Annotated in this window: 40 protein-coding genes (2 of these 40 only partly in view); 28 read left to right on the forward strand and 12 right to left on the reverse strand. The window is 46.8% G+C overall.

Going from position 1 to position 57,671, the window contains the following annotated elements; genetic code table 11:
* From AC1DFM_RS12225 to AC1DFM_RS12245, 5 genes are all read left to right on the forward strand, one after another.
* A protein-coding gene (locus AC1DFM_RS12225) for a SusC/RagA family TonB-linked outer membrane protein (protein ID WP_477077014.1) crosses the window boundary here: on the forward strand, positions 1–1,465 show its 3' portion. The gene continues 1,598 nt to the left of window position 1, outside the view; the window shows 1,465 of its 3,063 coding nt (coding positions 1,599–3,063); the start codon falls outside the window, past its left edge; it ends in the stop codon at positions 1,463–1,465.
* Positions 1,466–1,540: 75 nt separating this feature from the next.
* A complete protein-coding gene (locus tag AC1DFM_RS12230; RefSeq protein ID WP_477077015.1) occupies positions 1,541–3,079 on the forward strand; it encodes a RagB/SusD family nutrient uptake outer membrane protein in 1,539 nt (512 codons plus the stop codon).
* Positions 3,080–3,122: 43 nt separating this feature from the next.
* Complete coding sequence (locus tag AC1DFM_RS12235; protein WP_477077016.1) at positions 3,123–3,938, forward strand: glycoside hydrolase family 16 protein; 816 nt, start codon at positions 3,123–3,125, stop codon at positions 3,936–3,938.
* A gap of 87 nt (positions 3,939–4,025) precedes the next feature.
* Complete coding sequence (locus tag AC1DFM_RS12240) at positions 4,026–5,117, forward strand: Gfo/Idh/MocA family protein (protein WP_477077017.1); 1,092 nt, start codon at positions 4,026–4,028, stop codon at positions 5,115–5,117.
* A gap of 39 nt (positions 5,118–5,156) precedes the next feature.
* Positions 5,157–6,857 carry a GMC oxidoreductase gene (locus AC1DFM_RS12245; protein WP_477077018.1) on the forward strand — a complete coding sequence of 567 codons (1,701 nt, stop codon included), beginning with the start codon at positions 5,157–5,159 and terminating at the stop codon, positions 6,855–6,857.
* 106 nt (positions 6,858–6,963) lie between these two features.
* Here AC1DFM_RS12245 and AC1DFM_RS12250 read toward each other — a convergent pair whose 3' ends face one another.
* The 8 genes from AC1DFM_RS12250 to AC1DFM_RS12285 form a co-directional block, all read right to left on the reverse strand.
* The gene (locus tag AC1DFM_RS12250; protein WP_477077019.1) at positions 6,964–9,888 is read right to left on the reverse strand and encodes a glycoside hydrolase family 2 TIM barrel-domain containing protein; all 2,925 of its coding nucleotides are present in this window, start codon (positions 9,886–9,888) and stop codon (positions 6,964–6,966) included.
* Positions 9,889–9,963: 75 nt separating this feature from the next.
* Positions 9,964–11,541 carry a RagB/SusD family nutrient uptake outer membrane protein gene (locus AC1DFM_RS12255; RefSeq protein WP_477077020.1) on the reverse strand — a complete coding sequence of 526 codons (1,578 nt, stop codon included), beginning with the start codon at positions 11,539–11,541 and terminating at the stop codon, positions 9,964–9,966.
* 18 nt (positions 11,542–11,559) lie between these two features.
* Entirely contained in the window at positions 11,560–14,886 is a 3,327-nt protein-coding gene (locus AC1DFM_RS12260; RefSeq protein ID WP_477077021.1) for a TonB-dependent receptor, read from the reverse strand.
* 252 nt (positions 14,887–15,138) lie between these two features.
* The gene (locus tag AC1DFM_RS12265) at positions 15,139–16,329 is read right to left on the reverse strand and encodes a FecR family protein (protein ID WP_477077022.1); all 1,191 of its coding nucleotides are present in this window, start codon (positions 16,327–16,329) and stop codon (positions 15,139–15,141) included.
* A 121-nt stretch (positions 16,330–16,450) separates the two neighbouring features.
* Positions 16,451–17,050, reverse strand: a complete 600-nt coding sequence (locus AC1DFM_RS12270; protein WP_477077023.1) for a sigma-70 family RNA polymerase sigma factor — start codon at positions 17,048–17,050, stop codon at positions 16,451–16,453.
* Positions 17,051–17,275: 225 nt separating this feature from the next.
* Positions 17,276–18,763: an FAD-binding oxidoreductase gene (locus AC1DFM_RS12275; protein ID WP_477077024.1), complete on the reverse strand. Its 1,488-nt coding sequence runs from the start codon at positions 18,761–18,763 to the stop codon at positions 17,276–17,278.
* A gap of 40 nt (positions 18,764–18,803) precedes the next feature.
* Entirely contained in the window at positions 18,804–19,556 is a 753-nt protein-coding gene (locus AC1DFM_RS12280) for an ABC transporter permease (protein WP_477077025.1), read from the reverse strand.
* Between the two features lie 10 nt (positions 19,557–19,566).
* A complete protein-coding gene (locus tag AC1DFM_RS12285; RefSeq protein ID WP_477077026.1) occupies positions 19,567–20,499 on the reverse strand; it encodes an ABC transporter ATP-binding protein in 933 nt (310 codons plus the stop codon).
* A 283-nt stretch (positions 20,500–20,782) separates the two neighbouring features.
* Between AC1DFM_RS12285 and AC1DFM_RS12290 the strand changes: the two genes are divergently transcribed.
* The 3 genes from AC1DFM_RS12290 (at position 20,783) to mqo (ending at position 24,124) form a co-directional block, all read left to right on the forward strand.
* Positions 20,783–21,808, forward strand: coding sequence for a sensor histidine kinase (locus AC1DFM_RS12290; protein WP_477077027.1), 1,026 nt, complete (start codon positions 20,783–20,785; stop codon positions 21,806–21,808).
* The gene (locus tag AC1DFM_RS12295; RefSeq protein ID WP_477077028.1) at positions 21,809–22,519 is read left to right on the forward strand and encodes a LytR/AlgR family response regulator transcription factor; all 711 of its coding nucleotides are present in this window, start codon (positions 21,809–21,811) and stop codon (positions 22,517–22,519) included.
* 93 nt (positions 22,520–22,612) lie between these two features.
* Positions 22,613–24,124 carry a malate dehydrogenase (quinone) gene (gene mqo, locus AC1DFM_RS12300; RefSeq protein ID WP_477077029.1) on the forward strand — a complete coding sequence of 504 codons (1,512 nt, stop codon included), beginning with the start codon at positions 22,613–22,615 and terminating at the stop codon, positions 24,122–24,124.
* A 233-nt stretch (positions 24,125–24,357) separates the two neighbouring features.
* On the opposite strand, the gene AC1DFM_RS12305 is transcribed toward mqo, so the two are convergent.
* The 3 genes from AC1DFM_RS12305 to AC1DFM_RS12315 form a co-directional block, all read right to left on the reverse strand.
* Positions 24,358–24,672, reverse strand: coding sequence for a hypothetical protein (locus AC1DFM_RS12305; RefSeq protein WP_477077030.1), 315 nt, complete (start codon positions 24,670–24,672; stop codon positions 24,358–24,360).
* 105 nt (positions 24,673–24,777) lie between these two features.
* Positions 24,778–25,275: a hypothetical protein gene (locus tag AC1DFM_RS12310; protein ID WP_477077031.1), complete on the reverse strand. Its 498-nt coding sequence runs from the start codon at positions 25,273–25,275 to the stop codon at positions 24,778–24,780.
* 37 nt (positions 25,276–25,312) lie between these two features.
* Positions 25,313–27,112: an AMP-dependent synthetase/ligase gene (locus tag AC1DFM_RS12315; protein ID WP_477077032.1), complete on the reverse strand. Its 1,800-nt coding sequence runs from the start codon at positions 27,110–27,112 to the stop codon at positions 25,313–25,315.
* Between the two features lie 339 nt (positions 27,113–27,451).
* Between AC1DFM_RS12315 and AC1DFM_RS12320 the strand changes: the two genes are divergently transcribed.
* The 4 genes from AC1DFM_RS12320 to AC1DFM_RS12335 all read left to right on the forward strand — a co-directional run bounded on the left by AC1DFM_RS12320 (position 27,452) and on the right by AC1DFM_RS12335 (position 30,955).
* Entirely contained in the window at positions 27,452–28,486 is a 1,035-nt protein-coding gene (locus AC1DFM_RS12320; RefSeq protein ID WP_477077033.1) for an endo alpha-1,4 polygalactosaminidase, read from the forward strand.
* Positions 28,487–28,687: 201 nt separating this feature from the next.
* Positions 28,688–29,332, forward strand: a complete 645-nt coding sequence (locus AC1DFM_RS12325) for an RDD family protein (protein ID WP_477077034.1) — start codon at positions 28,688–28,690, stop codon at positions 29,330–29,332.
* Between the two features lie 75 nt (positions 29,333–29,407).
* Complete coding sequence (locus AC1DFM_RS12330) at positions 29,408–30,040, forward strand: class I SAM-dependent DNA methyltransferase (protein ID WP_477077035.1); 633 nt, start codon at positions 29,408–29,410, stop codon at positions 30,038–30,040.
* 105 nt (positions 30,041–30,145) lie between these two features.
* Positions 30,146–30,955: a hypothetical protein gene (locus AC1DFM_RS12335; protein ID WP_477077036.1), complete on the forward strand. Its 810-nt coding sequence runs from the start codon at positions 30,146–30,148 to the stop codon at positions 30,953–30,955.
* On the opposite strand, the gene AC1DFM_RS12340 is transcribed toward AC1DFM_RS12335, so the two are convergent.
* Complete coding sequence (locus AC1DFM_RS12340; RefSeq protein ID WP_477077037.1) at positions 30,956–31,852, reverse strand: glycoside hydrolase family 25 protein; 897 nt, start codon at positions 31,850–31,852, stop codon at positions 30,956–30,958.
* A 295-nt stretch (positions 31,853–32,147) separates the two neighbouring features.
* On the opposite strand from AC1DFM_RS12340, the gene AC1DFM_RS12345 reads away from it, so the two are divergent.
* The 16 genes from AC1DFM_RS12345 to AC1DFM_RS12420 form a co-directional block, all read left to right on the forward strand.
* Positions 32,148–32,435, forward strand: a complete 288-nt coding sequence (locus AC1DFM_RS12345) for a hypothetical protein (protein WP_477077038.1) — start codon at positions 32,148–32,150, stop codon at positions 32,433–32,435.
* A gap of 140 nt (positions 32,436–32,575) precedes the next feature.
* Entirely contained in the window at positions 32,576–35,146 is a 2,571-nt protein-coding gene (locus AC1DFM_RS12350) for a hypothetical protein (RefSeq protein ID WP_477077039.1), read from the forward strand.
* A 117-nt stretch (positions 35,147–35,263) separates the two neighbouring features.
* Positions 35,264–37,321, forward strand: coding sequence for an SGNH/GDSL hydrolase family protein (locus AC1DFM_RS12355; RefSeq protein ID WP_477077040.1), 2,058 nt, complete (start codon positions 35,264–35,266; stop codon positions 37,319–37,321).
* Positions 37,322–37,324: 3 nt separating this feature from the next.
* Positions 37,325–37,705, forward strand: a complete 381-nt coding sequence (locus AC1DFM_RS12360; protein ID WP_477077041.1) for an SxtJ family membrane protein — start codon at positions 37,325–37,327, stop codon at positions 37,703–37,705.
* Positions 37,706–37,725: 20 nt separating this feature from the next.
* The gene (locus AC1DFM_RS12365) at positions 37,726–37,875 is read left to right on the forward strand and encodes a DUF5989 family protein (RefSeq protein ID WP_477077042.1); all 150 of its coding nucleotides are present in this window, start codon (positions 37,726–37,728) and stop codon (positions 37,873–37,875) included.
* 4 nt (positions 37,876–37,879) lie between these two features.
* A complete protein-coding gene (locus AC1DFM_RS12370; RefSeq protein WP_477077043.1) occupies positions 37,880–39,730 on the forward strand; it encodes a carbamoyltransferase family protein in 1,851 nt (616 codons plus the stop codon).
* A 135-nt stretch (positions 39,731–39,865) separates the two neighbouring features.
* Positions 39,866–42,856 carry a SusC/RagA family TonB-linked outer membrane protein gene (locus AC1DFM_RS12375; protein ID WP_477077044.1) on the forward strand — a complete coding sequence of 997 codons (2,991 nt, stop codon included), beginning with the start codon at positions 39,866–39,868 and terminating at the stop codon, positions 42,854–42,856.
* 47 nt (positions 42,857–42,903) lie between these two features.
* On the forward strand, positions 42,904–44,433 hold the full coding sequence (locus tag AC1DFM_RS12380) for a RagB/SusD family nutrient uptake outer membrane protein (protein WP_477077045.1): 1,530 nt from the start codon (positions 42,904–42,906) through the stop codon (positions 44,431–44,433).
* Positions 44,434–44,567: 134 nt separating this feature from the next.
* On the forward strand, positions 44,568–46,823 hold the full coding sequence (locus AC1DFM_RS12385) for a GH92 family glycosyl hydrolase (protein WP_477077046.1): 2,256 nt from the start codon (positions 44,568–44,570) through the stop codon (positions 46,821–46,823).
* Between the two features lie 247 nt (positions 46,824–47,070).
* The gene (locus tag AC1DFM_RS12390) at positions 47,071–47,679 is read left to right on the forward strand and encodes an RNA polymerase sigma factor (RefSeq protein WP_477077047.1); all 609 of its coding nucleotides are present in this window, start codon (positions 47,071–47,073) and stop codon (positions 47,677–47,679) included.
* Between the two features lie 93 nt (positions 47,680–47,772).
* Positions 47,773–48,960, forward strand: a complete 1,188-nt coding sequence (locus AC1DFM_RS12395; protein WP_477077048.1) for a FecR family protein — start codon at positions 47,773–47,775, stop codon at positions 48,958–48,960.
* A gap of 240 nt (positions 48,961–49,200) precedes the next feature.
* Complete coding sequence (locus AC1DFM_RS12400; RefSeq protein WP_477077049.1) at positions 49,201–52,542, forward strand: TonB-dependent receptor; 3,342 nt, start codon at positions 49,201–49,203, stop codon at positions 52,540–52,542.
* A gap of 40 nt (positions 52,543–52,582) precedes the next feature.
* On the forward strand, positions 52,583–54,253 hold the full coding sequence (locus tag AC1DFM_RS12405) for a RagB/SusD family nutrient uptake outer membrane protein (protein ID WP_477077050.1): 1,671 nt from the start codon (positions 52,583–52,585) through the stop codon (positions 54,251–54,253).
* Between the two features lie 2 nt (positions 54,254–54,255).
* Positions 54,256–55,686: a hypothetical protein gene (locus tag AC1DFM_RS12410; RefSeq protein WP_477077051.1), complete on the forward strand. Its 1,431-nt coding sequence runs from the start codon at positions 54,256–54,258 to the stop codon at positions 55,684–55,686.
* A 103-nt stretch (positions 55,687–55,789) separates the two neighbouring features.
* Positions 55,790–56,302 carry a 2'-5' RNA ligase family protein gene (locus AC1DFM_RS12415; protein WP_477077052.1) on the forward strand — a complete coding sequence of 171 codons (513 nt, stop codon included), beginning with the start codon at positions 55,790–55,792 and terminating at the stop codon, positions 56,300–56,302.
* Between the two features lie 311 nt (positions 56,303–56,613).
* A protein-coding gene (locus AC1DFM_RS12420; protein ID WP_477077053.1) for an O-antigen ligase family protein crosses the window boundary here: on the forward strand, positions 56,614–57,671 show its 5' portion. It continues 682 nt past the right edge of the window; only the first 1,058 of its 1,740 coding nucleotides appear in the window; the start codon lies at positions 56,614–56,616; its stop codon lies off the right edge, out of view.

The following is a 57,671-nucleotide window of genomic DNA, read 5'->3' on the forward strand; positions in this document are numbered from 1 at the left end:
TAATGTACCTAATCTGGAGGAAGCCTGGTATGCCAACCCGAGTGCCACCAATTCTACCTACGGTGAAGACGGTACCCGTAATGCTGGTATTTCCTATTTTACGCGCGGTACTTATGACTTCGACAATAAATACCTGTTGACCGCCACCTTCCGTGCAGATGGTAGTTCTAAATACCAGACCAAATGGGGCTATTTCCCTTCAGTAGGTTTAGGATGGGTGATCAGCAGAGAGGCGTTTATGCAACATCAGCATTTGTTTGACTTCTTAAAAATCAGGGGTAGCTGGGGCCGTCTTGGAAATGATGGGGTAAATCCTAATGCCGGCTACGCCATTGTGCAAACCGGTAACGGCAACTCCGCCATTTTTGGTAGCACTGCCGGGGCCAATGGAACTTATGTGCCGGGATATACCGTGAATCGTTTATTCCAGGACATCTCCTGGGAAGTAGTGACAGAGTGGGATGGAGGTGTTGATTTTGAATTGCTCAATGCAAGATTAAAAGGTTCTGTTGACTACTACAACAGAAAAACCACCGGGGCTGCTTTTTACAAGGGTGTTCCTTTTACCTACAACACTATTTATGGTAACTGGGCCGATATGGTGAACAGCGGTTGGGACGTCGTACTGAACTGGAGCGATAAAATTGGTAATGTGGGGTATTCTATTGGCGCTAATATGTCTACCTTAAAAAATAAGGTGACCAGCCTGGGCCCTCTCCCCAGTTCCACCGGAGGTTTTCCTGAGTGGACTGCAGAGTTTCCAAATCGTATAGTGGTAGGGCAACCGATCAACTATTTCTACGGCTATGAATTCATCGGCGTTTATCAAACCCAACAGGAGATAGATAATGATCCAATCGCCAAAAGTTATAATCAAACGGCCACTTCACCTATCCTTCCTGGTTTCCCTAAATATAAAGACCAGAACGGCGATGGCGTGCTGGATAATAAAGACCGTGTAAATATGGGAAGCTATTTGCCAAAAGTTACCTACGGTATCAATATTGGTCTCACGTATAAAAAGTTTGATTTCAGCGTTGCCTTCCAGGGGGTATCCGGTAACAAAATATTTAACCTGAACAGGGGCCGGCTTTACAAAGCATCTTCTTCACTGAACCTCGATGAAAAATTTGCCAGCGGTCTCTGGACTGGCCCCGGCTCTACGAATGCCTACCCTTCTGCCTATGCACTGGGACAAGGCTGGTTTAAAGTAAGCAACTCCTTCTTTGTAGAAAGCGGCGCCTATCTGCGTATTCAGAACATTCAACTGGGATATAATTTTGATATAGGTAAGCAATCTCCAATAGCCATGAGAATATTTGCTACGGCCGACAGACCTTTTATGTTTACCAAATACAATGGCTTCACGCCAGAAATTAGCAGCTATCAGGGCGTTTCCGGTTATGACTCCAATGTGTACCCGGTATCTTCTACCTATAGCTTAGGCGTAAGAGCTACTTTCTAAGAAGGCTTTCGTTACCGGCTATACGAAAATGTTTATCATCTATCTATCGTGCTAGAAAATTTTAAAAAAGAAAATATGAGAAGTTATATATCCATCTTACTCATCATCATACTGTTATCTACCGGTTGTTCCAAGTTTCTGGACCGTCCGCAGGAGAACAAAGCGCCCATTACTACCGTCAATTATAAGGATTTGTCGCTGATGTATCAGCCGGTATCGGGTGTATACAGAACGGCTGCCAGCGGTACTTTTGCGAAATGGATCAGCGTGGCCATGCGCGCTGTACGCAGTGATGATGTTGAAACAGGCAATGACGACGCCGGACAAATAGCCATCCATAACTTCCAGACGGATGTAACCGTAAAAAGTTACTGGGGCATCAACGACATGTGGATCAGTATGTATGCGGTGGTATTAAACGCGAATAGTGCGCTGGCAGAATTGAATGAATTCGCTAAAAATATTCCTGCCGGTGATGCCGAGAATACCAAACTGATGGCAAGGTATCAGGCGGAAGTACGCTTCTACAGGGCCATGGCGCAGTTCTGGATTGGCAGAACCTATGGCGCAACCCCCATCCTTGGTATCGAAAGTAATGATGCTGCGACCCTGGGTGGCGTTGGCAAAAGCAGTATTGAAGACGTGAACAAGTATGTCATGGCTGAAATGGATTACTGCATTGGCAACCTGGAAGATGCCAGACCCAATGCAGCTGTACATGTAGGTGGCGTAACAAAATACACCGCACTGATGCTGAAAGCAAAAGCCGCCATGGACCTGGCAGGTAATAACAGCGGTAGCCCTTACTGGGACGTTGTGCTGGATTGTACTAACCAGATTGTGAATAGCCATCAGTTCTCCCTGTTTGGTGATTACTACCAGTTATTTAAGAAGCCGGGTAAGTTGTGTAATGAGGCGATTCTTGAACTGCAATACTCCGACTTCGGACAAAGCAGCGGCGATATCGTTACCGGCGGCGGTGCTAATGAAACATGGGCTAACTTCTACCTGTTCCAGGCGCCTGAAAATACCTATAGTCCCGTGATCTCCGGTCCGGGCTGGATGGTACCTACACAAAAAGCGTTTGATTTCCTGAAATCACGTAACGATAGTGTACGTTTAAAAACAGCTATTGAATACTGCGGTATCAATGGCGCTCCGGGAACCTATAAGGTAACACCTGCTGGTGATACTATCTCAGGGAATGCCTCCCGCAAAAAGTATTTCAATGGAAAAGCCTATTTCCCTACTTCACAAATGACACCCGGCAGAGTTGATTTTTACGGCGCCAATAATAATGTCCGGATCATGCGCTATGCTGAAGTACTATTGATGAATGCAGAAGCTAAAATCCGTAAAGGACAAAGTGGTGATGCCCAGGTGAATGAAGTAAGGAAACGCGTAAAGCTGGACCCTATTTCCAGCGTAACCCTGCAACAGCTGATGGATGAACGGCATGCAGAATTGATCTGCGAATGGTGGGGCGAAAGATTTAATGATTTGCTGAGAACAGATCAGGCGGCCACCGTGCTTCCCGGATTTGTGAAAGGGAAAAGCGAATACATCCCCATTCCGCAGGCGCAGGAGGATATCAATCCAAAGTTGAAAGATTAAATTTATTGCAGGAACGATTGTTACTATCACCGAAATCATGAACATGAAGAAAAAAAACTATGCGCTGTTTTTGCTGCTGACCATCTGTGGGTATACCACTATGGTGCAGGCACAGTCCATTCAGCGCCACAAGAAGTGGAAGCTGGTCTGGAGTGATGAGTTTAACTACAAAGGCGTCCCGGACAGCACTAAGTGGGGATATCAGACAGGCCGGTCAGGCTGGGGGAATAATGAGCTGCAGCTGTATACCGCTGCTGATACCAATAACGCGAAGGTGCAAAATGGCTTGCTGTTTATTACCGCCAGAAACGCGGGTACCGGAAAGAATAAATATACTTCCGCCAGGATGGTGACTAAAAACAAGGGCGACTGGAAATACGGCAAGCTGGAGGTAAAAGCCAAACTGCCTAAAGGCAGAGGGCTATGGCCTGCTATCTGGATGTTGTCTACCGACGATGCCTACGGCGGCTGGCCGGAAAGTGGCGAAATTGATGTGATGGAACACGTAGGTTATATGAAAGACAGCATGTTTGGAAGTTTGCATAGCAAAACCTATAATCATGTTATCGGCACCCAGAAAACCAAAGGTGTTTTTATTGCACATCCTTATGATCAGTTTCATCTATATGGTGTAGAGTGGACACCTGATCACATCACCTTCCTGCTGGATAATAAAGTATATTACCAGGTAGCCAATGAACACAAAGGCCATGAAGGCTGGCCATTCGATAAGCGATTTTATTTGCTGCTGAATGTAGCTGTTGGTGGTAACTGGGGCGGAAAAGAAGGTTTGGATGAATCCGTGTTCCCCGCGGCCATGCAGGTGGATTATGTCAGGATGTATGAAATGGCAAAATAGTAAAAGTATAAGTTGTATATTATCGTAAGCTTTTAGCAGTTAGCTATTAGCTTACGATAATATTTTTTAACGAATCTTTTAAAGCCAATGACACGGGTAAAAGTAGCCATACTGGGAGCAGGATTTATTGCTGACATTCATTTGGAAAGTTATATACGGTTTGTGCCGGAAGCTGAGATAGTAGCGGTGTATGCGCGACATGCAGACAAAGCGAAAGCCTTTGCAGATAAGCATCATATCGCGCAATACTTTTCTTCCATTGACGACTTATTACAAAACACAGATATAGACGTAGTGGATATTTGTTTGCCGAACTTCCTGCATTGCGAAGCCACGTTAAAAGCGGCGGCAGCGGGCAAGCATATCATTATCGAAAAACCGCTGGCCGTAACACTGGAAGAAGCAGATGAAATGATAGCCGCCTGCGACAAAGCCGGGGTGAAACTGATGTACGCAGAGGAACTTTGCTTTGCACCCAAATACGAGCGTGCGCGGCAGATGGTGGAAGAAGGCGCCGTTGGCGACATCTATATGCTGAAACAATCAGAAAAGCATTCAGGCCCACATTCGGATTGGTTCTATGATGTAAATCAATCCGGTGGTGGCGTATTGATGGATATGGGATGCCATGGGATCGCCTGGTTCCGCTGGATACTGAAAAACAGCCGTGCACTGAGTGTCACCGCTTCCATGAATACCGTATTGCATAAAGGACGAACCAGGGGGGAAGACAATTCGATTATCATCATTGAATTTGAAAACGGTGTGACTGGTGTGGTGGAAAACTCCTGGGCAAAACATGGAGGAATGGACGACCGCAGTGAAATTCACGGCACTAACGGGGTCGTCTATGCTGACTTATTTACCGGTAATTCCATACTGGCTTACAGCAGAAGCGGCTACGGTTACGCGATGGAAAAAACAGATACGACGGTGGGCTGGAGTTTCTGCATGTTTGAAGAAGCTTTTAACCAGGGCTATCCGCAGGAGTTAAAACACTTTATCGACTGTGTGAAAAATGATAAAACACCACTGGTGACGGGCAAAGACGGACGGGTAGTATTGGAGATTATCTATGCTGCTTACGCGGCAGCGGGAGAAGGTAAAAAAATCACCTTGCCCTTTACACCATCCGTAGCCAAACCGGTTGATTTGTGGTTAAACGGCCCTGCAAAATAGCATCTGAACAGGGTAAAATGACAACATAAAATTTCACGTATGGCAGCTGATCAGGATCTTTCCAAACACTTTGATGCCATTGTAATTGGCAGTGGCATCAGCGGGGGCTGGGCTGCAAAAGAACTATGCGAAAAAGGATTGAAAACACTGGTGCTGGAGCGGGGCAGAAATGTGGAGCATATAAAAGATTATCCCACCGCTACCACGCCGGTATGGGACTTCAAATACCGCGGAGCGCTACCGAAAAAGGTGTTGGACGAAAACCCCTATATCAGCAGAGCTGCGGGATATGACGCCAGCACGGCACATTTCTTTGTGAAAGATGCGGATCATCCCTACATCCAGGAAAAACCTTTTGAATGGATACGGGGCTATCAGGTGGGTGGAAAGTCGCTCATATGGGGCCGTGCATGCGCCCGCTGGAGCGAGATGGATTTTACCGCGCCACATCGGTACGGTTACGGTATTGAGTGGCCTATCGGCTATCACGACATTGCTCCGTGGTATAGTCATGTTGAAAAGTTTATCGGCGTTTGTGGCAATAAAGAAGGTATAGCTACTATGCCGGACGGAGAATTTCTGCCGGCCTTTGAATTGAATTGTGTGGAGCAGCATATAAAGGAAGTAGTGGCCCATCAATTCAACCGCCACTATGTATCCGGCAGGTGGGCGCAGGTAACGGAGTCGCGGGGTATTCCGAAAGAACAGCACCGGCAATGCCTGAGTCGTAATCTTTGTATGCGGGGATGCCCGTTTGGTGGCTACTTTAGCTCCAATGCCTCCACGCTTCCCTGGGCGGAGAAAACCGGCAACCTCACCATCCGGCCCTTTTCTGTGGTACATTCCATTATTTACGATGAAGCTTCCGGCAAGGCCACCGGCGTAAAAGTAATTGATACCAACACGAAAGAGTTGATGACTTTTTATGCGAAAATTATTTTCCTCAATGCGTCTGCCTTAAATACCAATCTGGTTTTGCTGAACTCTACTTCCCAACGGTTTCCCAATGGTTTGGGAAATGATAACGGACTGTTAGGGAAATATATCTGTTTCCATAACTACAGATCCGGTATGAGTGGGGAGTTGGAGGGTTTTGAAGATAAATATTACAAAGTATCCAAACCGGCGGAATGTATTATTCCCAACTTCCGGAATGTATATGAAAAAGACACTGATTTTGTAGGTGGTTATGTGATATTTGGTGGCGCCTATCGGGAACGGCTAAACGATAAAAATATACCGGTTGCTTTAGGAGCTGAATTTAAAGAAGCCATCAGCAGGCCGGGGAAGTGGGGCGCTTACATGTATATGCAGGGAGAAACCATTCCCAAAGAAAGTAATCATGTCAGGTTGAGCAAAGACAAAACGGACCAGTGGGGCATTCCTTTGCTGATCACTGCTGTCGACTACGATGATAATGACGACCGGATGGTAAAGGATTTTCAGGAACAGGGAAAAGCTATGCTGGAAGCGGCCGGCGCAAAAAATATTGTGGTAACCGATAACCATCAGCCACCGGGATTAGATATACATGAAATGGGCGGTGTGCGCATGGGAAAAGATCCTGCCACGTCATTGCTGAATGAATGGAATCAGCTGCACCATTGTAAGAATGTTTTTGTGACAGACGGTGCTTGTATGACCAGCACCGGTAATCAGAGTCCTTCTATTCTTTATATGTCGTTAACAGCCAGAGCGGCCAATTATGCGGTAGAGCAGCTGAGGAAAGGGGTGTTGTAAAAGCAAAAAGCTAAAAGCAGAAAGCAAAAAGCTATTGTCGCGAATGATTATAGCGTTATAATATTTGAAAAGATCATTCGCGACAATAGCTTTTTGCTTTCTGCTTTTAGCTTTTTGCTTTCCCAAACAACTGAATTTCTTTGACCGCTATTCTGCTGCTTTCCGGTTGGATGCTGCTAATCAGATAGCGTACATACCTGGCGGCAGACGCTTGCAGGGATACTACTTTGTAATCCTGTCCGGATACCCGTTGAGGGCTTTTCACTTCCACCCAGTCGCTGCCATTGGCCGATACCGAAATGCTGTAGGTATACCAGTCGCTGTCTTTCCCCCATACGATACGACTACCCGTTAACGCATATGTTTTCTTCAGCTCCAGTGTAATGCTCATGGGTAACTGGGCTGCATCTGCGGTCCATTTGGTGGTGGTGTTGTCGTCAGTCATCCGCAGTGGGTTTTCCTTTCCGGGTGTGGGTTGCACCGAAACAGTTACGTCGGTCAGGTCGATCAGCGGCAGTGTGTTGGTATCATCTATAGACTTCTCCCACGGCGCTGTTTTATTTTCAGGTGACCATGGGTGGTGGGTACCATCGGGTACATACTTCGCGGAAGAGGCGCTGGTTTTAAATGTTAGGTGGCCAGTACCTTTATCCAGGACGGTGGCGCTGATATTAATCTCGCCCGGTATGGTGGTATGCTGGATCAGGCCATAGGCGATACCACCCTCTGTATGCAGGAGGGAAATATTAGGTTGAGACATCTGGCCTCCAATCAGGGTTCCTTCTCCGGATACACGTACCCGCATGAAAAAATCCTGACCAGGTTTGCTGTTGGAAATCAGTGTTCCATTCTTGTCACATACCTTCACATAGAATGGCGTGATGGACGAACCATCCGCAAGTGGTGCAGTATGGTTGGCGGGTATTTCAATTTCGAGGTGATGAGGCCAGCGATCGGGTGTTCTCACGGTATGCGTGCAAACAGGTTTGCCGTTCAATATACCTACTGCCTTCAGGGTGCCAGCTTCATATTTTCCGGTATGGAAGGTGAAGTAGGGACTGCCGCCTTTAGCAGCTACAAAAGGAGCGGTGGCCGCATTTTGTGCCCGGGTGATTTCACCGCATAGCTGATCGTTCCGGTAAAGCTGTACAGCGTCGCAATTGGAAAATACCATGATGTTGCTGTCCAGATCCGGTTGGTTGTTATAGCTGCCAACGTATACCATGGGACCATAGGCCGGATTACGGGCATCCTGCATGGCCTGCAGCTGGTAGTAGCCGAATTTCTCATACCGGTCAAGATCTACTACGCCGCTGAAAGCGGTGACAGCATCAGAGCCACGGGTATAGTCGTTGTAGCTCCATACAAAGTAGCCACCTATTCTTGGATTAGCATCCAGTCCGCCGTGATCCCAGTAGCCGCCCAGTTCTTCGGAGGTTTCTCCATTCAAAGCGTTTTGCCTGAATATACATTGATGGATCAATCCCTTTTCTGTATAGATTCTGCTGGCACGCAGTCCATTTTCTTTCTCCGCATCTGCCATCCAGCTGTCGCCCCATTCGCGGGTGAGGAAAGGACGGGAAGGCATTGGATCGGTGCCATCTTCGTTTACTACTTTATAAGAAACATTGTAATGATCTTTGCTGCGGGAATTATAATCATCGGCTACAAATAGTTGCTGGCCGGGCATTTCCTCCCGTGCCGTTTGTACTGCCTGTTGCATCCAGGAGGCTGGCGTAGGGGATTCGTTGAGAGACGTTTCCCAGAGAAAAACAGCGGGGTGGTTGCGATCGCGGCGGATCATTTCTCTGATATCGCGGTAGGTATTGGCGATGAAAAGTGAATCTTTGGAAAAGAACTGCCATCCCGGTTCGCATTCAATGACAAGCAAACCTGTTTTATCGCAGGCATCCAGGAAGGCGGGCGACTGTGGATAGTGCGCTGCCCGTACAGCGTTGAATCCTCCTTTTTTCAGCTGGAGGGCATCCATGTACTGCATATTATCCGGTGCGGCATCGCCAATGTATTCGTAGGCCTGGTGCCGGTTGGCGCCACGCAGATACAGCTTTTCCCCATTGATATAAAATCCGTCCGGCCGGAAGGCAATATTTCGTATACCCGTAGTAGTGATAAGGCTATCTACCCGTACCTGGTTATTGTACACCACCGATACCAGGCGATACAAATAAGGATGATCCGGATGCCATAGCTGCGGATAAAGTATGGTGAGAGATTGCTCTATATCGGTATCCGTGTGGCCATTCAGGCGTTGCTGACTACCGGCGGTAGCTACGGCGATACCGTTGCTGTCTATCAGCGTTGTTTTTAGTTGCACATTCGCCGGCTTGCCGCTGGCGTTTACAAGGTTGGTTTTAATATGTGCAGACGCGGTATTGTTGTTAGAGGCCGGATAGGTGATAAATACGCCGCCACCGGCTACTTTGTTGGCTTCCAGCGGATGGGAGATGAATATCTTTTCGGTAACCAGCAGGGTCACATTTCTGTAGATGCCGCCAAAATAGTTGAAGTCTAAGTTTGCCTGTGGCTTTCCCGGAGGGATCTGTGCGTTATCCGTATTGGTGACACGTACTGCGAGGACATTGTCTTCTCCCAAAATTATATACGGGCTGATATCCACTACAAATCCCATGTAACCACCGGTATGAGTGGCGATTCGCCGACCGTTTATATATACTTCCGCCGTGGTTTGCACGCCGTCAAAACAAAGCGTGATGCGCTTATCATGATACGCCGCCGGTACACGGAAATATCTTCTGTACCAGCCTACACCCTGGTAAACCTGGTTGCCGCCGTTGTGCTTTTTTTCAATGCGCATCACATGCGGTATGCTGATGGCAGACCAGTCATTGTCGTTGTATTTTACTTGATCAGCACCGGCTGCTTCGCCTCTGTGAAAGGCCCAGCTGGTGTTGAAATTTAAAACGGTTCTGCTTTGAGCAGCCAGATGAGGTGGTAGAGATACAGATAGCAGCAATAGTGTAATAAGTCCGCGGAATTTTAACAACGACATCCATTTTTGGTTTTAAGATAAAAAAATCCCGCTCATTTTTCAATTCGCGGGATTTTTCAATGTGCATGATAAGAACTAGTAGCCTGCGTTTTGCGTCAGGTTTTTATTGATATCTCTTTCCTTTTGTGGTACCGGCCACAGATAATCCCGGTTATCCTGGAAAGTACGTGTTTCTACTTTTACATGGTCGCCGGAAAGCGTCAGTTTACCATTGGCAGGATCTACAGTACCTAATTGAGTACCATATACGGTACCGGATCTTACCGCACTACCAATTTTCCAGCGTTGTACATCAAACCAGCGCAATCCTTCCAATGCCAGTTCCACTCTGCGTTCCCGTCTTACCAGTGTACGCATTTTGTCTACAGTGTTGTACACGGTTCTGTCTACCACCGGCATTCCTGCACGGGTTCTCACAGCGTTCAGTGCATCGTATACAGAATTATCGATGATGCCGGATTCAATTTGGGCTTCTGCATAGGTCAGCAATACTTCTGCATAACGGATCACAATCATATTCAGCCCGGTGTTCCACATGTCAGAAAAGTCGGAGAGGTGAGACGTGAATTTCTTCGGAATGTATCCTGTTTTGGAATTGTTATCACCGTTGTAATAATCGCCGGAGGACTTTTCAATTGAGTTGTAATAAGCGCCTTCGTATAACTGGCCCGGACAAACGATGGTAGCTGTTAAGCGGGGATCTCTGTTATTATAGGGATCTTTATCGTTATAGCCGGAACTCGCGTCATCAATGGTTTTCCCGGTTTTGGTTTCATACGCATCTACCAGCGCCTGGGTAGGATCGAGTGAGCCCCAGCCCCCAAAGCCGGACGACGGCATAATGCCAAGGTCGGCGTTGGAATAATCATTCTCTTTGTATTGTACGTCGAGAATCACTTCCTTGTTGTTTTCATTTTGAATGCGGAACAGGTCCTGATAACTGGGGAACAGTTCATAGCCTAATCCCATTACTTTTTTACAATCAGCGATACAGTCGGCGTAATTTTTATCGAATAATTCTACCCTTGCTTTGAGGGAGAGGGCGGCGCCTTGTGTAATATGGCCTACTTCACTACCGGTGTAGCTCACCGGCAGAGAGCCGGCGATAGCGGCCAGTTCGTCTTTGATGAATTTACGTATATCCGCTGCCGGTGTTCTTGAGATGCTGTTGGCTACTTCTGTCGTCACCGTGTTTTTAACGAAAGGTACGTCCCCATACAATTGCGTCATGATGAAATACTGGTAGGCTCTTATAAAGCGGGCTTCCCCTTTGTACCGCTCTTTTAATGCGGCGTCCATGGGTGTTTTATCGATGTTTTCCAGGAACCAGTTACATTTCTGCACACTGGTATAATCCCAGCGGGTAAAAACGGTGGTATTGGAAGGTGTAACGGTACCACTGCCATAATCAGTGTAACCTTCCCATGGATATTGGCTGTAAAGGTTATCGCTCACCGCATCCAGGTAAAGTAAGTGGTAGTCGCCCTCCCAATCTTTGAAGCAGCCGTTGAGCGCTGCTAATGCATCTGCCTGCGAGGTCCACAAAGACGAGTTGCTATAACTATCTAATGGCTTTCTATCGAGGAAATCCTTCTGGCAGGCGGATTGTGTCAGGCCTGCTGCGAGTAATATATAAAGAATGTTTCTTTTCATGATGTTGCGTACTTTTTGTTAAAAACTAACATTTACACCAAGTGTGTGCACTTTTACCTGTGGGTAGTAATAAATACTGCTGGAAACGGATGCTTCCGGATCTATCCATTTGTACAGGTGATCAAACGTGAGAATATTTTGTCCGCTATAGTAAAAGCGTACTTTGCTGAGTCCAATTCTTTTCACCAGGCTACCCGGCAAGGTATAGCCTACCTGCAGATTTTTGAGGCGCAGGTAAGAGCCGTCTCTCACCCAGAACGACGATGGTGTGTTGCCAGGATCATTTTGGTTATAGCTAGACCAGATGCGTGGCAGGGACGCGTTGGGATTGTCCTTGGTCCAGGTGTCCAGGAGCGCAGAAGTAGGTCTGCCTGCGGCAGAACTCACACTACCCAGTTTGCCGCCATCGATATATGTTTTTACACCGGCAGCTCCCTGGAAGAAGATCGTCATATCAAAATTTTTCCACGAACCTCCGAGGTTAATACCAAAAGTTACTTTCGGGAAGTAGCTGCCGAGGTATACTTTGTCGGCGGTGTTGATGGTGTCATTGCCATCTTTATCCTTGTAGCGGATATCACCGGCGGCAGTTCTGTTGCTTTGGAAAGGGGCCTTTTGTACTTCATCGTCAGACCGGAAAATGCCATCTGCTTCGTATCCGAATAAGGAATATCTGGGATAGCCGGCATTCTGGATGGTATAGCCATCTATCTTAGGACCGGCGCCGTTGCGGCTGATGATCTCATTTTTGATAAAGGCCGCATTGATGGAGGCATTGTATTTGAAGTCGCCTTTCTTATCGTTGTAGCCAAGGGAGAATTCCCAGCCTTTGTTCAACATAATGCCTGCGTTTTGTACAGGTGGCTGCAGACCATATACGGCGCCTACTTCCACTGGCATCAGGATACCATCGGTGGTTTTATGGAAATAATCTGCTGTAAAGTTCAATTTTCCGTCGAGGAAGCCTGCATCTAAACCTACACCGGTTTCCTTGGTAGTTTCCCATATCAGGTTCTCGTTGTTACCATTAATGGGGGAGATACCACTGGCGATAGTAGCGCCGGTTCCGCCAAAGGTGTAGTTCTGGCTGCCATTTACCTGCAAAATGTAAGCATAGTAGGGATAGGTGGGATATTTTTTATCATCTATCCCTGTCATGATCTGGTTGCCCAGTTGTCCCCAGGAAGCCCTTAGTTTCAGGTAGGACACATATGGTTTGGCAGACTGGAAGAAGTCTTCGCGGTCTACGTTCCAGCCGGCAGAGAAGGAAGGATATGCGCCCCATCTGTGGCCTGGTGCAAAGCGGGAAGAACCATCGTAACGAAGGTTGGCTTCAAGGAGGTATTTACCGTCGAAGTCGTAGTTAAGTCGGCCAAAATAAGAACGGAGTGCCAATTCATAAGAATAGCCGCTGGTTTTTTGTCCGTCTGTAGAGGCCAGGTTTACATCGGTCAGCAGGTTATTCAAAAAGCCTTTCCGATAGCCATCATCGAAGGAGAATTTGGTAAGTTCCTGTGAGTAACCGCCTAATATTTTAAAGTTGTGTTTACGAATGGATTTGATGTATTCCAGTAATACCTGTTGCGTGACTACATTGGCAAAAGAGTTTTCGTCGGTAACGGAGTTTGGTCCCTGGTAGAACGTCGGTTTTCCGTTGGCATCGTAGTATTGCTGGTCTGCAATGAATTTCTTATTATGCTTGATGCCCATCACATAAGCCACTGACGGTTTAAAATGGAGACCGTTTATAATTTCCCAGTCGGCGCCCAGGTTGCCAATCAGGTCATATTTTTTATAGTTATTGGCGCTGTTTCCTTCCAGCCACGCCATAGGGCTACCATCTGCAATATAGCCATAGTAACCGTTAGCGTATTTATAAGGAATGGTAGGAGAGATGCGGTTGATTTGTCTTACCAGTTGCTGGAAATCACCGGTGTAAGGGTTGCTGGGTTCTCCTGTCACCGAATTGGTGAAAGCAATATTCGCATTTACTTTTATCCGGTTGGTGACTTCAGTGGTGATATTTAACCGGCTGGTATAACGTTTGGCATTGGTTTCTTTCACGATACCATTTTCATCAAACAGGCCAACGGAAAGGGAATATTGTGTTTTGTCACTGCCGCCGGATACGCTAACATAATGGTTTTGCTGCAGGCCGCTGCCTTTGTAGAAGAGGCCCAGCCAGTCGGTGTTAGGATATTTATAAGGATCAGAGCCATCTTTGAATTTTTGAATTTCATCGCCTGTCCAGCGTACTGGCTTGCTTTCATTTAAGAGGGCCTGGTTATACAGCGTAGCTGCCTGCCAGGATGGTAAGTAGTCGGGCAAGCTGGTGGCGTTTTGTTTACCCACATAGGCATTATAACTCACCTGTGGTTTTCCTTTGCGGCCTTGTTTGGTCGTAACGAGTAATACGCCATTGGCAGCGCGGGAGCCGTATATGGCAGAGGAGGCCGCATCTTTCAACACAGACATCGACGCAATATCATCGGGGTTGATATTATTCAGATTGTCCAGGTTGGTGATGACGCCATCTACCACTACAATGGGATTGGGATCATTGAAGGTACCGATACCCCGGATGCGAATCTGGGCGTTGTCGAAGCCGGGTTGTCCGGTAACATTGGCGGTAACGGTTACACCGGGCATTGTACCCTGTAACGCGTTGCTGATGTTGGTGACAGGTCTGTTAGTTAGTTGCTCTGACGAAATAGACGTAACGGCGCCAGTGAGATTGGCTTTCTTTTGAACGCCGTAACCCACTACTACAAATTGTTGCAGGGCGCTAACATCGGGAAGAAGTTGTACGGTGAATTGTGTTTTTCCTGCTAAAGGAATTTCCTGTGTCACATATCCGAGACTGCTGATCACCAGCACCGCTTTTTCCGATACATCTTTCAGCTCGAAGGTGCCATCGGCGGTGGAGATCGTACCTTTTTTAGTACCTTTTACAACGATGGAAGCGCCGGGAATAGCGACCCCGGTGTTATCAAGGATTTTCCCTGTAATCGCTACCGGTGGCGGTGCGGTGGGTGGTGTTGTTGCCGGTTTTTCGTTTTTGGTAATGAAGATAGTGTTCCCCTGAATTTCAAAACTCAGTGGTTGTTGTACCATCACCATTTCCATGGCCGTTTGCGGCGAAGCATTTTTGAGATCTACAGATACCGGGTTACTGTTTTTGAGATCTTCTTTATCGTAGAAGAAAACATAACCTGTTTGCTCTTTTATTACTTTGAGCACTTTCTGAAGACTTTCCGATTTCGCGGAATAAGTGACTGTTTGCGCGCTGCTGCTGGCACTTACTTGTAAGGTGGCCGCGAGTAGCAGGAGAGAAGTTAGTCTCATCACTAACAAAATTTTGGTTGAGAGCTCCGCAAACTTCCAATATTTGCGGGTACCGGAATTACAAATAGCCTTAAGTTGCATACTTTTGCAATGTTTGGTTGAATTAATAAATAATGTTTACCGACTTGTTTGTTGATGAAATTGAACTCCAGCCGGGGTAGGACGCCAATCTTAAACCCCGGCTTTCATTTAGCGTATATGGGAGCTATTCCTCCCTGATTTCATTGTTCTTTATGCTTTCATTGTTCCCTGCTATGGTTGAATAACAATCCTGTTACCATTTTCAATTCTATACCTGATTCTTGTTTTTGCCAGTCCTTTTAATACCTGCGATAACGTGAGGTTTCTGCCTATTTCTCCGGTAAATGCCCGCTCGGGGATATCGCCTTCATATTTTACTTCCACATTATACCAGCGTGCCAGCTGTCGCATCACTGTGGGGACGTCTGCATCGTTGAAGTAGAAGAAACCGTTTTTCCAGGCGATGGTCTGTAGCAGATCTACATGATCCACTACCTGTATTCCCTGGCCCGTGGCCGTTACCCTGGCCTGTTGTCCGGGTTTAAGTGTTTGCTGTTGTTGTGGGGTGATGATTTTTACCGCCCCTTCTAATAAGGTAGTATTGGTGCTGGCTTCGTCTTTATACGCATTAATATTGAAATGTGTACCCAGTACGGCTACCGTGGTATTATTTGCTTTTACGAAGAAGGGCATTTTTTCATTTTGCGCCACTTCAAAATAAGCTTCGCCGGTGATGGTTACTTTTCTTTCTGATCCGGTAAAGGCGGTGGGGTAGTAGATAGAAGAGCCTGCATTGAGCCATACGGTGGTACCATCCGGTAAAATAAGTTTGTATTGTCCGCCCAGCGGAGTGCTCATGGTATTGTACAACACTTTATCTGTTGCGCCGGCCGACTGGTAGGCCAGTTGTCCGTTGCTTAATTTGGTGATGCGGGTATTACCTTGTTGCGCCAATACGCCGTTGCCGGCACTGTCCAACGGTATTTGCGAGCCGTCGGAAAGGGTAAGCATGGCCCTGTTGCCACCGGGAGCTACATCTTTAACAGCAGCAGCAGCTACTATGGTTGGAGCCGGTTGGTTACTCCTGTGGTAGTACCAGGCGCCTGCGGTGATCACCAGCATAGCGGCGGCAGCCCACCAGTAGCGCTGAAGGAAATGCACTGGTTTTTTAACAGGCGCCAGCGGCAATGATTTATCTGCGTTCAGTATTTGTGTTACTACCGATTGCCAGTAAGCATAGTCATATTCCTCCGCACGGGTGGCGGTATTGGAGTTGATGCCATGGAATGCGTCCAGCTGTTGCGTAACATCGCCGGTATCATCATGGCTGATGAATTGTAACAGTTCTTTGTATTCAGCTGGTGTTGCCTGTTGGCGCTGAACCTGTTCCAGCAGGTATCTGAGTCTTTCGTTCGTGGACAATCAATGAAATTTTAAGTCTTATTGATTTAGTTGACGTGGCAGGGGGAAATTGGCGGATGAATACCCCCCTGTTATATACGTACGCTGACAAATCAAATAGTACCTATCTCCCTAAAAAAAATTAATAAAAGAATAAAATGTCCCATCCCAGGAGGACGAGCGGTAGAATAATCCCTTTGGAAATAAGAAACTCCCGGATGGATTTGAGGGAACGAACCAATGAATTCTTAACTGTTTGCTCTGACAATTGTAGTTCAGCTGCAATAGCAGCAATTTTTAATCCTTTTTCTCTGCTGAGCAGATATATTTTTTGTGCTTGTGGCGGTAATTGTTGAATCGCCTGTTTTACTAATAAGGTGGTTTCCGAAAAAGCAATATTTTCCTCTGTCAGATTGGAATGGTCGTCGCTTTCCATAGCGATCCGCTGACTGGCTTTATTCCGTACACCCTGTTTCTGTAACCAGCTGTAACAACGGTGATACACCATTTTGAAGATCCAGTTATGCGGCGCCATTACTTCCGTCAGCTTTTCCCTACCCAGCCATATGCCCAGAAATATCTCCTGTATAATATCTTTTTCAGGTCCTTCTACCTGTATTACACGGGTAATGACCGGTTTTATTTTAGGGACATAGAGATGGAACAGTGTTTCAAATGCCATTTCGTCCCCCTGGGCAATTTGGTGGAAAAGTGCGATTTCATTTATTGCTTCATTATTCATTCCGTTTAATCCTGGTCGCTTAAATATGATCCTATCCCTGCTAATCTATAAAAATGGTTAAATGAGGTACTATATTATATAATTGATATACGCGTGTGGTTGCAAGGTACAAAAACAAATGATCGGATGCTATCCCTTTTATAGGAGCGTGTTTGCCATCGATGGCAATAATGTCAGAGCACTTTCAACAAGCGCTGATCTCAAAAAAAAATCATGCGTAATGGTTTACTCCGCTGCCTGTATGGACAGTGCATGATGGAAGATATTCAACGGGTCCCATTTGCGTTTTACCTGTTGCAAACGGGGATAGTTATCGTTGTAGTAGAGGGTAGACCAGGGCACGCCGGATTTATTCCATGTGGGATCTGCGAGGTCAGTATCCGGATGGTTGATCATACTGCCGCCGGCTTGTTCATTGGGCACAGGAACCCCACCAGTAGCGGCAAACAGTTCCTGGTAAAAATGCCTTACCCATTCCACGCTGGGGGCTTCTCCGCCAGGATCACCCCATCCGGTGTTACAGGCAATGTCGAGTATACTATCACGTTGCGCGGAGGCCGTGGCATCCGGTGGGATGGTATTTACTTTCCCCCCGTAGGTAGCCATGCCTAATCCACCGAACACGGGTTTGTCCATGGTGAGGTAGGTATATGCCGTACTGATTTGGCTATCCGTAAATGGTTTGCGCAGAAAGGCATCTTTCACTTTTGCGGTGGCATTATCGAAACCTGGTTGGAACAATTCCGGGAAGGGATTGAGGGCAAAGCGTAGCCAGGGTGTTTGTTCTATTTGCCGGGTATGTGGTATGCTCAGTGGTGCCACAACAGCGGCCAGGTGTGCGTCTATTTGTGGCAGGGCATTGTCACCGGCGGTAGTGAGTCCTTTTATTTCCAGCTTACCGATGTTTCGGTGATTCAGGAAAAGAAGGCTGAACAACTGTGTATATGGACTGTTGGGCCGGCTATGTTCCAGGCTCCACATGCCAAAATTATTCGCCAGCTGATGGAAGGCCGCTTCGTTGAAATCTTTCCATTCCCATTCTATTCTAAATGTGGTAATAGTGGCAGGTGCTTTCGGCATGGCAGTGTATGGATCACGACCGTCAACGCCGGGCGCTCTGAACCAATAACGGGTAACAATACCATAGTTACCACCGCCGCATCCGGTATGCGCCCACCAGAGTTCACGATGCGGATCATTTTCTTCGCGGGTAGCCATCACCGCATGTGCTTTACCAGAAGCATCTACCGCCACAAGTTCCAGGGCATACAGGTAGTCAGCTGCTAACCCATATTCTCTGCAGAGAAAACCAAATGCACCACCTAATACGTGTCCACCTACGCCAATATTAGGATGCTCGCCGCTGGGAAGTACAGCGCCCCAACCCAAAAATAATTTCCGGTTGGTTTCACCGAGGGTGGCGCCTGCTTCTGCTACAAACGCGGCTTTGCTGGTATCGTAGTCCACGTTTCTCATCAACGACATATCAATGACCACCTCTACCGCAGGATCTGCTACAAACCCTTCCAGGCAATAGCCGCCACTACGCACCACTACTCGTTTGTGCTGGGTTACGGCTTCCTGTACGGCCGCCACTACTTCCGCAGTAGAGGTAGGGAGATAAATATAGTCCGGCTTGCCAAGGAAGCGTTTATTGAATCGTTTTTCAGCAAGATCGGCGTAACGTATATCGGTGGGCGTTATCTTTTCCATAAACTAAATTTAAAAAGAATCGCACTCTTAAACAACTGCTTTACCCGTTGAATCGTTTGGTAAAATCAAGGTAACTCAATACAGATACACCACAGAACAGCGATAAACTATAGATCTCATTTTTGGCCAGGAATCCCTGCTGTGGATACTGATAAAATACCGTGATTAATCCGTCGATATAAGGAAAGTACACTGCTTGCTCCATATGGCGATACAACAGAATAGCCATGCAAATACCCGTTAAGCCAATACCGATATTAATGAACATATTTTTTATCCGGATACTTAGCCAGAAATGAATGGCCAGTATACCCAGGAAGGCGATCAGGGTTCTGAATACCGTATAACTCACCAGCGCAAAGTCGGGCTTATATTGAAAGAAGCCCATCTGAGGATATACTAATCCTAATATGCCGGCATCGATAAAACAGCAGATCAAAAAAAGCACATAGAGCAGGAGCAGCAACAATAGCGTCATCAGGAGCTTGTTAAAATAAATGGTGCGCTTTTGTATGGGGAGTGTCAGCAGGTACTTCCAGGCATAATACCGGTGCTCAATGTGCATGTACATGCAGGTAACCATCACAATAATGAGTGGGCCAATAAATACGGTGAATCCTTTGATCGCCTCTCTCCAGAAAACGGGCCAGGGATCACCATGCGCGGCGATAATGTCCGGGGCATGCGTTACGAAATCAAGGCTGGTGAACAATGGAACCAGAAAGGCCGCAATGGCGATGAGCCATAGGATGAAGTTGTTTTTTATTTTTAATATCTCGGTATAAAATTGCATAGTGTTGCTATTAATGATGCTTGTCAATGAACTGTATGAAAGTGTGTTCGAGATCCATCACAGCTACGTCCAGCAGATAAATGCTGATGCCGGCTTTTACCAGTAAAGCCGCAATGCCGGCTACCTGCTCATTATTTTCATAAGGGACTTCCAGCAGCTGCTGTGCTGCGGTGGTCACCAGGTATTGCTGCTGACGCAGGAGAAAATCTGCTTTGGCGTTGTTATTGGTTTTTATCCGGATCACATTTGCATGGTGGTTAATTTGCTGCAACGCCGCCATGGTGCCTTGAAATATGAGGGCGCCCTTATGCAGGATGCCGATATGGGTCACCAGTTTTTCCATTTCTGCCAGTAAATGGCTCGACAAAAAAATGGTGATACCCAGTTCCTTATTAAGACGAAGTAATAGCTCCCTCGTTTCAATGATGCCGGTAGGATCTAGGCCGTTTACCGGTTCATCAAGGATGAGCAGATCAGGGTTGGATAGTAATGCCAGCGCTACGCCCAGTCGTTGCTTCATCCCCATGGAATACGTTTTGACTTTGCGATGCGCGGCAGGGGTGAGTCTCACCAGTTCTAGCACTTCCCTAATCTTTTTTTTCTCCACGCGTCGGATGATCCGCGTAATGTCCAGGTTATCCCAGCCAGACAGCTGTTCATAGAGCGCCGGTTGCTCTATCAGCGAGCCAATTCGGGTCAGTGTGGCCATACGGTTACTGGCAAGTGAAGATCCAAAGAGAGAGATACTGCCGGTAGTGGGAGGGAGTAACCCCATTATTAGCCGGATGGTAGTTGTTTTCCCCGCACCATTGGGGCCCAGGAAGCCATAGATAGCGCCTTTTTCTACAGCGATATTTAAGTCTTTCAGCATTGGCTCATTTTTGTGAAAGCCAAAACCGAGATGGGAGGTGTGAATGATGGGGGAAGTTGTTTGTGTTGTCATATTGATTACTTCAGGTGATATATCAAATCTATCATTCAGGTGGCGTGTCGGATGTTATGCCGGCCGGATAGCGCCTGTTATGGTATGAATGGGAGGATACGAGGGACCAGCTATATCTTCCGAAAAATATAACCGCGGGAATCGGCCAGGGGATGGTGTTTACGCGGGAGTAACCAGATTGCAGGATATTGATTCGTCCGCCTCCGGGACAGTTTCAACACGGTGGGCGATATGTTCGTCCCGATAGGTTGTTTCTTTACCTGAATTTTTGGATCTTAGTTAAGTGAAAACAATAACCACGCGTTTCCCTAGAGTATTTGAACAAGAAGCCGGACTGCATATTTTTTTTGTGGGCGGATTGTTGCTGGTGTTTTCCATCATCTTGTTTTCCAGTCGCTTTACGGTATCGCTATTACCCAGAGCGGTATTCAGTTTCGCGCTGTTGCTGGCTTGTGCCTACACCGGCAGATGGATTGGCAGATGGTGGTTGCGGCATAATCGCTGGCTGGTAATGGCGTTGTTGTATGTGGTGTTCGCCATTTTTTATGCCACGCTGGGAATAGCTGCTTATGCGTGGCTCATGCATTTGACCGTTGACAGTGAAAATGCCCGGATGTTTTTTGTAGGCATTCCCGGCTTTGTATTGTTGTTTTTGTTCGGTGGCGGATTTGTAGCCATCAGCCGGTCTGCCAGGAGCGCGCAATTATACGCCAGCCGCATCCGGGAACAGCAGCAGGAAAGTGAGTTGGCCTTGTTACGCTCACAGGTAAGTCCTCATTTTTTGTTTAATACGCTGAATAATTTATACGGGCTTTCCCTTACCCATCATGAAAAAATACCGGATTTACTGTTGCAGTTATCCGACCTGTTACGTTATTCAGTATATGAAACCGGGCAACAATGGGTGCCGCTGGAGGAGGAGCTGGCCTATATCCGCAATTACATAGCGCTGGAGAAAATACGGATAGCTGATCGGCTGGATCTCCACGTGCAAATGGATAGCGGCAAGGGGCAAATAAAGATTGCACAACTCCTGTTGATCATGTTTGTAGAGAATGCTTTTAAACATTCCCGTAATACATTAACACCAAAGATTAGAATAGACCTGCATTTGAGTGTAGTGGAAGAAGAGATTATTTTTAAGATAGGCAACAACTGTGGCACGGATGCTTCCTGCAGCCATGGTTCCGGCGTGGGAATAGATAATGCCGTGAAAAGACTGGATTTACTATACCCGGGCGCCTATTCGTTGACCCGGCAATCCGAAAATAATTACTATTATGTGGAACTCCGGCTTAAAGCAAAATAAATGAATAAGATCAGCTGCCTGATTGTAGATGATGAACCCATTGCAAGAAGCATTCTTGTAAACTACTGTAATGCAGTGCCCGCGCTGGAAATAGCGGGGCAGTGCGGAAATAGTTTAGATGCCCGTAAGGAAATGATGCATAAAGATATCCAACTACTTTTTCTGGATATCAATATGCCGGTGTTAGATGGTATCGCATTTTTAAAGACGCTGAAAAATCGGCCGCAGATCATTTTTACCACTGCCTACAAAGAGTATGCGGCTACCGCATTTGACTTGTCGGCCTGTGATTACCTGGTAAAGCCGTTTTCCCTGGAGCGGTTTATTATTTCGGTAGATAGGGCCCTGGAGCGCATACAGCATATGAACCGCCCGGCGGTGCCGGCAGATAATTTGCCGGACGAAGGTTTTCTATCTTTCAAAACAGAAGGTAAAATATTCAGGTTGAAAAATGAGGATCTGCTATACGCGGAAGCCAGCGGTAATCACACCCGGTTAATTACCATCAATGGACTTATTGTATTGCCCATGTCGTTTACCGCCGTAGAACAAATGCTGGCAGGTAAATATTTTATCCGGGTACACCGCTCTTTTATGGTGAACAAATCCAGGATTTCTTTGATCCAGGGACAACTGCTCTTTTTAGATAAGTTGGAAATACCTATTGGTAAAAGCTATCGGAATGAACTGTTGCAAATGCTGGGATTGTAGCGGTAGGCATCTTAAAAAAATTTCCCCCTTACCCGCGAACATTTACTAAGAATGCGTAATTTATAGAAGGATCACCTTCAAACAGGAAGCATTATGCAAAAGCAAACGCAACATACGGATGTTTTATTGATAGGGGCGGGTATTATGAGCGCCACACTGGCAACGATGTTTAAGCACTTGTCGCCCAACAGTTCTATTGCGGTGTATGAACGCCTGGACCGCGTAGCCGCTGAAAGCTCCGATGCCTGGAATAACGCCGGCACTGGCCACTCTGCGCTATGCGAGCTTAACTATACGCCGGAAAAAGAAGACGGTACTATTGATACCAGTAAGGCCATACATATTATTGAGCAGTTTGAAGTATCTAAACAGTTTTGGTCTTACCTCGTAGAACAGGGACAGTTGCCCGATCCCGCCGGATTTATCCGGAGCACGCCGCATATGAGTTTTGTACATGGGGATAATGATGTCACGTATTTACGCAAGCGATTTGATGCCTTGCAACAGTATCAGCTGTATCAGGGCATGGAATATTCTGAAGACCCGGAAGTACTGCAGGACTGGATTCCATTGGTAATGGAAGGGCGCGAACGCACCGAGAAAACCGCCGCTACCCATATGGAACTTGGTACCGATGTGAATTACGGCGCACTCACGCGGTCGTTGATGGCACAGTTGCAGCAACAACATAATTTTAAATTACACCTGGAATTTGAGGTAGAAGCGCTGGAACAGCTGGCAGACGGCAAATGGGAAGTAAAGGTGAAGAACCTGCTCACCCGCGAAACATCACACGTAACGGCCGATTTTGTGTTCATCGGCGCCGGTGGCGGATCGCTGCAGCTGTTGCAGAAGTCCGGCATTCCGGAAGGACGGCTGTATGGCGGCTTCCCGGTTGGCGGCGAATGGCTGGTATGTAAAAAAGAAGACATCGTGAACAGGCATCATGCCAAGGTATACGGACAAGCCTCTGTGGGCGCGCCACCCATGAGTGTACCGCATTTGGATACCCGGATTATTGACGGCGAAAAAGCCATTTTATTCGGACCCTTTGCTACTTTCTCCACCAAGTTTCTGAAAGAAGGCTCTTTCCTGGATTTGTTTGAATCTATTAAATACTGGAATATTCTTCCACTCATGCGGGTAGGACTCGAAAATTTTGGGTTGGAAAAATACCTGGTGGAACAATTAAGTTTATCATTTGAAGACAGGATCGCCGCTTTGCAGATATTTTATCCGAATGCAAATGGCAACGATTGGGAATTGCAGGAGGCTGGCCAGCGCGTACAGGTGATCTTTAATGATCCCGATAAAGGAGGTACGCTGCGTTTTGGTACGGAGGTAGTAGCTGCTGAAGATGGCAGTATTGCTGCCTTATTAGGCGCTTCTCCGGGCGCTTCTACCGCCGTATCTATTATGCTGGACCTCTTAAAAAGTTGCTTCCCTGATAAAATGAAAGGAGAGTGGAAGGACGCGTTAGAGAAAATGATTCCTTCGTATGGCACCCCATTGGAAGGAAATCCTGCATTAAGTTATCGCATCAGAACCTGGACCAGCAATACTTTGCAGCTCGACTGGCAACAGCCGGCTTTAGAAAAGCAATAAATTTATTTTAACCACTGCTGCATGACCATCATGTTTTATTCATGTTGGTGCAGCTGGTTCTTTTTTACTAATGCTTTTAATTCTTTGCCGGTAAGGCTATAGTATTGTGCCCATTTTTTTCTGATGCGAAAGATCAGGATAAAGTATGGCACTTCAATCGCTATATGCAATAGGGCAAAGGTGAGAAATCCTTTGTTAGAAAAAACGACCAGCACTAGCAGAAAATAAATCCCCTACACGACGCCAAAGGCCAGGTTTAAGGGTACAGCCCATTTTACTTCCATCCAAAGGAGAAATGTCATCATAAAAAAAAGTATGCCACCCAAAAGTAATAAGCATAGAGGTAGGATGATCATCATGGGCTCCGGGTCATTGTCCACCAATAGATAGTAATTAAGTAATTTAAGCAGTATGGCAACAATTGAGAGGCCTCCGATCACCATCCCAATCCAGATATAAATTTTCAGCGCCAGGGGCAATAGTTCCCGGCGCCGGATATAAGGTGTATCGAGAAAACCCCGATCGAAGATGCTTAAGGAATCATCCATAGGTAATGCTATTAGGTACAGAGAAATAAAATGCTGTACGAAGATAACATTTTATATCATCCTGTTTTCCATACAGAGCGTAGAGTCGCGTCTGTGTTGTATTCGTTAGTATGGCAGGTGATGTTTCTTTATATACCTATCTAAGGCTTTACCATCGTAGGTATACAAATGTGTCCATTTTTTTCGAATCCGGAAAATTAATATGAAGTAGGGAAGGAGGATCATTAAAAATGGCAGCAGAAGATAAAATACGGAGATGCTTTTGAAGAGAACAGCCATCGCCAAACCCATCGTCAGCCAGGTACCGGCAACTATCCAGTTAAATGTTATGGCCCATGCTACCTGCATCCATAATAGAAAATTCATCCCGAAAAACAAGCATGCATTAAATATTAGGAAGGCAATGGCGAACATGTCGGCACGCCAGTCCTGGGAGGTAGTCTTTAAGGTAAATAGGAAGACAATCAATTTGATGATAATAAACTCGCTGGATAGCATGCCGCACCAGATATAGATTTTTAGCGCCGGAGACAGTAGGTCCCGGCGCCGGATATAAGGTAAATCAAGGCGACCCCGATCAAAGGTGCTTAAATAATCGTCCATGGGGCAACTGCTAATAAATGGGGTACGAAGCTATTCTTTAGCTATAAATCTTCTCTATCGCCGCTTTATATTTCTCCATGACTGTTTTACGTTTCAAGCTCAGCTTAGGTGTCATTTCCCCACCTGCAATACTCCATTCTTCTGGCAGCAGTTCAAATTTTTTGATTTGCTCCACGTGATTGAAGAATTGGTTGTACTTATTGAGTACGTCTTCGTAGGCGGCCAGTACTTTAGGATTTTTGACCGCTTCTTCTGCAGTGGTGAATGGGATGTTTTGCTGGTTCATCCAATATTTCAGGTAGGTGAAGGCAGGTACAATCAGTGCACCGGTGAATTTTTGTCCCGCGCCTACTACCATGATCTGTTCTATAAACGGACTTTCCTTGAACTTGTTTTCGATCGGTTGCGGCGCTACATATTTACCACCACTGGTTTTAAACAGTTCTTTTTTACGGTCTGTTATTTTGATATACTTGTTATCTACCCATTCGCCTACGTCGCCGGTATGCAACCAGCCGTCAATCACTGTTTCAGCGGTGAGGTCGGGGCGTTTGTAGTAGCCTTTCATCACGGTCGGTCCTTTCACACAAATTTCCCCATCTTCTTCCAGCTTAACTTCCAGGCCATTGATGGGTGGGCCTACGGTGCCAAACTTGGTACCGCCGGGAGTTTTCCGGTTTACGCAAATCACGGGGCTGTTTTCGGTAGGGCCATATCCTTCGTATACGGGGATGCGGGCAGCATTAAAGATGCGCAGTAGTTTTTCCTGGCAGGCGGCGCCACCAGTTACAATGAAGCTGATACGGCCTCCCAGGGCTTCGCGCCATTTGCTGAATATCAGTTTATTGGCAATAGACAGCTGCAGGTTATACCAGGCGCCTCCATCGATGTTATTATCATATTTAGAAGCCAGTGCCACGGCCCAGAAGAACAGACGGCGTTTGATACCGGTCAGGTTATTGCCGGTGGTCATGATTTTTTCAAATACCTTTTCCAGCAGGCGTGGTACTGTGGTAAAGCCATCAGGGCTGATTTCCTTCAGGTTGGCGCTCAGAGTATCTATGCTTTCTGCATAGTAAATACTGATGCCGCTGTAGAGATAAATATAAGTAACCAGTTTTTCGAAGATGTGATTCAGCGGTAAAAAGCTTAACACCTTGCAAGGTTGTGGCGCGTCTTCAAAAGGAAAACTTTCTTTAGACAGCATCACATTGGTCACAATATTTTTATGTGTGAGCATTACTCCTTTAGGAGTACCCGTGGTACCGGAGGTATAAATGATGGTGGCCAGGTGATCTGGATCGATACCCTCTTTGATGGTTGCTACTTTGGCCAGCAAATCAGGCGTAGCCAGGGCCGGAATTTCGGACCAGTGCGGGGTGCCGGGTATCTGATCAAAAGTGTATACGTGTTGTAAGGAAGGTACGCCGTCTTTAATACTATTCACTTTGTCCAGCAGTTCTTTGCTGCTCACGAACATGTATTTAACGGCTGCGTCCTGCAAAATGAACTGTAATTCGGCCGGATTGGTAGTGGGGTAGATCGGGACCAGTACTGCACCGGTTTGTTGTACGGCAAGATCCGTAAATACCCATTCCGGGCGGTTGTTACTGATAATGGCGATTTTGTCGGCGCCTTCCGGCGTAAAGTCATTTCCTCCCACACCCAGCTGCAGCAGGCCGGCGCTGAAACGGTTTACAATGTCACTTACACTTGCCGTATCGTAGGTTTTCCATTGTCCATCTACTTTGGCCGCCAGGGTATCTGGCTTTGGAAACTGTGATAATTGCCAGGCAATTGCGTCAAAAAGTCTTTGCTTTCTCGGTAGATTATTCATAACGGCATTTTAATGATGGTTCGTTCTTTTTCCACTCCTTCTAAATATACTAAATATATGATATCATAGCATACCGGAACCCTGATAGATGGGGTTATTTTATCTGCCGGCGGGGTGAATGGGATATTTATTGTGTGATACATCCACATTTCAGTCAAACGATTGAGCAAGGTTTTGCCCTTTTTGTTTGAATTTATCGCCTACTTTTATTCCACGGAACACGGAAACTATACAAACCTATTTTTCTGGAGAAACGGAACCATGACGAAAAACCTGACAGGCAAGCCTTTGCCGGAAGAATAGTACGTGGGTGTCTTTTTTAACCACAACATATATTTTATGAAACCACTTAACAAACATCTGTTACTGGCTACCGTGCTGGCGGGCAGTATTACCGGATGTACCTCAAAACAAACATTACGGCCCGCGGGTCAGCCGGATGCAGCACTGCTGGAAAAAAACAGAACTGCGGCAGCAGCGGTCGACTATCGCCAGGAAATGAGAAATTTCGTGATTGGGATTAGTCAATATGCGAAATCAAAAAATCCGCAATTTGCGATTATTCCACAAAATGGACAGGACCTGGTCACCACCAATGGTGAAGCCAATGGTACCCTGGCAACGGCTTATGTACAGGCGATTGACGCAGTAGGCAGGGAAGACTTGTTGTTTGGATATACAAAAGACAACGTGCCTACTCCCACGGAAGATAAAAACTTCATGATGGGATTTCTGAACCGCATTAAAGCCACCAAAAAAGTATTGGTGACCGATTATTGCAGCGGTAAAGTAAATATGGATAAGTCTTACACTACTAATAACGGGAACGGCTATGTGTCTTTTGCGGCCGATCACCGTGGGCTGGACAATATTCCGGCTTATCCGGCTACGCCTTATGGGGTAAACAATGCCAATATCACCAATATTATGCAGGTGAAAAACTTCCTGTACATCATTGATCCGGGTGCATATGCCGATAAAAACAAATTCCTCACTGCGGTAAGTGCTACCAATTATGATCTGATTATCATGGATCTTTTCTATGATAAAGCACAGTTCACTGCCGCAGATATTGACCGCCTGAAACAGAAAGCCAATGGTGGTAAACGTTTGGTAGTAAGTTATATGTCTATCGGCGAGGTAGAAAACTACCGCTACTACTGGAAAAGCGGTTGGAAAATTGGCAACCCTCCATTTATCGTAGCCGAAGATCCGGATTGGACAGGGAATTTCTACAGCGAGTACTGGAACAAAACCTGGCAGGATATTATTTACGGAAGCAGCACTTCTTATGTGCAAAAGATTCTGGACAGCCATTTCGATGGCGCCTACCTGGATTTGATTGACGCATTCGAATTCTTCGAAAACAGATAATCATCACCTACATCAACGCCCTGTTGCTGTCTGTTCGCCCGGAACGGATGGTGACGGGGCTTTTTGCGCCTACCATCCGCGAAAATCAATCAGGGCTTGATAATTATGACGAAAGCTGCGCGCAGGTTCATTGGAAAGTTGAAATCCATTACGTATGTTTGATATTTGTACTGTGTAAAAATTCGCTATACCAACGTACCTATGAGTGTAACTTGTCCAAGATGTTCTGCTTCCTCTTCTGAAGGAACTAAAGTTTGTCAATATTGCGGCCATAACTTCCCGCAGCCAGCTGCTGCTGAGGCGATTGCCAGACCCCAGCCCCGTTATGCCAACAGGGGAGCCACCAGAAATGAGAAGGTGTATAGCCTGCGTCTCGATGATCTCACCACTGGTTATTCAAAAGCCTCTGTGATCAACCGGTTGGTGGCTCATATCCTGGATGTTATTTTTACGTTGATCATGCTGGTTCCTGCAGGGGTGATGATATTCGTGTCTTTTGCCAAACTGTTGCAAGCGAAATTTGAAGATGCCATATGGGCCTGGGTAATATTTTCTTTATTGGTATTCGTTCCAACAGTTTACGCGTCGATTAAAGACGGCTTAGGAAAAGGGCAAAGCTGGGGTAAACAGATCATGAATTTAATGGTGATCAATATAGATACCAATGCCCCCTGTTCAAAAGGGGAGTCCTTTGTACGTAACTTTGTTTCCTGGTTAATAACTGGTATTCCTTATGTGGGTTGGGTCATAGAACCACTGATGCTGCTGATCAGACCCGATGGCAGAAAAGTGGGAGATCTGGCAGCACGTACGCAGGTAATTGATGTCAGAGAATATCAAGAATAAAACGGCAGCTTGTTGTAGCGGATAAAGATCATTCGCTACAACAGCTTTCTGCGGTTTATTACCTATCTTCCAGATATGAAAGAGCCACTGTCGCCAGCGGAGATTTTTAATAAACACGCAGCGTTATACCAGCAACAATACCAGGACATATCCCGGTATGAAGATACCTTTGATCTGTTCTGCAGCAGTATCCGTGATGGGAATGCGGTCGTGCTGGAAGTGGCCTGCGGACCGGGTAACGTTACGCAATACCTGCTGGCAAAACGGCCGGAGCTGCAAATACTGGGAACCGATGTTGCGCCCAATATGATCCAGCTCGCGCAAACCAATAATCCTACTGCTTCGTTTCAGGTAATGGACGCCAGGGATATAGGGAAGCTTCCCAACACCTACGACGCCATCCTGTGTGGCTTTGGTTTTCCCTACCTCTCTAAAGAAGAAGCCCTTGCTTTTATTGCCGCCGCTGCCCATGTGCTAAATACCAATGGCGTGTTGTATATCAGTACTATGGAAGATGATTACAGCAAGTCGGGTATTAAACATTCTGTTACCACCGGCGATAGCACCTATATGTACTATCACGAAGCCGGTTATCTCACCGAAGCATTGCAGGCACATCACTTTCACATCTTATTAATAACCCGTAAATCCTCCACAGGAGCCGACGGTACTCCCTACACTGATCTGATCATCATTGCCAGGAAGTAGCTATGCTATTTTATTTTTATATATATTAGCGATGAAATTACTATGCCTTACTTTTTCAGATACTGCTAATAGCAAGATCTGAGAATAAACCCTAAATGATATCCTGTGAAAAACATTATGCTGACGGCTATCCTCCTGGGATATGCAGCTGTTACACATGGGCAGCAAAAACAAGTAAAAGAAGTGCTGGAGAAGGTGAAAGAGGCGGTACAGCTGGTGCCTGCCGGTAGTTACCTATTTCAGGAAACCGGTAAAAAGACAGTTACTGGTAAAGCGGCGGTGGTAACCAACAACGCAGCTATCTGTAAATTCAGGGTGAACCGGAAAGATACGCTGATGGGATACAAATTGTCGATGCTGCAAAATGATAGCACTGCTCACTGCGTGTACAATGGTATTGACCTGGTAACGATGTTCAATAAAACCGCCACCACCACATCTGTTACCAAAAATCCGGCAGCTGTAAAGCAGCAGATCAATGCGGATTTTATGTTCCCGTTTTTCCTGGCTTCCAACAGATTTTTGCAGCAGTATAACACCGACAGTATGCTGAAAAAAATACAGCTGTTGCCGGAGGAAATAGTAGAGGGAGACACTTGCTGGAAGCTGCTGCCAGAGATCGCGAATAAAAAAATCAAGTTGTATTACTTCATTAGCAAGCATTCTTTCCTGCCAGTAAAAGCAGTAACGGAGTACAAGGACGTGATCGGGAAGATCACGCAAACAACTACCTTCTCCCACACTATGAGCGACTTGCGGAGAGTGAAAGTAACAGACACTACTTTTACGATGGGCGCTATGCAGGGATATAGTGCCGTCAGGGAATTTGGTCATGCCGGCTCCGAATGGCCGGCGCTAAAGGAGCCGGCTATTGGAAAAGATACCTTGCTGTTGCATTTGCTGGAAAAACCGTGATCAGGGTGTTAGCAGGGCCAGGTCTTTCAGAATGTTGACATCCAGGGTGCGGTTGCCGCCAACCTGGGCCGTTCCTGTGAATTGCCACATGTTCCAGTCCTGCCATCCTACCGGACATTGTAACTGGTGGGTATCTCTGACAGAATAGGCGGCGAGCCATAACCGGTATTGTCCCAAAGCATGATCACTGGGTAGTTTCCGGTCGAGGTATTCTTTCCGGCTATAAATCATTGGGGTGATGCCGGTAGATTGTGTCACCTGGTGAATAAAAGTAGTGATCCAGGTTTCGTAGTCTCTGGGCCGCAGTGGCGTATCCCAGGTCACCTCGTCTTCCAGGTCCAGTACCAGTGGTAAAGTAGTGGGAGGCAGGTGTTGCAGCAGACCAATGGCTTCATTCGCTTCCGCGGTGGCATCCGTTTGTATTGTGCCACCATTGCGGGTATCGGGCCGGCAAAAATGATAATAGCCCACTTTAATGCCTGCGCTGCCTGCATTGGCTGCATGAGTGGCCGCCTTCGGATCAGGAGAACCTACACCTTCCGCAATTTTAATGTAGGCGAAACTGATGCCTGCCTGGCTGATCGCATTCCAGTCGGGCTGCGCGTTGTAATGCGATAAGTCTGTGCCCAACAGATAATGATCCGGCAAATTGATGGGCAGGTTAGCGATGGGAATAGCCGGAGGGGCTGGCAGCGGCATCAATCCGCCTCCCCAGTAAAAATAGCCGTCCGTACTCTCGTACCACCGGCCCAGTGAGGGATCAGTGATATCGGGTACTTCCATCCCTTCAAATTTAAATCCCTGTAATACGGTACCTACAATACTGTCTCTGTCAGTGAGCTTGACTGGTACACGATTCCTTCGGTTAAGTTTTTTAACAGTTACAATGAGTTCCATAATGTTTAGCAGACTGCTGCTGTTTTTGAGTGTTAACAAATAGAATATGGGGTAATAAAAGTGTTGATACAATCAGCGGGTTGTGTCATACGTACATCCGGGCGAAGCGATATTTTGGGGGCTAGCTGCCAGGCAGATAGCAATGAAAAATTAGGATAAAATAAGGAGAAAAAGAAAAATAAAATTCGCTCTGATCACCTGCTTCAATAGCTTTTTGCTTTTCGCTTTCAGCTTTTTGCTATAAAATGTATATTTGACTCCCATTTTTTAAATATCGGCCAGAAAAAAAACAGACATGGATTTTAATGAGTTTAAGCAGTCCTTACAGCAGGAACATCCACCAAAATTATTGTCGGTATTCCTGGAATCGTTGTGGTATGACGGTAAGGGCAACTGGAAGAAAGCACATGATCTGGTAGATGATTTACCGGGAACAGCAGCTGCACGGGTGCATGCTTATCTGCATCGGGTAGAAGGCGATGAATCAAATGCCGCTTACTGGTATCGCCGTGCAGGCGCCCAAAGGCCCGCCTATAGCCAGGAACAGGAATGGGAAGTATTAGTGCAGCAATTTTTGAAATAGCTTCTGGCTGGTAGCTTTTAGCCTCCTGGCTGTTGACTGATAGCTAAAAGCTAACACCTAACAGCTATTTGTCGTATATTCCACACGACAGCAGATCTATCATTATTGAATCGTTAGTTTATTTTAGCTTTTAGCGGAGTATGTGGAAATTTATCCTTTTACTATTTTTATCAGTTCAGTTCATTACAATTGCTGGCCATGCGCAATCTTACGGATTACGCTTTTCCAGCCATGAAGTAGTACAGGAAAGACGAACCAGTTTACACCTCACCTCCGCAGATCCGATTTGTTTTAAGAAAGATGCCGAGATTTCCTTCGATCTGAATTTCCTGCCCTATAAGGAAACTTATTTTGGATATGTGCTGCGTATCATTGCCGCCAACAACCAGAACGTAGATCTGGTGTACAACCAAAAAGAACGCACCTTCAATTTTTTGATTGGAGAAAGTTTTTCGAGGGCATTTGCGGTAGACTCGCTGGCACTATTTGGCCAATGGATACATTTTTCTATCCGGTTCGATCTCGCCAGTAATGAGGCGGCGATAGCCGTGAATGGCAGGTTCATCGCTAAAGGCCCTGCTAAATTGGGTACGCCACTATGTATGCGCGTCTTTTTTGGTACCAATACTTTCGAAGGCTTTCAAACGGTAGATATACCACCCATGAACCTACGAAATGTGGTGGTAAAAGAAGGAGGGAGCATCAAATACAATTGGCCGCTTTCAGAAAATACCGGCAACACCGCCACCGATCTGATTGACGGCAAAACCGCTACCATCAATAATGCCAACTGGATAGGACCTAAACACCGCAACTGGAACCTGGTACAACAATGGGAAATTGCAGGAAATCCCAGTGTGGCATTCGACAGAAATACAGAAGTATTATATGTGGTATCTGCCGACTCCCTGTATCACATCTCCTTTAAAAACGAGCAACAGCAAGGCGTCCGGCTGTCGCAGCGCCTGGATAGCCTGATGGCGGGGAACCAGTCGGTATTTAACCCCTACCATAAAAAGCTCTATAATTTTTATATTGATCATAAAAAGATCGGTGCATACGACTCCCTCAATCGTAAATGGGAAGTCAGCTATGCGCCTGATTTACTGACCGTTTACTGGCAGGCCAATAAGTTTATCTCTGCCGCAGATGATGCGCTTTATATCATCGGTGGTTACGGACAGTTGCAGTATAAAAATACAGTACAGCGATACAGTTTCGCTACCCACCAATGGGATTCCATACCCACTGCTGGCGAGCGGCTGACGCCCCGTTACCTCGCCGCCATGGGCAGCACGCCGGATGGCGATACTGCGTTTATCCTTGGGGGTTATGGCAGCAACAGCGGTAATCAGGTAGTAAATCCCCGTCATTATTACGATTTATTGTCGTTTTCAGTCAGCGACCATGCTTTTCATAAAATCTATCAGCTGCCGGAACCGCCCGCCCAGTTTAGCTTTGCTAACAGCCTGGTAATAGATCCCCTCACGCGGTCTTATTATGCGCTCATTTTTCCGGATGATAAATTCAATACATCGCTGCAACTGATTGAAGGCTCGCTGAAGGAACCTACTTACGCGCCGCTGGGAGATGCGATCCCGTACTCTTTTCATGACATCAAATCTTTCGCGGACCTTTATTATTGCAAAGACAGTAAAAAACTGGTAGCTGTTACGCTCTACACTTCCAAAGAGAATATCACTACCGTGAAAGTATATACGCTGGAATTTCCGCCTGGTGTGATGATCACGGAAACAGCCAGCCTGCATAGCGTTTCCGGCTTGTACTACCTGTTGCTGCTGCCATTCGTGGTGGCTGTGGTACTGCTATTACTCAAACGTCGCAAGTCAGCAACGCCGGTTATTCCGGCAGCAGATACACCTGCGATACATCCGCCGGCTGATGTGGCATCGCCACCACCAGTAGCACCACCGCCTGCCATCGCGATCGAGCCTGCGAAGGAGTCAGTGCCCTTACCAGAAGCAACCAAAAGAGGCCATATCTTTTTCTTCGGCCCATTTGAAGTACAGGATAAAGAAGGACAGGATGTTACCAAATTCTTTACCCCGTTACTAAAAGAATTATTCCTGCTGATCGCTATTCATACCGTCCGTTCGGGGAAAGGCATTTCTTCTGATAAATTATATGCCACCTTATGGCGCGATAAATCCAGTAAGGAAGCGCAGAATAACCGCTCTGTGAATATGGTGAAGCTCAAAGCCATCCTCGATAAGCTTGGCGCCTGCGCTTTTGCGAAGGAAGCGGACCGGTGGAGTTTACAATATAACCCCGCCGATATCCGCATGGACCTGGCAGATTTCCAGCAGCTGCTGCACTCGCCCCGCCCATTATTGCCGCAAACGGTGCGGGAGCTGTTAGGCATTTTGCGCCGCGGTTCCTTCCTGCCTGATGTAAACTACGCCTGGCTGGAAGACATCCAGTCTGAATTGTCTAATAATGCCCTCGATATTTTAACCGAAGCCGCTGCCCAGTTTACCACTGATCCGGAGCTGCTCATCGAAATTGCCGATAGCATTTTCCTGTTTGATCCGGTAAATGAAGATGCGTTGCGCTGGAAATGCAGTAGTCTGGTATCATTAGGGCGTCACTCGCTGGCCAAAACGGCCTTCAACAAATTTGCGAAAGAATACCAGCATATGTATGGAGAGGAATTTACCGATCCGTTTACCGCCTACTCCGGCGATAAATAAATAAGGGGAGTTGAAGGCCTTCAACTCCCCCCAATTTCCGCTTAATTTCAATTTTTCTATGCTTGTTAGTGCATTATTAGTGCTGCTATTAAGGCGGTGCGTATAAATTGCACAGTAATGAATAGAACAAGATTCCACGAAGATGGCACTCATGCCGTTTTATTACAAAAAAGAAGGATGCTGATGATGAAAGTCATCAGCATTCTTTTTCCTTTTATATTATTAGGCGGCCTGGAGTTAACGCTGCGACTATTTCATTATGGTCATGACCTGCGGTTATTTATTACCGCGCCGGATAATAACGATTACTACATCTTCAATCCTGATGCTTCCCGCAGATATTTTTCCAACCCCGGCATTGCCACCACCGGCAACCGGGAGTTATTTAAAAAAGTAAAGGACCCCAATACCCTCCGGATTTTTGTATTGGGAGAATCTACTACCATTGGCTATCCCTATTTTCATAATGGCTCTTTTCATCGCTGGCTCCAATACCGGTTGATGCATACCTGCCCCGATAAGCGGCTTGAGATCATTAATTTGTCACTAACAGGCGTTAATTCCTATACCATAGCGGGTTTCGCGAAAGAGTTATTGCCTTATCAGCCGGATGCGGTGCTCATTTATACCGGGCATAATGAATACTACGGTTGTCTGGGTGTTGGTAGCACCGACAGAATTGCGGGCAATCCTTTCCTGATTCACGGGATGCTCTGGTTGCGGGATTTCCGGATTACACAGTGGATGGCGAACATGTTGCAAAGATTATCGCCCGGGCAGACAGCGACGCCAGGGAGCGAAGGTAAAACCCGGATGGAGCTGATGGTCAGGGACCAGGAAATTCCTTTTGGATCGGAGCGCTACGAAAGGGGCATTGCTCAGTTTAAAACCAATATGGATCATACCCTGCGTTTGTTGAACGAAGCGCAGGTGCCAGTTTTTGTGAGCAATGTGGTGTCAACGGAAAAAGATCTCTTTCCATTTACCAGCATAACACCCGATAGTACAAAGTTCCCCGGTTTTATGCCTCTCTATAAAAAGGGCCAAGTGCTGCTGGCAGGCCGCGATACCGCCGCCGCACAGCGGGCGTTCCTGGCGGCCGACAGCATTTTCCCGGCACATGCCGGCTGTAATTACTACCTGGCCAATCTGTTGCTGCAACAAAGCGATACGCTACATGCCAAACAATATTTCGATAAAGCCCGCGACCTGGATGCCCTTCGTTTCCGGGCGCCTTCCCGGCTCAATCTGGTGATCCTCGAATTATGCAGCCGGTATAAGAATACCCACCTGGTGGATGCCAATGCCGTATTTGAAGCCAACAGCGAAGGACATATTATTGGCAACAACCTGATCCTGGAACATGTGCATCCTAACCTGAAAGGCTATGCGCTATTATCCGATGCCTTTTATAATGCGCTGAAACAAACCGGCGTGATCCGGGTCACGGCCAACGTTGAAATGTCATTCGCAGCGCTGCTGCAAACCATGCCGCTAACAGTAATAGATTCGCTCTCCGGCGCTTATAAAATAGCCCGGCTGAAGAGAAGCAAGCCGTTTGTAAGCACTGCCCTAACCAACGATACCACCCTGATTACCACTACAGAAGAACAGCTTGCCTATGATATTGCTTTCAGACATACTAGCTGGGCCGCCGCCATGGAACAGCTGTATCATCACTATAATCAGCAGGGCGATTTAGGGAAGGCGGGCACTATTGCAGCAGCGTTTGTACAGGAGCATCCCACCGAGACAGCCTGGTATGAAGAAACGGCGAATTATATGGGCAAGGAAAATCATCCTGCCGCCGCCATCTTTTATTTTCAGCGGGCATTTGCATTATCGCCTTCTTTCAAAGTAGCCAGGATGTTGTTTGTGCTGCACCTGCAACTGGATCAAACGCAGGAGGCCTTGCCGTATCTCGACTACGCCCTCCAAAATAATGAGCAGCACTTGAACCTGGAGCCGGTGAAAGCCTTGCTGATGCAGGTAATGCAATTGCAGCAGGTGGCCGCCGGTCATCCGGGTAACATAGACGCGCTGTTAGCCATTGCAGATAAGTATTTGAGGATGGGCAATAAAGCGGGTGCGGTTTTATACGTAGAAAAGGTATTACATGCAGCGCCTGCGAATAAATCGGCGCTCGCATTACTGGATCAGCTAAAAAAAGTGTAGGTCATGCAACATGCGGTGAACAGGCAACAATGCATTGAATTCGGACAGGTGGCCACTTTGGTGGCTATCATAGCTGCATTGTATACCCGGGATTTTTTATATGCACAGCTGGCATTGCCGGTGCTGTTGATCACCTTGTTGCAGCCTGGATGGCTTTATCCGTTAGCCTGGATATGGTTGGGCGCTGCTAAGTTGCTGGGCGCTGTCAACGTTCGCATACTGCTCACTTTGGTTTTTATAGTCGTGTTAGTGCCAGTAGGTCTTTGGCGGAAACTGCGTGGCAGGGATACTTTGCAGCTGCAACAGTTTAAAAAAGACGATACTACGGTCATGGTCGTACGGAATCATGTATATACGAAAGCCGATTTGGAACATACATTTTAGAACTATATAATTCTCACGGGATGGAATTTTTGCAGGAGCTATTTTACTTTTTAAGGACGCGTAAAAAATGGTGGTTGCTGCCCTTGATTGTGCTATTGGTGCTACTGGCCTCGCTGGTGGCATTGACCAGCGTATCGGCGTTGGCGCCTTTTATTTACGCTATATTTTAGGGCGGTGAGGACGATTGTGTTGGGCATATCTGCTTATTACCATGATAGTGCGGCGGCGCTGTTGATCGACGGACATATTGTGGCTGCCGCGCAGGAAGAGCGTTTTACGCGCATTAAGCAGGACGCAGCGTTTCCGGCGCAAGCCATTCAATATGTGTTATCGGAGGCGGGTATTACCATGGATGAATTGTCGGCCATTGCCTTTTATGATAAGCCGTTGTTGAAGTTTGAACGTTTGCTGGAAACCTATCATGCCTTTGTTCCCCGCGGCTGGCGCAGCTTTGTGGCAGCTATGCCGGTATGGATGAAGGAAAAGGTGTTTATGAAACAGCAGTTGCGCAAAGCGTTTCGACAGCTGGGCGCTACTACCCGTATTCCCTTGTTTTTTCCGGAGCATCATTTGTCGCATGCAGCCAGCGCGTTTTATCCTTCTCCTTATGATACTGCTGCCATCCTCACCATAGATGGTGTAGGAGAGTGGGCTACCACCACTATTGGACAAGGCGCCGGGAAGGAAATTAAGTTGTTGCGGGAGCTGCGCTTTCCGCATTCGCCGGGATTGCTGTATGCGGCGTTTACTTATTTCCTGGGGTTCAAAGTAAACAGCGGCGAATATAAATTAATGGGATTATCGCCATATGGACAGCCAGATTCGCCGCAGACGGCGCTTTTCCGGGAAAAGATCCTTACCACGTTGGTGGATATACGAAATGATGGATCTATCCTGTTGAACATGGACTATTTCGAATTTGCCACGGGGATGAAAATGATCCACAGCGGCAAATGGGAAGCATTGTTCGGCATCAAACGCCGGGAGGCAGAATCGGAAATCCTGCCGGAGCATATGAATCTGGCGCTGGCCATACAGCAGGTAACAGAAAACATAGTGCTGGCACTGGCGCGTACAGCGAAGGAGATTACCGGAAGCGATTACCTCGTGATGGCCGGTGGGGTAGCATTGAATGGCGTGGCCAATAACAAAATCAGGGAAGCGGGTATTTTTAAGGACATCTGGATACAGCCAGCGGCGGGCGATGCGGGCGGTGCTATTGGGGCAGCGGCTGCTGTGTACCATATTGGTATGGAACAACCGCGGATTTTTTTTTCGGGAGATGATGGCATGCAGGGTGCTTTCCTCGGTCCGGCCTATGGCGACAAGGACATCCGGCAGATGATGAACCAATATGATGCAAAGGGAACGTACTGGCCTGATTTTCAGTCGCTCACCGACTTTATTAGTGCAAAATTAGCGGACGGAAAAGTAGTGGGCTGGTACCAGGACAGGATGGAATTTGGTCCGCGGGCACTGGGCAATCGTAGCATCCTGGCAGATCCCCGTCACGCAGATATGCAGCGTATCATTAACCTGAAAATTAAATTCCGCGAAGGCTTTCGTCCGTTTGCGCCGGCGGTGCTGGCAGAAGATGCAACAGATTATTTTGAAACAGGCACTCCTTCTCCTTATATGTTATTTGTAACGCCGGTGAAAAAATCGCAGCGTTGCGAAAACAACACCACTACAGCTGCCTTATATGAACGCCTATACGAAGTTCGTTCTGTGGTGCCGGCGGTAACGCATATCGACTATTCCGCGCGGATACAAACCGTGCACCGTGCGCAGCACCCTAAGTTCTGGCAGCTTATTAATAGTTTTAAAAAACTCACAGGTTGTCCTATGTTGATCAACACCTCTTTTAATGTAAGAGGTGAACCCATTGTGCATACACCTGCCGATGCCTGGCTGGCTTTCATGCGTACAGAAATGGATTATCTGGTACTGGGTAACTATGTTTTTGAACGCAGTGAGCAAAACGCTTTGCCCGTCCACCTGTTCCCGGTATACGAAAAGGACTGATGCCGTTATTCATCTCCGGAAAAAAATAAAAAAAACAGGGCATTAATCTTTTGTTAGTTCATTATTAGCGCTGTTGTTAGGCCGGCGAAGCTTACTTGCAGGGTATTATTTTATCAATCGAAATTTGTTCGCGTTATGAAAAGATTACTATTGCTGATGCTCCTCGCATCAGGTCTGCTGCAGGCTTATGGCCAAAAGCAGCCGACAAAGGGTAAAGTGCTGGATGAATCCGGCCAACCACTACCCGGCGCCACGGTCCGATTAAAGGGTACTAACATTTCAAGCCCCACCAACGCCCAGGGCGAATTCCAGATTGCTACCGGCGATGCCACGACGCCCGTATTAGTCATTTCTTATATCGGCTACCTCACCGAAGAAGTGACCGCCACAGGCGCCCCACTTTCCATTCACCTGAAATCGGATGCCAGGGCATTGAATGACGTGGTAGTCGTAGGGTATGGTACGCAAAAGAAACGGGATGTTACCGGCGCTACCAGCTCGGTAAAAGCCGTGGAAATTGCCAAGCGTCCATTGGTAAGAGTAGAACAGGCCTTACAAGGTACTACCTCCGGCGTTACCGTACAAAGCAACAGCGGTCAGCCTGGTAAAGGTATCAGCGTAAGAATCCGCGGCGCCAGCTCCATCACCGGCAACAATGATCCGCTGTATGTAATTGATGGATACATTGGCGGCAACCTCGAATCCATTGCTCCCGCCGATATTGAAAGCCTGGAGATTTTGAAAGATGCTTCTGCCACGGCCATCTATGGTTCCAGGGGCTCCAACGGCGTGGTAATGGTCACTACCAAATCCGGTAAATCCGGTAAGCCCAGGGTAGACGTTAGCGGATGGCTGAGCAAAAACTCCCTGCCGAAAAAACTGAACCTGCTGAATGCATACCAATTTGCCTCACAAGTAAATAAGAAAGGGGATGTAGTAGGCACCGGCCAACCCTTTACCCAGGATCAACTGGACGCACTCCGGAAAAATCCCGGTGGCACCAACTGGCAGGATGAATTAACACAAAAGCCACTCGCACAAAATTACCAGGTAGCAGTTTCCGGTGGTGGAGAAAATGTAAAATATTATCTCTCTTACAACTACCTCGATCAACCAGGCTTGCTGATCAACTCCGGTTATAAAAGAAATACGCTGAGAGCAAATGTAGATGTGAAGCTCAACGACCGGATGGACCTGAAAGTAAATATCACCGGCCTGTTACCCACTTCTCACAATACAGATTTCTCCGGCGATATCACCGACCCGTTTGCACAATCCAGTATGTGGGACCCTACCAGTGCTGTGAGAGACGCCACAGGTAACTATATCGCACAATCTAATTTCGCATCCCTCGCGAAAAATCCGGTACAGAATATCCTGAGCCGTTCTGTAGATGGTAAAACCTCCAACATCACAGCTACCGGCGTTTTTACCTATCGTATTATCGATCACCTCACCTTTACCTCCAACAACAGCTACGAGCTGCAACATCAGCAAACACAATCCATTTTTCCTCCGGGAACAAATGAAGGATATAACGGTAACGACTATGCCAAAATGGATATCAATCGCTACAGAAGCTGGCAAAACTCCAACTTCCTGACCTATAATAACCGATTCGGCGATCACTCGCTCACCGTTACTGCCCTCTTTGAACAAGCGTCTAAAACCAATACCAACAACATTGCGCAGGCGAATAAACTATCTACGTATAGCCTTGGTTACTGGAATCTTGGCTTAGGTAAAACCCAATCAACCACCAGCGGTTACTGGGCCGATGCCTTGATTTCTTACATGGGCAGAGTCAACTATGGCTTTAGAGATAAATACCTCTTGACCCTGGCCGTGCGTACAGATGGCTCTTCCCACCTGGTACAGAAATATTCTACCTTCCCATCTGTAGCATTAGGCTGGGCGGTAGACAAAGAAGGATTCATGGCCAATTCAAAAGTAGTAACCGCCCTGAAAGTGCGTGCCAGCTACGGACAAACCGGTAACCAGGCCGTACCTGCTTATTCTACCATTGCACAAATTGGCACAGCGCCTCCGTACTATTTCGATGGCAGCACGCCCAGTGTAAATACACCACTGGGTACACCCGTATCCACTACGCTGAGATGGGAAAAGAATACGACCTATGATGTGGGTGTTGATATGGAATTCTGGCGTGGCCGTTTAACGTTCACCGCAGATGCATATAATAAGAAAGTAGCCGACCTGTTGTATAACACCGATAACCCTTTCTACTATGGTGGTGGCAGCTTCCAGCGGAATATCGGCAGCGTGAAAAATACCGGCCTGGAATTTAGCGTAGGCGGTACACCGGTAGTAGGTAAAGATTTCAAATGGACCAGCAACTTTAATATCTCCTTCAATAAAAATGAAGTACTGGATCTGGGTGGACAAGACAATATCATCGTCAGTAATATTGGCTCCGCGCAACAAGGCGTATCCATCATTAAAGTAGGACAACCACTGGGTACCTTCTACGGTTACAAATACCTCGGCACCTGGAAAAATTCCGAGAAAGCAGAAGCTGCTTTATACGGTAAAAAGCCCGGTGATACCCGCTATGCAGATCTGGATGGAGATCACAAATTATCTGGCGGCGACCTGACCACCATTGGGAATGGGATGCCTAAGTATTATTTCGGTTTCATCAATGATTTCTCTTACAAAAACTGGAGCCTGAACATCATGTTCCAGGGTACACATGGTAATCAGATGTTTTCTTTCAGCCAGGCCTATACCATGGGCGGACTGGGAGATGCACGTGACGCTACCAACGCCCGCATACTGGATATGTGGACGCCTGACAAGGAAACAGATGTTCCCGTGTATGGTAACCAGAATGAAATCAAAAGCAGTCGGTATGTATATGATGCCAGCTATATTAAGCTGAAAAATATTTCCCTCACTTACAGCATTCCACAAACCTTGTTACGCCGCATTCGCGCCCGTAGCCTGGATGTATATATCAGCGGTCAGAACATCTGGACCATCACTAATTTCCCTGGCTACGATCCGGAGGTAACCAATGCTACCAATGCGATCACACAGGGCTTGGAAACAGGTACCATTCCTAATCCTAAATCGTATACAGTAGGCGTAAGACTTGGTTTATAATTGAAATAACAGCAGCAAAAGCTGCTGGGTTTCTAAAAAATACTATTATGAACAAAAAATATTTTCTACCGCTGGTGATAACAGCGATGATAGGCACTTCTTCCTGTGTTAAGCTAAGGGAAGATCCCAAAGCCACTTTAACGCCCGGCAACTATTTCAACACACAAAATGAACTGGATGGCGCCGTTACATCCGCTTACCGCGCACTGGCCATCGATGGCGCCTGGGGATTTACCAGCAAAATGACGGCTTACTTCGGGTCTGATGACCTGACCACACATCCGGAGTCCAATAAGGCTGATTCGCGGGAATTTGACCAACTACAGGGTACCAGTACCAACAGTAGTTTAAGAGCCGGATGGGAAGGCCCCTGGAATACCATTTATCAGGTAAATAATGTGATCACTAATTATGAAAAAGTAGCGGCAGCTACACCGGATGCCCTTCAGCAACGCACCTATTCCGGCGGACAGGCATACTTCCTCAGAGGGCTGTGTTATTTTTATTTAGTGAGAACATTTGGACCGTTGCCATTAGTGACTGGTCCTGCTGTGATCACCACTATTCCGGAACGGCAATCGCCAGATAAAATATATGCGCAGATTATAAGTGATCTTAAAAAAGCGGCTACTATGTTGCCCGACAAATGGCCCGCAGGCGTTGATGTAGGCCGCCCGGGCGCGCTTGCTGCCAGAGCTGTACTGGCCAATGTATACCTGACTATGGCTGGCTGGCCACTGAACCAGACGGCTAATTATGCGCTGGCCGCCACCGAAGCCAAAGCAGTGATAGATGCTAAGAAATTCGATCTCGTGCCCGACTATCTCGATGTATTCAAAACCAACAACAACATAGAATCTGTATTTGGCCTGGAATATAATGTAGGCGGCCAGTTACCTAACCGTTCCTTTGGCGCCACCTGTATTCCTGATGATGAAGGTGGATGGGACGACTTCTTCCCGGAAATTAATTACTTCAAAGATGCACCCGTTTGTAAACGTACTGATGAAACATTTCATACGGAAATCAAGAGCAACAAATTTGGGGTAGTCAGCTGGGATGATCCGAGAACCGCTACTAAACATCCTTACTATAACAAATTCCGTTATGGCGCCGGCGATGGTATTGTGGAAACGCCTACCAAAGTAATCAGCTTCAATGCCAGCACCAACAAAACTACCGACATTGTACGCTTTGCAGAAACGTTGTTGATTTACGCAGAAGCCACCGCTATGGCTACTAACTCGGTACCGGGAGATGCTTACGATGCGTTAAACAGGGTCAGACATCGTGCCGGCTTGCCGGATATCAAGACAGGTTTAACCGCCGCCGCTTTCCGCGATTCCATTGTGAATGAACGTAAGTATGAATTTGCTGGTGAATTTGGGCAGCGCTGGTTTGATATTGTTCGTTTGCAGTTGCTGCCGGCAGTCATCGCCAGACGTGATCCGAACGAATTTAAAATCCGCCCGCTCAATCCGGAATCGGTGAAGAATCCTGGACCTAAATACCTGGCGCCGATTCCATTCCGTGATCTCAATCTGAGCCCCGGCTGGACGCAGAATCCGAGCTATTAAGTATTACGGAGGAAGCTTTGCGAAGTACAGATTTGTGGGTGGATGGTCGCGAATCAATTTCGCGTTTACCATCCACCCATAAATCTGTATTTCGTAATTCCTAATTTGTAATTTGTATTCGTAAATTATAGTGAATGAAAAAAACAACGTGGACACTGTACAGCCTTTTGTTGCTGACACCATTCGTATACTTGTCCGGCAACGCTGCAGCAGCAGTCCCGGATACCATTCCCGGCGCTAAACAGCCTGTTGACCTGATTGACCCAACCATTGGTAACGTAGGCCAGTTATTAGAACCCACCCGGCCTACCGTTCAGTTGCCCAACCAGCTGATACGTTTTACGCCGCAACGAAAGGATTATATGGATGATCAGATTGATAATTTTCCACTCACCATTGTGTCGCACCGGTTAGGGCAGGTATTTTCCCTGAAACCGGCCATCGGTACACCCAATACCGCTGCCTGGGAGAGACGCATGGCCTATGATCATAACCTGGAAATCAACAAGCCCTGGTATTATACTACCTGGTTGCTCAATGAAGAGATAAACGTAGAATTCACCGCCGGTAGAAAAGCGGGCTACTATCGTTTTCGTTTCCCGCAGGGAAAAAGTAAATCATTGTTATTGGATGTTTATAATGATGGCGATGCGGCTTACAACTTCCTGCCAGGTAATGTACTTACGGGCATGGAAACTTATAGCGGCTACGTGAAAGTATATATGTACGGTGTTTTCAGTGAAGGCGGTACACCTGGCGTAGTAGAACAAGGACAGTTAACGAACAATAAAAGCATTGCTGGTAAAGGCATTAAAGCCTATATCAGTTTTCCTGCAGCCACTAAAGAGGTGACGTTTAAATACGCCATCAGTTATATCAGTCCGGCACAGGCGAAGAAAAATTATGAGGAAGAAGTCAGCCGCCAGCCGTTTGACGCGATAGCAGCCAGTGGTAAAAAAGCATGGACCGATGTGATCTCGCAGATACAGGTGAAAGGTGGTACGCCCGCGCAGCAACGTTCTTTCTATACTGCATTATACCGTTCTTATGAGCGGGCCGTGGATATTACCGAAGATGGGCAGTATTACAGCGGTTTTGATCAACAGATCCACCAGGACAAGCGTCCTTTTTATGTAGATGACTGGACCTGGGATACTTACCTGGCGCTGCATCCATTGAGAATGATCCTGCATCCCGCGCAGGAAGAAGATATGTTACAATCTTATGTGCACATGTACGAGCAAAGCGGCTGGATGCCTACATTTCCCGTGTTGTTCGGCGATCACGCCTGTATGAATGGTTTTCACTCGTCCGTAGTGATGCTGGATGCATGGAGAAAAGGGTTGAAGAAATTTGATATCGAAAAAGCGTATGAAGGCATGCGCAAAAATGCAACAGATGCCACGATGTTACCATGGCGCAATGGCGCTAAAACCACACTGGATGATTTCTATCACAACAAAGGATATTTTCCCGCTTTACATATAGGGGAGAAGGAAACCGTAGCAGCGGTGCATCCATTTGAAAAACGCCAGGCAGTAGCGGTAACGCTGGGTGGCGCGTACGACGACTGGGCCGTGTCAGAACTGGCAGGAGATCTGAATAAGAAAGAGGACCAGCGTTTGTTTGCACCAAGGGCGAAGAATTATAAAAATGTGTGGAACCCGGAGAAGCGCTTCTTCCTGCCGAAAGATGAGAAAGGCAACTGGATTGACATTAACGTGAAGTTTGATGGTGGCATGGGCGGTCGTGATTATTATGATGAAAATAATGGCTGGACTTACCTCTGGCAGGTACAGCAGGATATTCCGGGGCTGATGGAACTGATGGGTGGCAAGCAGGCGTTTGAAGACCGGCTGGACCAGCTGTTCCGCGAATCATTGGATATGTCGCGGTATGAGTTCTGGAGTAAGTTCCCGGATGCTACCGGTCTCGTAGGACAGTACTCCATGGGTAATGAACCCAGCTTCCATATTCCATATTTATATAACTACACGGGCTCGCCATGGAAAACGCAACAGCGCATTCGCTTCCTGCTGGATGCCTGGTTTAAGGATAATATTTTCGGTATTCCCGGTGATGAAGATGGAGGAGGGATGTCTGCTTTCGTGGTATTTTCTTCTATGGGTTTTTATCCTGTTACACCGGGAATTCCGGAGTATAGCATTGGTAGTCCGGTGTTTGAAGAAGTGCGTATTGCATTACCTGATAAAAAACAATTTACGATCAAAGCGCATAATAGCTCTGTGGTCAACAAATATATTCAGCAGGCGAAGTTTAACGGACAGCCTTTAAACAAACCTACTTTCACGCATCAGCAATTGGTAGATGGCGGTACCCTGGAGTTATTCATGGGGCCGAAGCCGAATAAGGGAGCTTTTAGCCATTAGCTTTTAGCCATTAGCTTTTAGCTTTTAGCAAATGCAGCGGAGAACATGTTATGTGTTAATCTCCGCTGCATTTGCTAAAAGCTAAAAGCTAATGGCTAAAAGCTGCCTGTTAATATCTGATGATAAAAGGATAATTTTCGCAAATACGCGCCTTTCAATTAGCGCTACATTTAACGTTAAGGAGTTGAACAACCAAAATTTTATTTTACGTACCTAACTGATTCCACCAGAAAATTACTCAGATTTATTGTCAGTTGCGCGGTTATACAATGAGACGTCACTTTTTAAAAAAGTGGCAGAGGGCGATGAAGCGGCCTTCCGGGTACTCTTTGACCAATATTGGGATACCGTGTACGGCGTAGCGCTGGCCCTCACCAAATCTACCACCATGGCCGATGAGATGGCGCAGGATGTTTTTGTAAAGCTGTGGTTGAAAAGAGAAAAACTGGCAGCAATAGAAAATTTTGAGGGCTATCTGTTTATGGTGGCCCGTAATCATATCTTCAATGCCTTCCGGAAAAAAATAAGGACAGCGGCGTTTACAGATCACCTGTTAGCCGATGCAGCGGATACTATGCCTGCCACGGATACACCAGACAAGCATTTACTGTGCAATGAACTGGAGAAGCAGGTGGCGCTGGCCGTAGAACATCTTTCCCAACAACAACGTGCTATTTATTCCCTCAGTCGCCATCATGGACTGAGCCAGGAAGAAATTGCCAATACCCTCCATATCTCCCGACATACCGTGAAAAGCCATATGAATAAGGCATTGCACGTGATTCGCGCCTATCTCCGTCACTATTGTTTCCTGGAAATATTACTGCTCTGCGTTTTTGTTCCCGCTATTTTTTAAGCTTCCTGAAAAAAATAACTTTTTTTTCATTTCTGCTAATACCTCTTCCTTTTTTGAGTGTCTTTATAATAACGTTCACCTTTTTGTTTTAAAATGGATAGCCAACATTTAAAAGAACTGCTACAGCAATATCTGGATAATCGCCTTTCCGCAGCGGAGCTGCAGGGATTAATCGATCAGCTGCGTAAGCAGGATGCAGATGAAGCGCTGCTATCGGTCATTGAAGAGGCATTGAGGAGTGGGAAATTTACCAGTAGTACAGTACAGGATCAGCAAGATGATATTTTTCAGCAGATCCTTCGGAAAGCTGATCAGGAGGCCGTTTCCCCGGTTGATGAGGAACTGTTATTATTGACAAAAAAACGCAGTGGCAGATGGAAAGTAGCCGTAGCGGCGATGGTGTTGGTTGTGGCCGGATCGGCAGGATATCTGTTGACGCAACGTGGAGGTGCTAAAAATACACCTGTTGCTCGGCTCGCCAAAACGGAGGTGCTACCTGGTGGCAATAAAGCCCTGTTAACACTCGGCGATGGCCGTAGTATTGAACTGGACAGCGCTGCCAGTGGTACACTGAGTCAACAGGGAGCAACATCGGTAACGAAGCTGAAAAACGGACAGCTGGCGTACCAATTGAATGGGCAATCAACAGCAATAACGTATAATACGGTATCCACCCCACGTGGAGGCCAATACCAGATCACGTTGCCGGATGGCACCAAAGTATGGCTGAATGCCGCTTCCTCGCTGCATTTCCCTACTGCGTTTACCGGAAAGGAGCGGGTAGTAGACGTCACCGGCGAGGTATATTTTGAAGTAGCACAACAACACAACCAACCATTTAAAGTGAAAGTGCGGGGCCTGGAAGTAAAAGTACTGGGAACCCATTTTAACGTTAATGCCTATACGGATGAAACCTCCATTAATACCACTTTATTGGAAGGCAAAGTGATGATATCACACCTGGGAAAAAATGTCACGATCAGCCCTGGTCAACAGGCGCAGGTCACAGCAGATATCAGGGTAGCACCTCATGCCGACATAGAAACCCTGATGGCCTGGAAAGAAAGCCGTTTTTCCTATAGTAATATGGACCTGCAGTCTATCATGCGGCAGATCAGCCGCTGGTATGATGTGGAGGTCATCTTTGAAGATAAAATTACGGATACCTATAGTATGGAAATGTCCAGGAATGTTCCATTAGCCAAACTATTGCAATTCATGGAACTGAGCGGGGGCGTACATTTTGTGATCAATGAAAGAAAAATTATCGTAAAAAAATAAAACCAGGATCTGGTTCCACGAAGAAATTGATGTAACAAAAAACCGGGCAGTGTTTGCGGCACTTCCCGGCGGATTGTTGGATCAATACAGTTATACAATCATTTCGGGACTGCTAATTGTTTACATCCAAACACTGACAAAAGTATGCAAAATGTTCTTTGTAATTCCACTTTTTTGAAAGGCTGTTATGTCACACAGCACCGGACACCAACGGGATTATGGGCCAAAATCAGATTGACAATGAAGCTGACAACATTCCTGTTACTGGCATTCCTGATGCAGGCAGCTGCCGCCACGAATGCACAAACGATTACCCTGTCACTGAAGAATGCTTCTCTCAGTACGGTATTCAAAGAAATCACCCGACAGAATGGTTATAACTTCGTGTATAACAATACCCTGCTGGAACATACGGCAAAGGTAAACATCGAAGTAAACCATGTCAACGTAGAAGAAGTACTGAAGCTGGCATTCAAAAACCAGCCGGTAACGTATGAGATTATCGACAAAACGATTATCGTCCGTAAGCCTTCACAGGCGCCATCTGCCACCAATGATGCGATGTTGGCCGCTGCCACCGTTATCCATGGCAGGGTGATCGGTGATGATGGTACGCCGCTGGTAGGCGTCACCGTACAGCTGAAAGGCACCAGCACCGGCGTGGTGACCAAAGAAAACGGAGAATTCCAGATCAGTGTACCGGACAATACGTCCGGTGTACTGGTGTTCTCTTTTATTGGTATGGAGAAGCAAGAAGTAGTGATCGGGAAAAGTACACGCGTGACCGTAGTACTGAAACGCTCTGTGGCACAGCAACAGGAAGTGGTAGTAGTGGGATATGGTACCCAGAAGAAAGCTACCCTGACCGGATCAGTGGCTACGCTCAAAGGAGAGGAGATGGCCAAAGTACCATCCGGTAACGTATCCAATGCCTTTGCTGGTCACGTTCCCGGCGTAATTGCCAACAACCGTTCCGGCCGCCCAGGTGATGATAACTCCACCCTGTCGGTAAGAGGTACCAACTCTTTCAGTGGAGGCACCGCACCATTGATTATCGTGGATGGTATTCCTGATCGTAACATCGACCGCCTCAATCCCAACGATATTGAAAGCGTGACGGTGCTGAAAGATGCGTCTGCTGCGATTTACGGCGTGCGCTCTGCCAACGGCGCCATCCTGATTACTACCAAAAGAGGAAAAAGTGGCAAGCCTACTATTTCTTATGAAGGTACCTACGACATACAACAACTGACCCGGATGGAACACCGCGTGAACTCCTGGCAGTATATGACTTACTATAATGAACTGGCCGGTTACCAGGGCACTACCTTACCTTATACACAGGCGGACATCGACAAGTATAAAGCCGGTAATGATCCTAACTATACCAGCACCGACTGGCAGAAAGCTGTGTTCCGCAAAAATGCACCACAAACCAGCCACAGTCTTTCTGTCAGAGGCGGTGGAGAAGCCGTGAAATTTTTTGTGTCCGGTCAATACCTGGATCAGCAAAGTAACTGGAGCAATAGCGACGAGCGTTTCAGAAACTATAACATCCGCTCCAACATCGATGCATCCGTCACTAAAAATCTGAAACTGACCTTTGATATCGCCGCCAGAAAAGAAGACCGTACTTATCCGGGACAGTCCGTGGGTAACATCCTGCATCAAACCGTGAGCATGTATCCCTTTATTCCGGTACACTGGACCAATGGTCTGCCTTCTGCTGGTATTGCAAGCGGAGCAAACCCTTACCTGATGACATCTTCCGTAACAGGTTATGATAAAATAACAGACCTCATTGTACAACCTAAAATAGGATTCGACTGGCAATTGCCATCTATCCTGAAAGGCTTGTCTGTGAGCGGTTACGCTGCATTTGACTATCGTCAGCGCAGCGAAAAGAATTTTACAAAACCCTGGGATGCTTATACCTATAGCCTGTCGACCAATACCTATAACAATGTAAAGAGCAGCACGGCTATTATCAGCTTGTTTCAGGATGAAAGATCCTACAATGAGAATACGTACTTCTATAAAATTGCCTTCGACAGAACTTTTGGCAAACACAGCATCAATGCTTTTGCGGGGTATGAGCAAACTACTTCCACCTATAGAATGACCTATGCTTACCGTAAAAATCTGGCGAGTGATCAGCTGGACCAATTGTTTGCAGGTAGCGCCACCGACCAGCTGGCCAACGGAAGCGCCAGCCAGGATGGCCGCGAAAGCTATCTCGGTAGAATCGCTTATAGCTACGCAGATAAATATCTGGCGGAAGTAGTAGGCCGTTACAATGGCTCTTTCAACTTCCCCAGCAACAAACGTTGGGGGATGTTCCCTTCTATGTCGCTTGGATGGAGAGTTTCAGAGGAATCATTCTTTAAAGATAATGTCGCCTTTGTAAACAGCCTGAAGCTGCGTGCTTCCTGGGGTATCATGGGTAGCGATGCCGTGGATAAATATATGTACCTGGCCCGGTATGCATTGGCCAGCAATATGCCTACTTCTTATTATGGTTCTCCTAAAGAATATTATACTTACTTCGGCTCCGGCTATACAGAGGCCACCGCGCTGTTCCTGGCTTCTATTCCCAATATTAATATTACCTGGGAAAAACAGGATACCAAAAACTTCGGTTTGGACGCGGTGCTTTTCAACAACAGGCTGAGTGTAACCATAGATTATTTCCACAACCTGCGTAAGAATATCCTGGCGCCCCGCAGCGCTTCTATTCCACTGTACACCGGCTTAACACTGCCTGCGGAGAATATCGGCAGAACGGTGAACAGAGGGGTGGACTTTATCGTGAACTACAATGGCAATGTGCGCGATGTTAAATTCAATATCGGCGCTAACTTCACCTATGCTAAGAATAAAGTATTGTTCAGCGATGAAGCGGCTAATATTCCGGATTATCAACGTGCCACCGGACTGCCCATTAATTCCTGGAAAGTATATCAGACAAAGGGTATTTATCGTACCGAGGATGAAATTAAAAATTCTCCGCACATGGCAGGCGCCAAACCAGGCGATCTGTGGCTGATAGATAAAAATGGTGATAATGTTATCACTGCTGATGATCAGATCCGGGTACCGGAATCTGCTACGCCGAGAATTGTTTTCGGGATCACCATGGGAGCAGAGTACAAAGGACTGGCACTCGATCTGGTATGGGCGGGTCAAACCCAGGCGGAACAATTGATCCTGCCACAAATGCAGGGATCTGTTGTAGCGCCTCCACAATGGTTATATGATGGCCGCTGGACACCGGATAATACGAACGCAGCTTATCCAAGGGCATTTAACTCAAAAGATCCCCGTAACTCCGTGTATGCCGACTTCTGGCTGGTAGATGCTTCTTTTATCCGCCTGAAATCTGCGCAGTTGTCTTATGTCGTTCCTAAAAGTTTATATGGCCGCATTGGTATAGAAAATATCCGGGTGTTTGTGAGTGGGTTCAACCTCTTCTCTATTGATAAAATGAAGAAGTTTAACCGTGACCCTGAAACAGACAATATCACTGGTATCAGCTATCCGCAAACCAGGATTTATCGTGCAGGCATCAGCGTTGGGCTGTAATCCATTTCATCATATTTATGGACATTTAAATTTATTCGTTGTGAAAAGAATATACTTGAAAATAGGTACAGCATTAATGGCAACGATCTTATTCATGGGTTGCCAGAAGAACGTACTGGATAAAGTACCACTGGATTCATTTTCTGATCAGCTGGTTTGGAAGGACATGAAGCTGGCAGCTGCCTTCGCTGATTTTCAATATAACGTGTTACCAGGCCCCGGCCATTACTGGGATACGTTGAGCAGTCGTACCTGGGCGCTATCTTCCGCTTGTGATGAAGCGTTCAATAAATTCGACGACTACAATGCTTCCATCATGAACTCCGGTTCCTTAACGCCCGATAACCTCGGTATCTTCGATATCTGGAGTGAAACGTATAAAAGAATACAGGACTGTAATCTCTTCCTGTCTAAAATAGATGGGGTGCCCGGCGATGATGCTACACGTGCCCGTCTGAAAGCAGAAATCACGTATCTGCGTGCTTTTGGTTATGCCAAACTGGTGAGCGACTATGGTGGCGTACCGTTGGTAACAAAGCCATTTGAACTGAATAGTAATTTTGAAGTGCCGCGTGGTTCTTTCGAGGATTGTGTAGCATTTATTGTGGCAGAATGTGATGCTGCGGCGACTGTATTGCCTGCCACCGCTACAGATCAGGGACGTGCTACCAAAGGCGCTGCATTGGCGTTGAAGTCACGTATACTGCTATACGCCGCCAGCCCCCAATGGAACAAGGATAACGCCACCGACAAATGGCAGAAAGCTTTCGATGCTGCCGAAGCCGTGATTAAATTACCCGGCTATCAGCTGTATACCGGCGCCTATGCAGATCTGTTCAGTGTCTGGAATGCAGAGATCATCATGGGACGCATGGGAAACAAGCAATATCAATGGAATGCTTTTCAGGGGGTGGAGATGTTCATGTCTCCATGTGGTTTCCATGGCTGGTCATCATTTGCGCCCAGCCAGAACCTGGTAGACGCTTTCGGTACCGCCGACGGAAAAGATATCACAGATCCAGCTTCCGGCTATAATCCACAAAAGCCGTATGAAAACAGAGATCCCCGTTTTTACAGCGATATCATTTTTGATGGCAGAGCTTATGGCAGGCCAGAGTTCTTTAAAGACCGGTATGCTGCAGGTCATAGCAACGTAGCAGAAATGTATGAAGGTGGACTCGATTCCCCGCAGGGATGGGATACCTGGAATGCCAGTCTGACCCGGTATAGCTTCAGAAAATACCAGGACACGACCTTCAATTTTAACGTAGAAACACAAACCAACAAATTTTGGATTATCTCCCGGTTGAGTGAAATTTATTTAAATTCCGCAGAAGCCGCTTATCATCTGAAAAACGAAGGCGTAGCGCGTCACTACCTGGATCTGCTGCGTCAACGTGCAGGTATAACCGGTACCCTGCCCACTACATTAACGGGTGCCGCCCTGTTGGCAAAAATACAAAACGAACGCCGGGTAGAACTATGCCTGGAAGGCCATCGCTACTATGATGTACGCCGTTGGCAAATTGCGGATGTAACAGAGAACACACCATTAGGTGGAGTGAAAATTGTGAAAAATGGAGATGGCTCCAAAACCTATACCTACGTGAAAGTACAGGACAGGGTCTTCAAGTCACAACATTACCTGTTACCTATTCCGAGAGAGGAAATCAGGAGAACCAATATGCCACAGAATCCAGGATATAATTAATCATGAAGAAACGCCTGATGACGCTGTTGATAACGGCCACCGTTTATACAGCCGCTGCGCAAACACCTGCTGCTTTTGTATCTTCAGATACCACCCTGCAACGTGCCTGGGAATGGGCCGGACACATGGTACAGCATTACCAGGGAAACCCCGCCGATCCGGTGGGGCCCTGGTATGAAGCGGCCTTGCCTTCCCGCGCTGCATTTTGCATGCGCGATGTATCACATCAAACCATTGGTGCGGATATATACGGATTGCATCCTGAAAACCGGAATATGATCCGTGCTTTTGCAAAGCATATTTCAAAAAGCAAGGATTGGTGTTCCTACTGGGAAATCAACAAGTATGCAAAGCCGGCGCCGGAAGACTATCGAAACGATACCGCCTTCTGGTATAACCTGAATGCCAACTTCGATATACTAACGGCCTGCTGGCGGTTATACAACTGGACCGGCGATGCCGCTTACATCAATGACCCGGCGCTGACGAATTTCTTCGACAGAACCGTGGACGAGTATATCCGTCAATGGACATTGCAACCGGATTCGTTGCTGACCAGGCCCATACATCCCAATGCGCCGGTGCCTTTTAATCCTCACGATAATTTCCATATCTGCAGAGGCTTGCCTTCGTATGTAGAAAACGTGGAGGACCTGAAAATGGGCATTGATCTGATGGCCACCATTTACAGGGGATTGTTATCCTACGCCTCCATAGCAGATCTTCGGGGAAATGCTACCAAAGCGGCGCAGGCAAAACACACCGCAGAACAATACCGGCTGAAAATGGAAGACTGGTGGAATGAATCCGCTGCGCGTTATTATACCTGGTATAATAGTGCCGGTAAGTTTGGCGTAGGAGAAGGAGAAGTTTTTCTGTTATGGTTTGATGCGTTGAATGACGCAGCACGGCGTCGTAAAACCATTGAACACCTCATGGCGGCTACCTGGAATGTGGAAACTACTTCTTACCTGCCAGCGATATTGTATAAAGAAGGTTATTGGGAGCAGGCCACAGCCTATATCTTATGGCTCACAAATCCGGCCACGCCGAGGCGGGAGTATCCTGAAGTATCTTTCGGGGTGCTGGAAGGCATTGCGAGGGGTTTAATGGGCGTTACGCCGGATGCCGCCACCCGAAGTGTCACCACACTTTACCGGGGCAAAAAAGGCAGCACTGCCGCGTTAAATCAGCTTCGGGTATTAAATACGGTGATCGCCGTGAGTCATCAGGAAAAGCAAACTGCTTTCCGGCAGCAAGGTCCGAAGGCGTTGTTATGGAAAGCGGCGTTTGCCGGGAACTATCACAAAATAATGATCAATCGTACTGCCATCACTGCTCATCATGAGGTAGATCATAACGGAAATATGATTTCCTATGTGGAGGTAATGGCCAAAGGAAATAAAAACTACCATGCGAGCGTAGCAGAGTAGGGAACGATTTGTCTATCCTATCCCAATTTTTATGTACACAAAGAGGGTGTTTTTATGCTGGTGCCATAGCATAAGAATGCCCTCTTTACTTATTTTTGTGTGCATGACATCGCCTTTGATTCTCACTTTGCAGCTGTCGCCCGCCGCTACCGATTATTTTAACCAGTTACGCCGTACCTGGTATCCGGCACATGCGAATGTGGTAGATGCGCATCTGACATTATTTCATCGCCTGCCGGCAGATGTATACCTCAGCGGGCCTGCTTTTGCTGCAATTCCGGCACCAGCTATCTTTCCTTTGGAAGTGACAGGATTGCAACGGTACTCTCACGGCGTTGCCTATACGTTATTTGCTGAACCATTGCAGGCATGGCATCAGTCGTTGCAACAGCAATGGGGGGCACTGCTAATCTGGCGGGATCAACAGCCATTACAGCCGCATATTACGATCATGAATAAAGTAACCGCCTGGAAAGCACAGCAGGTGTATGAAAAGTTGTTGGCGGATTTTCAGCCACCAGTAGTGCAAGCCATTGGCGTGCAGTGGTGGCGCTTCGAAAAAGGCCCATGGACACTGGTAGATACCTGGCCATTTCCCAGCCCTGGCATTTCTTAGATACCCTCCTTTATTTTTAGAATGGACAGATAACATAATTTCTCTCAAAAGCACCATTGATTTACTTAAGGAACTCCTCTTATACGCTGTTAATCTCCTGAGCAGTTCATGTCGATGAATAATTTTGGCGCGAAATAATATTTCATTACTTTCGCACCCAACGGAAAAAAATATTTGTCGAGACCATGCCCAAATAAGGATTAGAAGAATCACATGCGATTAATCATCGTCATTCAATCTCAGTTCGGATAACCTTTATTCTGTGACTTAAAGAAGCATTTATTCGCCTGGCGGGTAAGTGAGCCCTATCTATGCACGTAAAAGAAAATGTTAATCAACTGGTGTTAGCGGTAATACTGCTATTGGCTGTACTGTATGCGCCATTGTCAGGTGGCTGGGATGCAGACCCACAAGTATATTATTTCTTTCTCGCTGCATGTTGCCTGCCCGTGTTACTCCTGATAAATAAGCCGTCTGCTCTCTTTGGAAGCCTAACGAAAACAGATATGCTGATGGGAATGTTTGGGGGATATATTGTACTCCGCCAGATAGCATGTTTGGATGGATGGGATAACGATTATATGTTAACGCTGTTGGCAGCAGGTATGGTGTATGTGTTTTGCAGACAGCAGCCGAAAGCCGCATTGTCCATGGCCTGCTTTATGATGGCGGGCATGGTGGCTATTGAAATACTTTTCTGCCTGCCATTCCTTTATAAGTCAGTTATTAGCGGAAACAGTATTCACGGATTACAAGGCACATTGAAAAACTCAGGTGTGCTTGGAATATTTTGTAGCATGGGTATACCTTCCACTATTTACCTGTGGAAATATTACCGGCAACAAAACCGGCGGGTATTTTCTCTGTTGTCGGGATGTCTGACTTTTTTCACCACAGTTATTATTTTTTACGTACAGTCAAGAACAGCGATGCTTATGTTGACAGCTGCTGTGGCATTGGCTCTCTTGCATACGATTAAGCATATACGCTTAAAGAAACGGTTAGCCGCAGCTATGGCGGCAGGCATCCTGGTAATAGCCTTTGTACTTTCCATCACATTTAAACAACAGTCGGCAACCGGACGGATATTGATCTGGAATGTTTCGAAGGATATGTTTCTTGCCCAGCCACTTTTTGGGGTGGGACCAGGAGAATATGCAGTACAATACCTGAGCAGCCAGGGGCGATTTTTGGCGCGTACGCACCATCAGGATACTATTTTAGACGGGCTGGCAGGCGACAACTACTTTGCTTTTAACGAATTTATACAGACGGGAGTGGAGTTGGGAATAGTTGGCCTGACACTATTGGTACTGCTCATCTTTTATACGCTTTATCGTGGATATAAGGAAAATACCATAGCAGGCAA

Source organism: Chitinophaga sp. 05T412 (assembly GCF_056396465.1).

Excerpts from the sequence above, each read along its gene's own strand:
- AC1DFM_RS12230 (WP_477077015.1), top strand. The coding sequence starts at position 1,541 with ATGAGAAGTTATATATCCATCTTACTCATCATCATACTGTTATCTACC.
- AC1DFM_RS12235 (WP_477077016.1), top strand. The coding sequence starts at position 3,123 with ATGAAGAAAAAAAACTATGCGCTGTTTTTGCTGCTGACCATCTGTGGG.
- AC1DFM_RS12240 (WP_477077017.1), top strand. The coding sequence starts at position 4,026 with ATGACACGGGTAAAAGTAGCCATACTGGGAGCAGGATTTATTGCTGAC.
- AC1DFM_RS12245 (WP_477077018.1), top strand. The coding sequence starts at position 5,157 with ATGGCAGCTGATCAGGATCTTTCCAAACACTTTGATGCCATTGTAATT.
- AC1DFM_RS12250 (WP_477077019.1), bottom strand. The coding sequence starts at position 9,888 with ATGTCGTTGTTAAAATTCCGCGGACTTATTACACTATTGCTGCTATCT.
- AC1DFM_RS12255 (WP_477077020.1), bottom strand. The coding sequence starts at position 11,541 with ATGAAAAGAAACATTCTTTATATATTACTCGCAGCAGGCCTGACACAA.
- AC1DFM_RS12260 (WP_477077021.1), bottom strand. The coding sequence starts at position 14,886 with ATGAGACTAACTTCTCTCCTGCTACTCGCGGCCACCTTACAAGTAAGT.
- AC1DFM_RS12270 (WP_477077023.1), bottom strand. The coding sequence starts at position 17,050 with ATGAATAATGAAGCAATAAATGAAATCGCACTTTTCCACCAAATTGCC.
- AC1DFM_RS12275 (WP_477077024.1), bottom strand. The coding sequence starts at position 18,763 with ATGGAAAAGATAACGCCCACCGATATACGTTACGCCGATCTTGCTGAA.
- AC1DFM_RS12280 (WP_477077025.1), bottom strand. The coding sequence starts at position 19,556 with ATGCAATTTTATACCGAGATATTAAAAATAAAAAACAACTTCATCCTA.
- AC1DFM_RS12285 (WP_477077026.1), bottom strand. The coding sequence starts at position 20,499 with ATGACAACACAAACAACTTCCCCCATCATTCACACCTCCCATCTCGGT.
- AC1DFM_RS12295 (WP_477077028.1), top strand. The coding sequence starts at position 21,809 with ATGAATAAGATCAGCTGCCTGATTGTAGATGATGAACCCATTGCAAGA.
- mqo (WP_477077029.1), top strand. The coding sequence starts at position 22,613 with ATGCAAAAGCAAACGCAACATACGGATGTTTTATTGATAGGGGCGGGT.
- AC1DFM_RS12305 (WP_477077030.1), bottom strand. The coding sequence starts at position 24,672 with ATGGATGATTCCTTAAGCATCTTCGATCGGGGTTTTCTCGATACACCT.
- AC1DFM_RS12310 (WP_477077031.1), bottom strand. The coding sequence starts at position 25,275 with ATGGACGATTATTTAAGCACCTTTGATCGGGGTCGCCTTGATTTACCT.
- AC1DFM_RS12315 (WP_477077032.1), bottom strand. The coding sequence starts at position 27,112 with ATGAATAATCTACCGAGAAAGCAAAGACTTTTTGACGCAATTGCCTGG.
- AC1DFM_RS12320 (WP_477077033.1), top strand. The coding sequence starts at position 27,452 with ATGAAACCACTTAACAAACATCTGTTACTGGCTACCGTGCTGGCGGGC.
- AC1DFM_RS12325 (WP_477077034.1), top strand. The coding sequence starts at position 28,688 with ATGAGTGTAACTTGTCCAAGATGTTCTGCTTCCTCTTCTGAAGGAACT.
- AC1DFM_RS12330 (WP_477077035.1), top strand. The coding sequence starts at position 29,408 with ATGAAAGAGCCACTGTCGCCAGCGGAGATTTTTAATAAACACGCAGCG.
- AC1DFM_RS12340 (WP_477077037.1), bottom strand. The coding sequence starts at position 31,852 with ATGGAACTCATTGTAACTGTTAAAAAACTTAACCGAAGGAATCGTGTA.
- AC1DFM_RS12345 (WP_477077038.1), top strand. The coding sequence starts at position 32,148 with ATGGATTTTAATGAGTTTAAGCAGTCCTTACAGCAGGAACATCCACCA.
- AC1DFM_RS12350 (WP_477077039.1), top strand. The coding sequence starts at position 32,576 with ATGTGGAAATTTATCCTTTTACTATTTTTATCAGTTCAGTTCATTACA.
- AC1DFM_RS12355 (WP_477077040.1), top strand. The coding sequence starts at position 35,264 with ATGAATAGAACAAGATTCCACGAAGATGGCACTCATGCCGTTTTATTA.
- AC1DFM_RS12360 (WP_477077041.1), top strand. The coding sequence starts at position 37,325 with ATGCAACATGCGGTGAACAGGCAACAATGCATTGAATTCGGACAGGTG.
- AC1DFM_RS12365 (WP_477077042.1), top strand. The coding sequence starts at position 37,726 with ATGGAATTTTTGCAGGAGCTATTTTACTTTTTAAGGACGCGTAAAAAA.
- AC1DFM_RS12375 (WP_477077044.1), top strand. The coding sequence starts at position 39,866 with ATGAAAAGATTACTATTGCTGATGCTCCTCGCATCAGGTCTGCTGCAG.
- AC1DFM_RS12380 (WP_477077045.1), top strand. The coding sequence starts at position 42,904 with ATGAACAAAAAATATTTTCTACCGCTGGTGATAACAGCGATGATAGGC.
- AC1DFM_RS12385 (WP_477077046.1), top strand. The coding sequence starts at position 44,568 with ATGAAAAAAACAACGTGGACACTGTACAGCCTTTTGTTGCTGACACCA.
- AC1DFM_RS12395 (WP_477077048.1), top strand. The coding sequence starts at position 47,773 with ATGGATAGCCAACATTTAAAAGAACTGCTACAGCAATATCTGGATAAT.
- AC1DFM_RS12400 (WP_477077049.1), top strand. The coding sequence starts at position 49,201 with ATGAAGCTGACAACATTCCTGTTACTGGCATTCCTGATGCAGGCAGCT.
- AC1DFM_RS12410 (WP_477077051.1), top strand. The coding sequence starts at position 54,256 with ATGAAGAAACGCCTGATGACGCTGTTGATAACGGCCACCGTTTATACA.
- AC1DFM_RS12415 (WP_477077052.1), top strand. The coding sequence starts at position 55,790 with ATGACATCGCCTTTGATTCTCACTTTGCAGCTGTCGCCCGCCGCTACC.